Source organism: Flammeovirga sp. EKP202 (genome assembly GCF_014534745.1).
In the GTDB taxonomy this organism is placed as follows: Bacteria; Bacteroidota; Bacteroidia; order Cytophagales; family Flammeovirgaceae; genus Flammeovirga.
Genome location: NZ_JACVVP010000052.1, coordinates 1 through 53,786 on the forward strand (window position 1 = coordinate 1; position 53,786 = coordinate 53,786).

General features: G+C 36.3%; 37 protein-coding genes and 1 pseudogene. 31 read left to right on the forward strand and 7 right to left on the reverse strand.

The window, feature by feature from the left end:
- Positions 1 to 193: 193 nt before the first annotated feature.
- The 4 genes from IC221_RS23380 (at position 194) to cobC (ending at position 3,134) form a co-directional block, all read left to right on the forward strand.
- Complete coding sequence (locus IC221_RS23380) at positions 194 to 667, forward strand: DUF1572 family protein (RefSeq protein WP_188171266.1); 474 nt, start codon at positions 194 to 196, stop codon at positions 665 to 667.
- A 115-nt stretch (positions 668 to 782) separates the two neighbouring features.
- Positions 783 to 1,793 (forward strand): nicotinate-nucleotide--dimethylbenzimidazole phosphoribosyltransferase, encoded by a 1,011-nt coding sequence (gene cobT / locus IC221_RS23385; protein WP_188171267.1) that lies wholly within the window; start codon positions 783 to 785, stop codon positions 1,791 to 1,793.
- Positions 1,794 to 1,797: 4 nt separating this feature from the next.
- Entirely contained in the window at positions 1,798 to 2,586 is a 789-nt protein-coding gene (gene cobS / locus IC221_RS23390) for an adenosylcobinamide-GDP ribazoletransferase (RefSeq protein ID WP_188171268.1), read from the forward strand.
- Entirely contained in the window at positions 2,571 to 3,134 is a 564-nt protein-coding gene (gene cobC / locus IC221_RS23395) for an alpha-ribazole phosphatase (protein ID WP_188171269.1), read from the forward strand. The genes cobS and cobC overlap by 16 nt, the downstream gene beginning before the upstream one ends.
- A gap of 85 nt (positions 3,135 to 3,219) precedes the next feature.
- Here the strand turns inward: cobC and IC221_RS23400 are convergent, their stop codons facing one another.
- From IC221_RS23400 to IC221_RS23420, 5 genes are all read right to left on the reverse strand, one after another.
- Positions 3,220 to 5,472, reverse strand: a complete 2,253-nt coding sequence (locus tag IC221_RS23400) for a glycoside hydrolase family 3 N-terminal domain-containing protein (RefSeq protein WP_188171270.1) — start codon at positions 5,470 to 5,472, stop codon at positions 3,220 to 3,222.
- A 16-nt stretch (positions 5,473 to 5,488) separates the two neighbouring features.
- A complete protein-coding gene (locus IC221_RS23405; RefSeq protein WP_188171271.1) occupies positions 5,489 to 6,973 on the reverse strand; it encodes a glycoside hydrolase family 30 beta sandwich domain-containing protein in 1,485 nt (494 codons plus the stop codon).
- A gap of 320 nt (positions 6,974 to 7,293) precedes the next feature.
- A complete protein-coding gene (locus IC221_RS23410) occupies positions 7,294 to 7,521 on the reverse strand; it encodes a hypothetical protein (protein ID WP_044210196.1) in 228 nt (75 codons plus the stop codon).
- A 358-nt stretch (positions 7,522 to 7,879) separates the two neighbouring features.
- Entirely contained in the window at positions 7,880 to 8,350 is a 471-nt protein-coding gene (locus IC221_RS23415) for a hypothetical protein (protein ID WP_188171272.1), read from the reverse strand.
- Positions 8,351 to 8,532: 182 nt separating this feature from the next.
- Entirely contained in the window at positions 8,533 to 8,721 is a 189-nt protein-coding gene (locus IC221_RS23420; RefSeq protein ID WP_188171273.1) for a hypothetical protein, read from the reverse strand.
- Between the two features lie 273 nt (positions 8,722 to 8,994).
- On the opposite strand from IC221_RS23420, the gene IC221_RS23425 reads away from it, so the two are divergent.
- The 3 genes and pseudogenes from IC221_RS23425 (at position 8,995) to rimK (ending at position 10,897) form a co-directional block, all read left to right on the forward strand.
- Positions 8,995 to 9,243: a hypothetical protein gene (locus IC221_RS23425; protein WP_188171274.1), complete on the forward strand. Its 249-nt coding sequence runs from the start codon at positions 8,995 to 8,997 to the stop codon at positions 9,241 to 9,243.
- Between the two features lie 256 nt (positions 9,244 to 9,499).
- A pseudogene (locus tag IC221_RS29615) lies at positions 9,500 to 9,901 on the forward strand (ATP-dependent zinc protease); the annotation flags it as partial.
- Positions 9,902 to 9,985: 84 nt separating this feature from the next.
- Positions 9,986 to 10,897: a 30S ribosomal protein S6--L-glutamate ligase gene (gene rimK, locus IC221_RS23430; protein WP_223241468.1), complete on the forward strand. Its 912-nt coding sequence runs from the start codon at positions 9,986 to 9,988 to the stop codon at positions 10,895 to 10,897.
- A gap of 58 nt (positions 10,898 to 10,955) precedes the next feature.
- Here rimK and IC221_RS23435 read toward each other — a convergent pair whose 3' ends face one another.
- Positions 10,956 to 11,444 carry a hypothetical protein gene (locus tag IC221_RS23435; RefSeq protein ID WP_188171276.1) on the reverse strand — a complete coding sequence of 163 codons (489 nt, stop codon included), beginning with the start codon at positions 11,442 to 11,444 and terminating at the stop codon, positions 10,956 to 10,958.
- 455 nt (positions 11,445 to 11,899) lie between these two features.
- On the opposite strand from IC221_RS23435, the gene IC221_RS23440 reads away from it, so the two are divergent.
- The 5 genes from IC221_RS23440 (at position 11,900) to IC221_RS23460 (ending at position 27,023) form a co-directional block, all read left to right on the forward strand.
- Complete coding sequence (locus tag IC221_RS23440) at positions 11,900 to 12,667, forward strand: TrmB family transcriptional regulator (protein ID WP_188171277.1); 768 nt, start codon at positions 11,900 to 11,902, stop codon at positions 12,665 to 12,667.
- 209 nt (positions 12,668 to 12,876) lie between these two features.
- The gene (locus IC221_RS23445; RefSeq protein ID WP_188171278.1) at positions 12,877 to 19,737 is read left to right on the forward strand and encodes a S8 family serine peptidase; all 6,861 of its coding nucleotides are present in this window, start codon (positions 12,877 to 12,879) and stop codon (positions 19,735 to 19,737) included.
- A 794-nt stretch (positions 19,738 to 20,531) separates the two neighbouring features.
- Positions 20,532 to 23,654 (forward strand): TonB-dependent receptor, encoded by a 3,123-nt coding sequence (locus tag IC221_RS23450; RefSeq protein WP_188171279.1) that lies wholly within the window; start codon positions 20,532 to 20,534, stop codon positions 23,652 to 23,654.
- Between the two features lie 23 nt (positions 23,655 to 23,677).
- Positions 23,678 to 25,423 carry a RagB/SusD family nutrient uptake outer membrane protein gene (locus IC221_RS23455; protein WP_188171280.1) on the forward strand — a complete coding sequence of 582 codons (1,746 nt, stop codon included), beginning with the start codon at positions 23,678 to 23,680 and terminating at the stop codon, positions 25,421 to 25,423.
- Between the two features lie 19 nt (positions 25,424 to 25,442).
- Positions 25,443 to 27,023, forward strand: coding sequence for a hypothetical protein (locus IC221_RS23460; RefSeq protein ID WP_188171281.1), 1,581 nt, complete (start codon positions 25,443 to 25,445; stop codon positions 27,021 to 27,023).
- A 502-nt stretch (positions 27,024 to 27,525) separates the two neighbouring features.
- Here IC221_RS23460 and IC221_RS23465 read toward each other — a convergent pair.
- The gene (locus IC221_RS23465; RefSeq protein ID WP_188171282.1) at positions 27,526 to 29,211 is read right to left on the reverse strand and encodes a hypothetical protein; all 1,686 of its coding nucleotides are present in this window, start codon (positions 29,209 to 29,211) and stop codon (positions 27,526 to 27,528) included.
- A 543-nt stretch (positions 29,212 to 29,754) separates the two neighbouring features.
- On the opposite strand from IC221_RS23465, the gene IC221_RS23470 reads away from it, so the two are divergent.
- From IC221_RS23470 to IC221_RS23560, 19 genes are all read left to right on the forward strand, one after another.
- Positions 29,755 to 32,337, forward strand: a complete 2,583-nt coding sequence (locus tag IC221_RS23470; RefSeq protein WP_188171283.1) for a sugar-binding domain-containing protein — start codon at positions 29,755 to 29,757, stop codon at positions 32,335 to 32,337.
- Between the two features lie 15 nt (positions 32,338 to 32,352).
- On the forward strand, positions 32,353 to 33,375 hold the full coding sequence (locus tag IC221_RS23475; protein ID WP_044210152.1) for a (R,R)-butanediol dehydrogenase: 1,023 nt from the start codon (positions 32,353 to 32,355) through the stop codon (positions 33,373 to 33,375).
- Between the two features lie 82 nt (positions 33,376 to 33,457).
- Positions 33,458 to 34,222: an SDR family NAD(P)-dependent oxidoreductase gene (locus IC221_RS23480; RefSeq protein ID WP_172665920.1), complete on the forward strand. Its 765-nt coding sequence runs from the start codon at positions 33,458 to 33,460 to the stop codon at positions 34,220 to 34,222.
- Positions 34,223 to 34,454: 232 nt separating this feature from the next.
- On the forward strand, positions 34,455 to 35,918 hold the full coding sequence (gene aldA, locus IC221_RS23485) for an aldehyde dehydrogenase (RefSeq protein ID WP_188171284.1): 1,464 nt from the start codon (positions 34,455 to 34,457) through the stop codon (positions 35,916 to 35,918).
- 15 nt (positions 35,919 to 35,933) lie between these two features.
- Positions 35,934 to 37,046: a mandelate racemase/muconate lactonizing enzyme family protein gene (locus tag IC221_RS23490; RefSeq protein ID WP_188171285.1), complete on the forward strand. Its 1,113-nt coding sequence runs from the start codon at positions 35,934 to 35,936 to the stop codon at positions 37,044 to 37,046.
- A gap of 236 nt (positions 37,047 to 37,282) precedes the next feature.
- On the forward strand, positions 37,283 to 38,323 hold the full coding sequence (locus IC221_RS23495; protein WP_188171286.1) for an aldose epimerase family protein: 1,041 nt from the start codon (positions 37,283 to 37,285) through the stop codon (positions 38,321 to 38,323).
- A gap of 19 nt (positions 38,324 to 38,342) precedes the next feature.
- Positions 38,343 to 39,350 carry an L-rhamnose/proton symporter RhaT gene (locus IC221_RS23500; RefSeq protein ID WP_188171287.1) on the forward strand — a complete coding sequence of 336 codons (1,008 nt, stop codon included), beginning with the start codon at positions 38,343 to 38,345 and terminating at the stop codon, positions 39,348 to 39,350.
- Positions 39,351 to 39,490: 140 nt separating this feature from the next.
- Positions 39,491 to 40,726 (forward strand): family 43 glycosylhydrolase, encoded by a 1,236-nt coding sequence (locus IC221_RS23505; protein ID WP_188171288.1) that lies wholly within the window; start codon positions 39,491 to 39,493, stop codon positions 40,724 to 40,726.
- A gap of 290 nt (positions 40,727 to 41,016) precedes the next feature.
- Positions 41,017 to 43,233 carry a T9SS type A sorting domain-containing protein gene (locus IC221_RS23510; protein ID WP_188171289.1) on the forward strand — a complete coding sequence of 739 codons (2,217 nt, stop codon included), beginning with the start codon at positions 41,017 to 41,019 and terminating at the stop codon, positions 43,231 to 43,233.
- A gap of 10 nt (positions 43,234 to 43,243) precedes the next feature.
- A complete protein-coding gene (locus tag IC221_RS23515; RefSeq protein ID WP_188171290.1) occupies positions 43,244 to 44,242 on the forward strand; it encodes a sugar kinase in 999 nt (332 codons plus the stop codon).
- Positions 44,242 to 44,925, forward strand: coding sequence for a bifunctional 4-hydroxy-2-oxoglutarate aldolase/2-dehydro-3-deoxy-phosphogluconate aldolase (locus tag IC221_RS23520; protein WP_223241466.1), 684 nt, complete (start codon positions 44,242 to 44,244; stop codon positions 44,923 to 44,925). Before IC221_RS23515 ends, IC221_RS23520 begins: the two co-directional genes overlap by 1 nt.
- A 243-nt stretch (positions 44,926 to 45,168) precedes the next feature.
- Positions 45,169 to 46,560, forward strand: coding sequence for a sulfatase-like hydrolase/transferase (locus tag IC221_RS23525; RefSeq protein ID WP_188171291.1), 1,392 nt, complete (start codon positions 45,169 to 45,171; stop codon positions 46,558 to 46,560).
- A gap of 449 nt (positions 46,561 to 47,009) precedes the next feature.
- Positions 47,010 to 47,504, forward strand: a complete 495-nt coding sequence (locus IC221_RS23530) for a hypothetical protein (protein ID WP_188171292.1) — start codon at positions 47,010 to 47,012, stop codon at positions 47,502 to 47,504.
- A gap of 224 nt (positions 47,505 to 47,728) precedes the next feature.
- Positions 47,729 to 48,547 carry an alpha/beta hydrolase gene (locus tag IC221_RS23535; protein ID WP_188171293.1) on the forward strand — a complete coding sequence of 273 codons (819 nt, stop codon included), beginning with the start codon at positions 47,729 to 47,731 and terminating at the stop codon, positions 48,545 to 48,547.
- Between the two features lie 38 nt (positions 48,548 to 48,585).
- Complete coding sequence (locus IC221_RS23540) at positions 48,586 to 49,620, forward strand: serine hydrolase (RefSeq protein ID WP_188171294.1); 1,035 nt, start codon at positions 48,586 to 48,588, stop codon at positions 49,618 to 49,620.
- 26 nt (positions 49,621 to 49,646) lie between these two features.
- Positions 49,647 to 50,237, forward strand: coding sequence for a DUF4291 domain-containing protein (locus IC221_RS23545; RefSeq protein ID WP_223241467.1), 591 nt, complete (start codon positions 49,647 to 49,649; stop codon positions 50,235 to 50,237).
- Positions 50,238 to 50,668: 431 nt separating this feature from the next.
- The gene (locus IC221_RS23550; protein WP_188171296.1) at positions 50,669 to 51,763 is read left to right on the forward strand and encodes a hypothetical protein; all 1,095 of its coding nucleotides are present in this window, start codon (positions 50,669 to 50,671) and stop codon (positions 51,761 to 51,763) included.
- Between the two features lie 35 nt (positions 51,764 to 51,798).
- Positions 51,799 to 52,500 carry a hypothetical protein gene (locus IC221_RS23555; RefSeq protein WP_188171297.1) on the forward strand — a complete coding sequence of 234 codons (702 nt, stop codon included), beginning with the start codon at positions 51,799 to 51,801 and terminating at the stop codon, positions 52,498 to 52,500.
- Between the two features lie 7 nt (positions 52,501 to 52,507).
- Positions 52,508 to 53,233, forward strand: coding sequence for a GNAT family N-acetyltransferase (locus IC221_RS23560; RefSeq protein WP_188171298.1), 726 nt, complete (start codon positions 52,508 to 52,510; stop codon positions 53,231 to 53,233).
- Positions 53,234 to 53,786: the final 553 nt, after the last annotated feature.

The window sequence follows — 53,786 nt, forward strand, 5'->3', positions numbered from 1 at the left end:
CTGTTTATGTTCATACGATTTAAAAATGAAGAGTATTTGGAATTTTTGATGGTTTTGCGACAGCCCCTCGCGAACCACAACACACTACTATTAATCCTTCATAAAAGGAGTTATATTAATTAACTAATATTCAGTTTACAGTGTAATTAGCATTATTTTGTCTTGATACTTAATAAACATAAAATAGAATAAGATGACAAACGCCAACGTACTAGCCAATAGACTAAGAGAAGTGATTCTTAACGGAACTTGGATCGCCAATACCAATTATAAAGCACAATTGGAGGGTTTGGAGTATACAATCGCAACAGCGAAGGTGAAAAACCTAAATACCATTGCTGTTTTGGCTCAGCATGTACATTATTATATCAAGGGAATCACGAATGTCTTTGTAAATGGAAAACTGGAAATTAGTGATAAGTATAGCTTTGACTTTCCGCCGATTACATCACAACAGCAGTGGGACAACTTTTTAGAGAAGTTTTGGAAGGATGCTGAACAACTTGCAAATCATATTGAGCAGTTAAATGACGAACAATTACAATCTGTTTTTGTGAAAAAAGAGTATGGTTCATTCCAAAGAAACATTGATGGTATGATAGAACATGCTTATTATCACTTAGGGCAAGTGACTTTGATTCAGAAGATACTATTTGGAGAAGATTAACATGTATTTAGTTTAGAAATAAGTTTAGAATTTATGACTTTTACGGGCAGAAATAATTCAATGAGCAATTATATCATTTAACTAAACTATTAAAAGCTATTACAGCTTCAATCAGATGGAAAAAGAGCTACAGCACAAAATTAATTTTAAAACAAAGCCTCTAGGATCACTAGGAATGTTAGAAAAATTGGCTTTGCAGATTGGTAAAATACAAAATACTTTATCTCCTACGCTAACTAATCCACATATCATTGTATTTGCAGGGGACCATGGAATAGCCCACGAAGGAGTAAGTCCATTTCCTCAAGAAGTGACTTTCCAGATGGTCATGAATTTCTTACAAGGCGGTGCTGCAATTAATTCGTTCTGTTTACAACACGACATTAATCTTCAGGTTGTAGACGCAGGCGTTAATTTTGACTTTGACCCTAACACTGCGTTGATCAACAACAAGGTAGGGAGAGAAACAGCAAGCTTTTTAGCTGCAAAGGCAATGACGCCTGAGCAATATAAAGAATGTATTGAGAACGGTAGAAGTGTAGTGAAAGAGGTGGCCAAAACAGGATGTAATGTGATTGGTTTTGGTGAAATGGGAATAGGTAATACTTCACCTGCATCATTAATCATGAGCCAGATTTGTAACATGACAATTGAGGAATGTACAGGTAGAGGTTCGGGTGTAAATGATGAACAACTTCAAAAGAAACTCAAAACATTAAAAGCAGCAAAAGAGTTTCATGGTAATATCGAAAATGCCGATGAGTTAATGATGACTTTCGGTGGTTTTGAGATGGCTCAAATGTTGGGGGCATTTCTTGAGGCGAAAGACCAAGGAATGGTTATATTAGTGGATGGTTTTATCACGACAAGTGTATTTATGGTTGCAGCTGAGCTTAACCCATCTATACTTGAAAATGCCGTTTACTCTCATCAAAGTGATGAAGGTGGACACAAAAGAATGATAGAACATTTAGGTGGTGAACCTGTTTTAAAATTGAGCCTTAGATTGGGTGAAGGTACAGGTGCTGCAATCGCTTATCCAGTGGTGAAAAGTGCAGTACAGTTTTTAGATACAATGGCAAGTTTTGAAGATGCCGGAGTGAGTAATCATGATGAATTTAAATAGATAAATGAGAGAAGAAATCAATATTTTCTTCACTTCCCTCATGTTTTATACGAGGATACCTTGTCCCTTTACTATTGTTTATAATCCTGATCATATTAATAAAGCGACAAGGTATTTTCCGTTAATTGGGTGGATAGTTGGAGTTATTTCCTTTGTTACTTTTTGGTTAAGTTCCCTACTTTTTGATACCGCAATTTCAGTAGTATTTTCTTTATTGGCAGGGGTGTTGACTACCGGAGCTTTTCATGAAGATGGATTGTCAGATGTGGCTGACGGATTTGGTGGAGGATGGACCAAAGAACGTATTTTGGTCATTATGAAAGACAGTCGTGTAGGTGCCTATGGAGTGATTGCATCCGTACTGCTTTTCTTAATGAAATATGCCGGTTTATCCCAACTTTTTACATTGGCTCCTTCCAATGATATTGGCCTAATGGTATTATTATTTGTAGCCTACCATTCGTTATCAAGACTCACAGCAATAAGTATTTGTTTTATATCAGAATATGCTCGTGATGATGCCACAAGTAAAGTAAAACCAATTGCCAAAACACACGGTCTAAAAGAGATTTTTGGAGCGTTTATTTTTGGTTTGATTCCACTAGGTCTTTTGTGTACTTATAATCTTTATTTTTCTATAACTATAATTCCATTGATCGTATTGGCATTACTTTCTAAGCGTTACTTTGAGAAATGGTTGGATGGTTATACTGGAGATTGTTTAGGTGCTGTACAGCAAATTGCGGAGTGTGTAAGTATTTTAAGTTTTATTGCTTTATGGAAGTTTATGTAATTCGACATACAGCGGTAGATGTACCAAAAGATGTATGTTACGGTCAGTCTGATGTGCCTTTGAAACCTACTTTTAAAGAAGAAGTTGAAGCCTATCGTAAAACTTTACCGACTGATTTTGATCTCATTTTTTCAAGCCCTGCAGAGAGATGTGTAAAACTTTCTGAAGCTTTGGACTATCAAGATATTACCTTTGATGCTCGTCTGTATGAACTTAATTTTGGAGATTGGGAAGGGAAAAAATGGAGTGAGATTGACTCTTTAGAGTTGAATCCTTGGATGGATGATTTTGTAAATGAGAAAGCAACAAATGGAGAATCTTTAGCAGAGATGTTTACGAGAGTAGAATCATTTTTGGATGATCTGAGAGATAGAGAAATTGAGAAAGTAATGGTAGTGGCACACTCTGGAGTGCTTCGTTGTATTTGGGCTTACCTTCTTTCTATTCCATTAAAAAATATCTTTAAGCTACCTGTTGGTTTTGGGGAAACATTGGTGTTCAACTTAGGAAAAGAGGTGGATTACGATAGGATTATTCAAATGAAATAAATGCGGATTGCATTCTAAAATAAATGAAATAAGGCTTGTGTGAAAAGAAGTACAAACTCTTCACACAAGCCTTTCAACATATTATTTATTTAATATTTTTTAGTGTAATGATCTCTGAAGCTAAATTATCAGAAGCGTTTCCAACAAAGATTTCAAACTTTCCTTTCTCTAGTAAAACATTACCGTTTTTATCAAAGAAAGACAATTGATCATCACCAATTTCAAAAGTTACTTTTTTAGATTCACCCGGTGCTAAGTACACTTTTTCAAATCCTTTTAGTTCTAACTTAGGACGCATATAAGAAGCGACTTTGTCATGGATATACAATTGCACCACTTCAGCTCCCTCATATTTCCCCGTATTTTTTACTTCTACCGTTACAGTAATTCTTTCACCTTTGACCAATTCTGTATTAGAGAATTTTGGTTTTGAAATACTAAAAGAAGTATAAGACAAACCATATCCAAACGCATATGCAGGTGTTACAGACACATCCAAATAGTTATTCGTTAAACCGACAGGATCTAAAGGTGTCCCCGTTGGAATACCTAACATCTGAGGGTTGGCAGGTCTGCCTGATTCAATAGAAGAATAATAGATCGGAACTTGACCCAATGTTCTTGGGAAAGTAACCGGAAGTTTACCCGAAGGAGTTACTTTTCCAGTAATCACATCTAAAATGGCAGGACCGCCCATTGTACCAGGGTGCCAAGCATAAAGGATTGCCTTGACTTTATCCTCAATCGTTCCCAAAGTAAGAGGTCTACCAGCCTGTACTACCAAAATAATATTTTTGCCGGCTTCTGCCAATGCATCAATCAATGCTTCTTGAGCACCTGGTAAATGAATAAAAGCTCTACTATGACCTTCACCTGATAAAATAGCATCTTCGCCTGCAAAAACAATCACATCTTTTACACCTTTCATGGAATCAACAGTAGCTTGTATTTGATCTGTATTATTTGATCGTGCATTTTCTAAACCTTGAGCGAATACAATTTGATCACCAAAAGCCTCTTGAAATGCATTTAAAGGTGTTTCAACTTCATCAATAACAGCATCTAGTGACCAAGTACCGACCTGTTCCGCAGGAGCATCTGCCAATGGCCCAACAATACCAATTTTTTGATCTTTAATTTTGAGAGGAAGAGCATTCTCATTTTTCAATAAGACTAAACTCTCAATCGCCATTTTCTTTGCCTCAGCTTTATGAGTAGCACTTAAAATTTCAGTGTTTTTAGGAACACCATTGTACTCTTGTTCAAAAAGGCCTAACGCTACTTTGACGCTTAATATATTTTTGACAGCTGTGTTGACAACTTCAATGTCGATTTCACCACTTTCAATCAGTTCTTTTAAGTGCTTTTGGTAGGCAGAAGAAACCATTTCCATATCCAATTGAGCTGAAGCAGATTGTAATGCAACATCTCTTAGATTTTCACTATACCCTTGGTTGATCATTTGAGACATTGATTCCCAGTCGCTGACCACAAAGCCATCAAAATTCCATTTATCTCTTAATACTTCTTTTAATAAAAATTGATTTGCAGAAGCTGGAATACCATTGATGTCATTGAATGCTGTCATAAAAGTACCTACTCCAGCATCCAACGCAGCCTTAAAAGGAGGGAGGTAAGTATTCCATAGTTGGTAATCTGGAATGGAAACTGCATTGTAATCTTTCCCATTTTCCGTAGCACCATAGCCGATAAAGTGTTTGGCGCACGCAGCAATTCTCCCTTTTTCAGAAGATAATTCATTGCCTTGAAACCCAACAACCATAGCAGCTCCTAATTCCGCCGTAAGATAAGGATCTTCTCCTAATGACTCTGCGATTCTTCCCCAGCGTGGATCTCTACTAATGTCAATCATGGGAGCAAAGGTCCAATTAATACCTTCATCATAAGCTTCCTTTCCCGCAATGTTAGCTCCTGTTTCTACCAGTTTTCTGTTCCATGAAGCCGCTTGACCAAGTGGAATAGGGAATATAGTTTTATAACCATGAATGACATCTCGTCCAATAATTAATGGAATTTTATTGGGACTTTCTTTGGCTACAATTTTTTGAATTTTTTCGATCGCTTTTGGAGTACCGGCGTTGAGGATAGATCCCACACGACCTTCTTTGATGGCATCAATGACGTATTTTGGTACCTCATCACCATTAGTAGAAGCAATTTGAGTCATTTGCCCAATTTTTTGCTCTAAAGTCAGTTGATTGAAGATAGTATTGACTTTATTTTCCATGCTTTGGTTAGTTTGGGCTGAAAGCATATTGTTGAGTGCAAGCACTGGCATTAATACCAGTGCTGCAACAAATTTATTCACTCTATTCATACTATTTGTATTTCTATTATTTATAAAGCAATGTTTGGATAGCGTGAGCAGGAATTTCTACTTGAATTTCTTGTCCACTAACGATGAAATTATAATTAATATCTTCATCTGTTTCGTTCATAACAATCGTAGCTACTGATCCATCTTCATTTTGGAATGAAGTACTGATCAAAGTACTACGGCTTGTGGTTGTACTCACCCTTTTTGCACCAGGCGTAATGTACTTAGAGAAGTGACCAATATAGTAGTAAGAAGGAGTGTAGATCAATTCACCCTTTGTAATATCTGCGTGAATTGGGGCAAAACATAAGTTGTTGACATGGTTTGGGCCACCTGTTTGGTCTAATAAGATATTCCAATCTGTCCAACCTACAGTCCCTTGATTAAAATCATTGATCATATTACGACCATATCTTTCACCATTACTCCATCTCTGATAGTGCTTGGCATCAAAACCTTCTTGACAACCTTCTGTAAATAAGATGTTTTTGTCAGGGAATGATTCTCTGATATTCCCTAAATTTCTCTGCATTTCTTCACCGCCAGTCCAGTTTTCATACCAGTGCATACCAATACCCCAAGCATATTTTGATGCTTCAGGATCTTCAAAAATTACATTGGCTCTTTGAGAAATCAAGTCACGGTTATGATCCCAAACTACAATGTTTTTATCAGACATTCCTGCCTTTTCGAATGTTGGTCCTAAGTAATTCTTTAAGAAATCTCTTTCTTGTTCAGCAGTGTAAACACATGACTCCCAAGTTTGAGTAGCCATTGGCTCATTTTGGATGGTTACACCCCACATCGGAATACCTTGCTTTTCATATTCTTCAATGAATCTTACATAATAATTGGCCCACGACTGGTAGAATTCAGGTTGAAGAGTACCTCCTTTCAACATATTTTTCTTTCCTTTCATAAATGCTGGAGGCGACCAAGGTGAGGCATACGTTGTCAATTGACCTCCACTGGAAGCAATGGCTCTTTTCATCATTGGAATTCTGAATTCCAAGTCATGTTCAATCGAAAATGTCTTTAATTCTTTATCTCCTTCTTCAATATAGGTATACGAGTAAGGTGAAAAATCACTACTATGTATAGTTGTTCTCAGAAGGGAGTATTTGATACCATCTTCAGTATAATAAGCTTTGATTAATTCGTCTTGTTTGTCTTTTGGTAACTTAGCCCATACTTCAGCAGAAGCATCAGTAATAGCACCTCCAATTCCCATAAAGGTTTGAAAAGACTTATTTGGGTTGACAAATACAGAAACTTCATCTTCTCGGGGTTGATCCGCTTTTTTGAAAGAAGCTTTTCCTGTTTCAGAAAGTCTATGTTTTGTATTTGAAGCAGTAGTAATAATTTTTACTTCTTCAAGCGCTAAAGCAGGTTTTACTTCCTCGGTTTTAGTTGTTTCATTTACGGCACCTGATTGCACACATGCTGATAATACAACGGGTGCGATAATAGCCTTTAGAATATTGCTTATTTGTTTTTTCATGATGGAATCAATTCGTAAAACTTTATTTTTCATTTCGTTTACAAATGTAGATGACGCACTTCTTAAATGTCCTACAACATGTTTCTAAATAAAGTCTACAGCTGAAATGTATAAGTCTACGAATAGTCTACATAAATTTATAAAGATCACTGATTGAGTGACTTGAGTGTGGTTTTAGGTATAAAATAAAATCAGTTATTGAAGTAGATTTTAAGTATTCCAATATTTCTGTAAAGTGTATTTTCGTTTAAGAGATTAAATTTCACACATAAAAAAAAGGAGATAAACTCCTTTTTTCGATTTCTTTTTGGTTTTGTTTTTTAGAGAAAGGGCAATACTTCAATTCCTTCTTCAGTCAATATGATTTTAATATCATCTTTTTCTTCCTTGGCTTCAATTAACCCATTTCTGCATAGTGTGTGTGTGATCCTTTTTAATTCATGCAGTGAAGAAGTTAGTCCTAATGTTTCGGCTAATACTAATATCGAATGATAAGCCCCTGGTTCAAGAGCTTTTACAATCTGTAGAGATTTATATTGTATACTCATCACCTTATTTAGTTTATTTATTTTGTACTAAAAGATCAGAATACTCATTCCAACCTAGTTCTCTATGTACTTATTTAAATAAACGTGCATTAACAAAAAAAGGATGCGGTTGAACCGAAAGTTTCTCTTTAAAAATGAAAATATAATCTTAAATATGTTATAAAGGTGGTCCTTAAAAATACAATACGTTCAAATTCATACCTTTAAAGGTAAAGCAGAATTATCTTTTTCTCCCAATTTGAAAAACCCTAATTAATTACATAATTTTATGTCGCAATTGTACATTCAAGCGACGAAATCAAAGATATTTTTTGGCGATTTTGTCGCTAATGTATTTCCTTCCCTCTTTCATAACCCTTCAAAGCTGTTTTACCACTCTTTTATTTTTATCAAAATAAAGTGCTTTCTGCTTACTAATTGACCTTTTTTCTACTCTTAAAAAGGAATTGTCTTCAAAATAATAATTGATAGTCAAAGCATAGTGTACAGCGTAGATTTGTAATTCAAAAGCAGCATCTTCTTTTAAAGGAGTTTGGATGGTTTGCATTAGAAACGCATAAAAGTCCTCTTTTTGTTCGAAATCTTTCTGAGGATCAATCTCAACTTGATAATCCAGATAAACTTCATTTTTGTTGATATAAGCACCACTTTTATAGAAAACAGCAGAGTCTTCTTCTAATACTTCATAGGTATTATAAGTAGAGACAAAATAGTCTAAATACCCTGTTGTCTCTTCGTGATCTGATTGGGCATACGTAAAATGGAAAAACAGTATAAAAAGAACAGTGAGAATATATTGATACATCATATTTTCAATAAAATAAATCATAAAAGCGAGTACTATAGTCTATTCAATTTTATAAAAGCAGCGTTATAGCGTTTTGTGTGAAGAGCGGACTGGTATTTAATCTATACCTCTCTACTCTTTCTACTTGAACTACTATCCATATAGCACTTTATTGATAAATTGTATTCTCCCTATTTTAGTTCCCCAAACGCAGATTTTTTGATTTATTTCTCTGTTTCTGACACTCTTTGTGTATTTCCTGTAAAGAATATCTCTGATAGTATTGAATTTTCCTGTTCAATATTCCAGTTTAAGCTGTTCTTGAGGTTTTCTCCTTCGATAAATATCAATAAAATAATACTGGATAGTATTATAAGAAGACGGCTGTAGTTTTTTACAAATTGTAGTAACATAATTGGTTTCAAATATAAACGAGTTTCATTTCAAGTACTTTTAAGGGTATTACAATCAATGAGTTATTATCGTTTTCTAGCGTTTGAATAATGCAATCAGTTCCGTTTTTTGTACAAAATAATGAGCCGTTTTTTACTAATATTTAAAAACAAAACTGTTAAAACTCTTATTTATTAGCAAAATCTATTAAAAGTGACTTAACTCATTTTTCTATATTAACATTAATGAATATTATTGTGAACACACTATTTATTGAAATTACCAAGTAAAACATGTCAACTGAATCTAAAATTACTAAACTATTAGCAGGTATTTGCCTTAACTACGGGACATCCCTTCAGACAATTGTCCGTCAATTTGGAATCAAAGCATCAACACCGGAACTGGAACAAATGATTGATGAGTTGCATGACAGAGGTTATGTACACTCTATTGAAAAAGGCCCTAAAGGTATTTTTGCCCAGATTACTTCCCTAGGTAACGAAAAAGCAAAAGATTTATTAGAATATGCTACGGTATAGTCTAGTTGACTGCGGAAAAGGCACTATGTATTTAGTGCCTTTTTTTGTGTCTATTAATAATTGATTTTCAGTTGGTATGCTCTTTTTATCACTTTTTGACCTAATAAATTAACCATTTTATCATTTTCTCTTAAAATTGTTTTTAAGCAATTATATTAATATTCGAAATGTTTACTAGAAAGATTAAAACTTTGGGAAGGTAAATAAGTTTAATAATTGATTTTCTGTCTTACACACTACTTTAAATCAGTCATTTATGAATACAAATAAAATAATTGTTGGAAGCGAAGAATGGTGTAGTTTTCCTCAAATAAACATTCCTGCAATCAAAGCAAGAGTTGATTCAGGTGCTAAAACCTCTGCCCTTCATGCTGTTAATATTATTCCTTATAAAAAAGATGGAGCCCCTTGGGTAAGTTTTGAAGTTCACCCATTACAAAATGATGGAAAAACAACAGTGAGATGCGAGGCTCCTGTTCATGATAAACGAAAAGTAAAGAGTTCTAGTGGTAACTCTGAAGTGCGTTTTGTAATAAAAACGGTGTTAGCTATCGCTGATGATACTTGGGAAGTGCAATTGACACTAACCAATAGAGATACTATGGGTTATAGAATGCTTCTTGGTCGCCAAGCCATGTCGGGAAAGATGTTGGTTGACCCAGAATCATCATGCTTATTAGGTGAACCGACCGAAGATTTATTAAAGCAATACTATCATAATAAGATCGCAAAACCTACGGGTTTGAAAATCGGACTTTTAGCAAGCAACCCTGATTTATATAGTAATAGAAGAATCATGGAAGCTGGGCAAGAAAGAGGGCATGAAGTAGAGTTTTTGAATATCAAGGATTGCTATATTAAGCTAGACGGAAAGAACCCTGAGATGCATTACAGGGGAGGCAGAATTTTGAATGACTTTGATGCGATTATACCACGTATTCGCCCTAGTGCGACTTTTTACGGCACTGCATTGACAAGACATTTTGAAGCCATGGGCGTTTATACTCTAAACAATGCCTCATCAATTACTAGATCAAGAGACAAATTGTATGCACTTCAATTACTTATCAATAACGGTTTACCGATCCCCACTACTGGTTTTGCCAATTCACCATTAGATACTGATGAATTGATCAAGATGGTAGGAGGAGCACCTTTAATTGTCAAACTATTAGAGGGTACACAAGGAAAAGGCGTAGTATTGGCAGAGACAACAAAAGCGGCAGAGAGTTTAATTAATGCTTTTAAAAGTCTGAAAGCTAATATATTAGTACAAGAATTTGTGAAAGAAGCTAACGGGAAAGATCTACGATGCTTTGTTGTGAATGGTAGAGTGGTGGAAAGTATAATGCGTACGGCTGCACCGGGTGAGTTTAGGGCAAATATTCATATGGGAGGTACTGCGTCACTTGTGAAGATTACTCCAGAAGAGAAAAAAGTAGCACTTTTAGCAGCTAAGACACTTAATCTAAAAGTAGCAGGTGTTGATATTATTAGAGGTCAAAATGGACCGTTGTTATTGGAGGTGAACTCTTCTCCTGGATTGGAAGGGATTGAAGGTGTGTCCAGTAAAGATATTGCTGGGAAGATGATTGAGGTAATCGAAAAAGACCTTAAATATAAAAAACCAGAGAAAGTTGTAGAAAACGCCTAAATAAATGGCTCCAAGAAGGTTACTTTTTGGAGCCATTGTTATTAAAGTAAGACTTGTATTAATGTTCAGCTAACATTTTCTTATGATCGGCCATCAATTGATCATGTTCTTTCTCCATCAATTCATGTTCACTTTCTAATGTTTCTTCATGTTCCTTTTCCATTCTGTCATGATCGGCTTTCATTGTAGCCATATCTACGTTACCTGAAGCATGTTTTTCAACTAAAACTTCATGTTCTGCCAATATTTCGTCATGTTTTTTCATCAACATATGATGCTTTTTTAGAATAGCAGTGTGTTGTGCCTCCATAGCTTCATGTGAAGGATCTTCTTTTCCACCGTTAAGGGCTTCATGCTCTTTGACCATTTTTGCATGCAAAGCTTCCATTTTTTCATGATCTTCTGCTAATTTTTTATGCTCAGCCTCCATCTCTTGATGCTCTTTCAATAGGGCTTTGTGCTCTTCAGATTCTGAAGGATTGGAAGAACAACCAATAAGCAAGAAAGAGGCGATTAGAAACGAGAAAATCTTAATAGTTAATTTCATAGTAATAATATTGATAATAGAAAGTTATATTGAGAACCTAATATAACTTTATTCTGCTTGATAGTCAATAATGTATGATGCTCTTTACTTATCGTAGCCTGTTCTAATCAAAAAGAATGAACGTGGTATTATAGAGTATAAGCTAAGTTTTGATTTTAAATTCGCTAAAGCTCAAACAAAAAAAGCTCTCATAAAGGTCAATTGAAAGTTTACGATAGTTTAGTTTACAATGTAATTACTTAAATATGTACACTTTCTTCAATTTGAAGAGAAAAATGTTTCTACCAAAACGAGTAGTAAATAGATTTGTAGGGTTCTTTTGAATGAAAAAAGATATGATTTTTATGATTTAAAGTACTGAAATTAAGATAATCCGCAATTGTGTATTGTATTATTAATTTTTTTTCACGAATTCTTGCATACTTTTTATAAAGGTACTACTTTTGGTAGTAGTTATGGATAGCTTATTATTAAACATAGGATTTTCTCATCAAGAACTGAAGATTTACAAGCTCTTATTAGAGAAAGGGGAATTGTCTGTTACGGAAATTTCTAGGGCAACTTCGATCCCTACCTCAAAACTATATGCCTTTATGGATACACTGACCGATAAAGGATTTTGTAGATTAATAAAAGACCGTCCAAAGATTTACGCACTAAACTCTCCTAATTCGGCATTTTCAAGAATTAGGGACGAATATTTACAAAAAGAAAAAGCATTACAAAAATTAAGTACAGAACTAGAAGACAAATTTTTACAAACGCAGTCTAATACCGCTACTGTTTTTAAAACTATAACCAGTAAGAAGGAAATACTCGAAGAATATTATCGGTTATTTCGATTAGCTAAAAAGGTTGGTGTTGGTTTTTCAAAAGCACCTTATACGGTGAACATCAATGAACTTGAAAACGTAAATCCATCAGAAGAAGATTCTATTAACAGTGGAGTAGAGTTTAAGGGGATTTATGAATTGCCTCCAGGAGAGGATCAGGCATCGATAAAGAAGCTAGCCAATTATTTTAAATCAAAAGGAGAAGACGTGAAGATGGTTGAATCCTTGCCTTTTAAAATGTTGATGGTGGATTTTCAATACGTGCTTATTCTATTGCATGGAGGTGCCGGAATGTCATTAAATATGGCATTAAGTATTGATGACAAGGATTTCGCAACATCAATGTATGATTTATTCAATCTTTATTGGGAAAAAGCAGACGTAGTCTAGACTTCACTCAACAATACAAAAGTGTGCTCGTATTGTTGAACTACAACATCTTCATCTCATAGTGAAGAACAATAGAATATTGTTCTCTTACTGACTTACATAACTTTTTATGCTTTATAAATAAATGAACTCATTTATAGTGGAGACATATTGTCAAAATTATAATAGGTTTTTAATTTTTTTTAAACCAATTCATATCTTATTTAAACATGATGAACTTAGTTACTCGAACTAAATTGTGGTTGAGTTTGATGGCAGTGTGTTGCCTATTTTTTCAAACTTCAATACACGCACAGGACAATGATGTAATTACCAAAGGGGTAATTAGAATTAAAGTAAAACAAGGCAACGTCAACTTTTTAGAAGAGCAAGTAGCCAAGATTACTAAGAACGAACTGCCAATTAATGCTACGGGTTTTAGAAATTTTGACCAATTAAATGATAAGTTTCACACCACAAATATTAAAAGAGTTTTCCGTCATGCAGGAAAATTTGAAGCAAGACACCAAGCGTATGGTTTTCACCAATGGTACGAAATCCAAACGGACTCACTAAATGAGGTGCAAGAGTTATTGTCTGCTTATGAAGCTTTGGAAATGGTAGAATTTGCTGAACCAAAAAGGGAATATAGCCTTTTTGATACAATGAGCGAAGCTCCAAATGATCCCTTCTTCAACAATCAATGGCATTATCACAACTTTGGACAATCATGGGGAACGCCCGGTGCTGATATCAACTTGTTGAAAGCGTGGGAGATCGAAACAGGTACTCCAGACGTAGTTGTTGGTGTGATTGATGGTGGTATTGATGTAAACCATCCAGACTTGATCAACAGATTATGGATCAACACAGGAGAAATCCCTGGTAACGGTATTGATGATGATGGCAATGGTTATGTAGATGATTATTATGGCTGGAACTATGCTGATAATATGCCAACGATTATTCCTCATTACCATGGTACACACGTTGCAGGTACTATTGCGGCAGAAAACAACAATGGTGTTGGTGTATCAGGTGTAGCTGGTGGTTCTAAGCCAGAAGATGGAGTAAGAATGATGTCATTACAGGTATTCTCTAATTTCTTGAACTCCTCTACAGCAGGAGGTTTTGAAGAAGCTTTTATTTATGCGGCAGATATGGGGTCCGTTATCACCAATAACTCATGGGGTGGTGGCATGGAATCTGAATTGCAAAAAGAAACAATTCGTTACTTTATTGAAAACGCAGGTAAAGATGCTGATGGTAATGTAGTAGGTCCGGTAGATGGTGGAGTTGCAATTTTTGCAGCAGGAAACTACGGTGGCCATAATGGTATTTATACACGCCCAGCGTCATCATTTCCATCCACAATGGATGAAGTAATTTGTGTGGCCAATACAGATAATACAGATAAAAAAGCTTACTCATCGTACTGGAATGAAACAGTAGATATTTCTGCTCCAGGTACAGATATTTATTCGACTTTCCCTGACGGACAGTATGAAGTGATTTCAGGTACTTCAATGGCGGCGCCTCACGTAGCAGGTGTAGCTGCATTAATTGCCTCAAATAATGCATATAGTATTACGGCGGATCAAGTGAGAGACCGATTAGTGAATCACTCAAAAAATATTGATCATCTTAACCCAACTTTTGTAGGTAAAATGGGTAAAGGTCGTTTAGATGCTTATGCTTCATTGGTAAAAGATGAAGGAGCATTGCCTCCAGTAGTATCAGATTGGGGTTTCCAATATGTTTACTCTACCACAGCTAGAATCGGTTGGATGTTTGTGAAAGATGATTTTGGTTTAACGATCAAGAACTATGAAATCTTAAAAGCGAATGGTGAATTCACTAACAATGCTGACTTTGAAGCGAACGCTGAAGTAATTTCATACCAAGCTATTACTGCAAATTCGTTTGCCAATTACATCATTGAAGGTTTAGCACCGGTAAATACTTATTCTATTGCCATCAAAGCGGTTGATCAATTTGGAAATAAATCACCTTTGTCTGAAGTATTTACAGTAACTACACAAGCTACCCCATTATTATCTTGGGTGACTGAAGACGAGCCTCATTTACAATATGATGTAACTTCAGGAGAGTTCCCTTCAGCAAGTTTAGCTATTACAAACTCTGGTTCAGTGCCGAGTAGAATTGTGTTTACAATCAATGACTTTGACTATTCTCAAGAAGCACAGTCATCAATGAGAACAGCTTCAAATGCTACTTCGTTTTCACCAGAAAATAATTTGCCATTTGTATCTTCTGAGGAATTTTCAAAAATCGCATTTTCGGATATTCCAGGAGATGGAGGAAGTATTGATATCGAAGATGAGATTTCAATCTTGCCAGATACGAAAAAGATAGACTCGGTTTATCATGAACAAGAGCCACTACCTACTTATATGGTAGGTCATACTGGGGCTGCCATGGAATATGCCAACAAGTTTGTGGCAGAGAGAGATATGGAAATTAGTGTGGTTAGGGCTGTACTTTCAAATGAAATGTATGCATCTGTTCCTTTTTCAGTAGCTATGTATATTGGTGGTGAAGATCAACCTTTTGGTCAACCTGTTGCAACAAGTAGTTTTTACGTTTCAGGTCAACAAAGAGGAGGTTGGGTAGAAACTTCATTCTGGCCTAAAAAAGTAAAAGCAGGTGAAATTTTCTGGATTGCAATTGGAGCTCCTCAAGGAATTTACTTCCCACTTGGTGCAGATGAAGCTTCTTATAGCGACAGAGGAAAATCATATGCAAGAAAGGGAACACACGGCTATTACACTGATTATGCTTCTGCTCATAAATCATTATTTAAAATTAGAGCTTATGAGGCACAAAAGAAAAACGATATGGTTTCCTTCAGCAATAGATATCATGATATCAACAACGGTGAAGAAGCGAGAACGGATGTTACTTTAAGAGGTTCAGATTGGAAAAATGGTACTTACAAATTACAAATTTTGGCATCTCATGAGAATCCAAATCAATACCCTTTAGCAAAAGACATCTATGTAACGGTATCTGGAAATACTCCTGACATAGTAACAAGTGTTGAAGAATTCGCTTTCGGTACACTATTCGAAAATCAATCTGACAATCAAACGTTTGTGTTGAGAAATGAAGGAAAAGCCGATGCTGAAGCTATTCAATTGACGGTTTCAAATGAGGATTATTTCTCCGTTTCTCCTTCAGAAATCCCTTCTTTAAAGTCAGGTGAGCAGGTAGAAGTGATTGTGAGTGCCAAAGCGAAAGCTGAAGTGATTAATGTGGAAGGTGAATTATCAATTGAAGGTTTTGGTGTTTCTATTCCTTTATCCGTAAATCACGTGATAGGACCAAAAATTGTTGCGGACTTATCAACAATCGACTGGACAGGTGATAATGCAGTGACAATTGGTGAGTCAAGAACAGCTGAATTTACCTTCACAAATGAAGGTGATCAAGCGACTGAGTTTGTTTTTGAAAGCATTGAAAACGATGGTTATACAGGTTTTGTAAGCGATATTGTTCCATCAAGAGCTATTCTTGATGCTGGTGAGTCTATCACTTTGGAAGTGTTAATTGATACAGAAGGCGAAATTGCTTATTCTAATACAAAGTCAACGACACTTTATGCAACACACGATGCAGGAAGAACAAGTGTTCGATTTGAAGTTGAATTACTTGGAGAAGTAGTAGCTGAATATGACGCAGATGTTGATTTTGGAAGCATTATTTATACTGACGGAGCTACATTATCAAGATATGTGACAATTGAAAACAAAGGTAATGTAAAAGGTACTTTCTCAATGGGCGATCTTCCTGCAGGATTTACAGTAAGTGGTTATATTCCATCATCAGTAAGTCCGAATGGTAAAGTGAATTTAAACGTGAAAGCAACTTTTGCAGGTGTGGAAGAATTGTCAGGTGTGATGTCATTTACAATGAATGATGAGCCTTATGAAATTAATTTGAAGGCGACTTCATTACCATCACCGACCATTGATGTAAATACGGGGAACTTTGTTGCGTCAGATCAAATTGCTTACGGTGAAGATGGACAAACGACTTCATTGACGGTGACAAATGAGTCAGAAGATCTTGATTTATACTATAGTTTGACTACACCAAAATGGATGGTAGAAGAAGGAGAAGAGTTCTTTGATTTTGAAGGAATTGATGGTTTCGGTTATGAATACAAAATTGAAGATAGCTTAGTATGGGAAGATATTTCAGCAATAGGTAAAGATGTCTCTTATGAAATGTTCTATCCTGACTTTGTTTATGCTTTCGAATTTGAAAAGTTCAAATTCCCATTCTATGGTCAATACTATGATCGTTTCCAAATGTCAATTGCAGCGTTGATAAGTTTTAATCCAGAGACAACTCCTTCTGATTTTGGATATACTCCAAACCCTTATTATAATATTGCAGATGGTAGTATTTATAATGGATTAGACCTAGGAATTATTTCTGCATTCTGGATGAAAATGACTCCATCAAGCTTTGAGGGAAGCGGTATATTTATGTATGAGAAAGAAGATAGACTCATCATACAATTTGAGAAAAATGTCGCTGTAGGTGCTGGATCATTAGGAGCAGAAACAATCACTTCTTTACAAATGGTACTGCATGCAAATGGTGATATTGATATGGCCTATAAAACATTGCCAACTGTATTTGTTTACCAGAATATCGGTATGAAAAATATTGAAGGTGATTATGCTTGGCAATACATGGAAACGAATGCAGATTTCAGAGCAAGAATTTTAGGGAAAACTATTAGAATTAAAGCTCCTAACTTGATTCAAGTTCCTGCTTTGACTTCAAAAGAGATTAAGTTACAGTATGTGGGGAATGATACACCAGTGGGTGAACATGAAGCTGAAGTAATTGTACATAATAATGATGCTACAAATTCAAGAGTCATTACAGATGTAAGCCTTACAGTAACTGGAGAAGCTGTATTAAGTTTAGAAGCAGATTCTTTATTATTTGATCAGTTAGTATATCTTGAAGATTCAGTGATGGAACAATCTCAAGATTTCGTACTTAAAAATGAAGGAAGTTTACCAGTTAATGTTACAGCTTCATTACTGCATGATCAATCTTTCAGCTTTGATATTGATACCTTAGTAGGTGCATTCAGTGAGTTGGCATTGCCAGTAGCTTTCGGAGCAAATACAAATGATATGGTAGTTGATACGTTAGTATTGGACTTTGATAACGGAGAACAAATGTTGCTTCCACTTCAAGGTGACGCTTTACTGCCTGCCATCATTGAGTATGATTTAGCAGAAACGGTAAGAACTGATACATTAGACATCTTAGTGAATGAAGGTGCTGAAACGGTTTATAATTTCTCATTATTAAATGCAGGTTTAGAGCAAGAATTGGATTATGCAGTTACTTTAGGAATTGCGAAATACGGTTGGGGTGTTGAGAAATCAATGAAAGTAGAACCTGAAGAAGAGGAGGAATCTCCTGAGCCAGCGGCTGTCTTGGAAAACAATACACTTGAATCTTTAGCAATGCTAGATGCATTTGATTTCAATGCACAAAATCTTAGAGCAAGTTCAATGAGAACAGTTCACGTTGAAAAGCATGCCTTCTCGGATTCAATCTCATATGACTTGCCAACAGAAGAACCGATGAATTACTTAGGATCATTAGACTTTGATGTTCATTATGCAGCGAAGTTTGAAGTAAACAACATCCAAGGTTTTACATTAACGCATATCAGCAACTACTTCGTGAAGCAGTCGGACTCAGCTTGGAAATTTGAAGTCTTAAAAGGTGATTCACCAACGTCTGAAGAGGTACTTACAACACAAATGTATTACCCAAGTTCATTAACAGGTGAAATGGAAAACATCACTTTAGACCAACCAATTTTCTTCGAAGATGGTGAAACATTCGTGATTCGTGTAATGGCGCCTCAAGATGTAGAATTCCGTTTGCCGGTAGATTATAACGTACCTTCAGTGATTGGTAAATACTTTGTCACTCTGGATGGCGGTAATAACTGGGAAGTGATGTCATCAAGCAACTTCTTCTATTATACTTACGCAATTAAGTTGAGAGCTATGGATGCTTATGGTCAAGAGTGGGTGGACATTACTCCAAAAGCAGGATCTATTGCATCAAAAGATACAACGGAGATCTCAATCACAACGTCAATGAACAGATTTGAAACGGGTGATTACGAAGGCTACCTTTACATTGGTCATAATCAAAAGCTGAAAGAAACAATCAAAGTGCCAACGGCTATCAAATACAATGCGGCTCCTTACTTTACAGATTCAACAGCTTTGAGCATCAACGAAGGAGATAGCATCACTTGGTCACTTCCAATGCTTGATAATGAAGGACATTCAATCTCAGTAAGCGAAGCTACAAACGCAGATGATTTCACTTATGATATGTCAAACGACACATTATACTTAACAATGTCGCCTACTTACTTGATGAGTGGAGAATACTTCCCGTCATTCGAGATTGAGGACGAATTGGGTGCTAAAAAAGTAATTGACTTCTCCGTGGAAGTAGTGGATACGAAAGTAGCTCCAGTTATTGTAAAAGAATTTGATTCACTTTCATTACATCCAAGTTCTGAGACAGTGTTATCACTTGATGAGTATTTTGAGACGTTAGATGAGGAAGAAATGATCTTCTACGTAAAGAGTGCAGATCAATTTACAACAGCTTGGGTTAATGGTAGCGAGTTAACAGTATTTGGATCAAGCCTTGGTGATTCTGAAATCACTGTCGTGGCAGAAAACGAGTCAGGTCTTAAAGTAGAAAGCTTATTGAAAGTAACTGTTTTAGGAGCTCCATTATCAGTGAATGTAGATAAGTTGGATCAGCTTGTTTATCCTAATCCTACAAAAGGAAAAGTATGGATGAAATTGCCATCTACTTTCTCTAGTAATGCTTCTGTTGTAGAAGTATACAATCTGACAGGACAACTGATGTCAGCATCAGAGGTTCAAAATACTGGAAATATTGTTGAAGTAAACCTATCAAGTATGCCAAATGGTTTCTATTTGATCAAGGTAAGTAATGGTACTTCTCAAGTAAAAGGTAAAGTATTGAAAAAGTAATGAACTATTCTGTGGTCCGAATATCACGGTTTGAGGAGAAAAACCTTCTCATCAAACTTTGAAATATTGAAATAAGGACGACACCAACAAAAAGGATTACAGAATAAATAATTGAAGAAGCATCGGGATTTATCTCGATGCTTTTTTTATTTCAGCAATTTCTCAAAAGCTATCAATATCAGATTCGCGTCTTGTAAATTATCCAAAAACCTCCTGTTTTTTACTTACCATAAATCCTTGAAGACTTCATTTATGTTGTTATAAATACCTTTTGCATCGCATGATTTCTATCAATAATTATTGAAATGCCCAATTTTGAATAAAGATATTTTAACAAAGGGCAAGTTGTGGGGTTAATTGTGTATATTTTACACTCAATATTATCTGAACACTTTTATTTGGGAACTATTTTTTTGTTTAAGGAGGTTAATATTTTAAGCCTAAATCACAAAAAGGTAGAAAAAAGTGTACAAATTGATGTGAAATATCAACATAAATTGTCTAGTGCATTTTTATGCAAAGTTTTGTTAATGTAATAGTTAAATATCTGTAAATTAGTTATTTATGATTTTGTTGTTTAGAAAAATGTCGAGTTGTTAGATCTCTATTTGGGTATTGTACAGTTTTGATCTAGTCAAGTATCGGGTGAATAAATTATTATTTCTCATCTTTGTTAAGGGTTTCGCAGACACTTATTAATTTTTATCTAGCCGGTCGCTGATTTTATAAAGAAAAATTTGAAATGAAATGAAAAGGCAGACTAGCTCTTTAATCTAAATTAACTTTTTACGAGTATGAGTAAAGCTTATCTTATTTTACAATTCATTCTGACTTGTTTCATACTTTCTACTTTTAACTTGGAAGGTATTGCACAAGAAGTAGAACAGAATGTTTTGAAAGGGCGAGTGATAGACACTGAATCAGGTGAGCCTATCCCAGGGGTGAATATTGTTATTCAAAAAACTAGCAAAGGTACTACTACTAATTTTGACGGAGAATTTTCATTGGCCGTTCAACCTGAAGAATCTATCGTGATCAGTTACATTGGGTATCAAGATCAGGTGATTTTGGTTGGAAACAAAACGTACCTTGACGTAAAACTTCAAGTTGATGTAGAGGCATTGGATGAAGTGGTTGTAATTGGTTATGGTACACAAAAGAAGAAAGAAATTACAGGAGCTGTAGGTTCAGTAAAATCGGATGACATTGTAAAAATCGCTACAGCAGACCTTGGAGAGTCACTTCAAGGACAAATTGCAGGTGTAGACGTACAGCAAAGTTCAGGTCGTCCGGGTGATGAAGCAAACATTCAGATTCGTGGTATTGTTTCAGCAAAGTCAGCAGGTGGTCCATTGTACATTGTGGATGGTATTCCTTTCCAAGGAAATCCAAACATTGCACCAGAGCAAATCAAAAGTATTGATGTACTAAAAGATGGTGCTGCAGCTTCAGTTTATGGTACTAGAGCAGCGGGTGGTGTAATCTTAATCACTACAAAAAGAGGTGAACAAGGAAAGTTATCAGTGGATTTCTCAGCGTATGCAGGTATTCAAAATATCACGTCAAATACGCCATTAAACAACCACCAAGAGCAATTGTATGTTGATCACAACAGAATTGAATCAGAAGGTGGTATGCAAAATTTATACTTATTCAATCCTAACGCAGGTTATAACAATTCTAATTATGTAGAAGATGTACAAAACAACAATGCTTCAATCCAATCTTACAACTTAGGTATATCAGGTGGATCAGAGCATTTGAAATTCAATGTTTCAACAAACTACTTTAACCAAGAGGGTGTTTTAATCAACTCAGGTTTCGAGCGTTTTACTACACGTATGAATGGTGAGTACACACAAGGTAAATTCAAAGCATTTGCTTCAGTGGGTATCACAGATGAGAATAAACAAACAGAGCCTTGGGGATTATATGAATTAGCGATTGCTCAAAAGCCATGGGTTCCTGCATTGGACCAAAATACTCAAGTAGGTAACAACGGACTAGTGGTTGAAACAGAGCAAGTAGAAAACTTCGGTTATTTAGCGACTCAATTATCGAATGAGAATAACACTGAAGTAATGTCTACCAACTTAGCGTTAGCTCTTGAATACGAAATCATTGACGGTCTAAAATATAAAGCGAGTTTTGGTAGAAATACTTACTCTTCTGAAAACGTTTTATTCCAACCTCAATTATTGATTTATAGAGAAAACGGTACTTTAGCAGCAGGTGCTTCTCAAATGGAGTCTAGAATGACAATCAACAACTACCTTTCTAGCTCAACTACTTTTGAGAATATCCTTTCTTATAACAAAACATTTGGAAAGCATACCTTAGGTGTGACAGCGGTTTACTCTTTTGAGGAGTACAACAACGAAACAAGAAGCATACTTACTGAAGGTCTATTAGACAATGCCACAAAAACATTAAGTGCAGGTTCAGTAGCATTTTTGCCTCAACAATATATCTCAACAAATACATTGGTTGGTAAGATGTTTAGAGCGCAATACAATTATGATAACCGTTACCTATTATCGTTATCATTAAGAAACGATGGTTCTTCTAACTTCTCTGAAGATAATAGATATGGTACATTCTACGGTGCTTCAGCAGGCTGGAATGTTAGCGAGGAAGAGTTCTTCAAGAATTCAGTATTGGGCGACTTCATGACAGGTTTTAAAATTCGTGGTAGTTACGGTCAAGTGGGTAACCAAAGCATCGCTCCTTACTCATTCATGCCTAGAATTGAAAGTGGTGTAGATTACACATTCGGAGTAGGACAAAATGAGGCAATAGCAACGGGTGCAATTTTCAGAAGATATGTAAATCCTGACTTAAAGTGGGAAACTACAATTTCAAGAAACGTTGGTGTTGATTTAGCTCTATTCAACGATAGATTAACAGTCTCTTATGACTACTACAACAACAGCAAGGAGGATATGTTATTAGATCAAACAATTCCACCATCATTCGGTACTTCAGTAACAGAACCTGCAGGTGGAAATGCTACTCCATATACTTCAATCTTAGTGAATGCGGGTAACATGGTGAACAAAGGTCATGAAATCGCAGTTGGATATAAGCATCTTCATGAAAATGGTTTCCAATGGAGCGTGAATTATACTTTCTCTAGAAACATCAACGAAGTTACAGATTTGAATGGTGTTGAAGGTTTCGCTTTCAGAGGTGGTATTCCAGTACAAACAAGACAAGGTTTCCAAGATCATACTACATTCTTGAAAGAAGGTTATCCTGCCGGTGCATTCTTCTTATTGGAGCACCAAGGTGTAATCAAGACGGAAGAGCAATTGAAAGCATACAACGAAAGCTTACCAGGTATGGAAGCTGAGATGGGAGATATGATGTACCGTGATGTAAACGGTGATGGTGTAATTGATGATAACGATAGAGTGTATGCTGGTTCGGGCCAAGCAAAATTCAATATGGGTATGGGTATTAATGCTGCCTACAAAGGATTTGACTTATTCGTTCAGTTATATTATTCACATGGAGCGAAGATTTACAATGGAGCAAATCTTTATGCTTATGGTATGGGTAGACACAGAGATATGCAATATGCTTGGTCTCCTGCGAATCCTGATTCAGATATCGCTGCAGTAAGATCAAACTCAGAACACCCTAACACAAGATCAAGTTCTGATTACTTCTTAGAAGATGGTTCTTACTTACGTATTCGTAACATCACTTTAGGTTATACACTTCCTAAGAAATTATTTAACGACAAAGTAAATACTTTAAGATTCTACATCACTGCTCAGAATCCATTTACAATCACAGGTTATAAAGGTTATGACCCAGAAGTTGGTGGAGATGGTCTATTCATGAGAGGTGTAGATAGAGGTAGCTATCCTATTACAAGAAGATTCTTAGGTGGCGTGAAGTTTAACTTTTAGTTAGAAAATAAAATTAAGATCGAATGAAATTTATTAAATATAGTCTGATCACGTTATTATCTTCTATTTTGCTCATAGGATGTAACGAGGACAAATTTTTAACTCAATCAAATGTCAATGCGTTAACGCCAGAAACATTCTGGAAAACTTCAGAACATTTTGATTATGCGTTGAATACAGTATATGCAGCATTACAGTTCAATACAGTGTCTGGTTTTAGAACTTCTAACGAAATGGCACTTTCGGATTTGTCTAAGAGTGATACTTGGTACGCTACGTATACTACTTATAAGTTGTTCAATTTTACAAACAGTGATCCTTTAGTTCAAAACAAATGGTCTGAATTGTATATCGGTATCAACAGAGCAAACCAAATTGCCACTTTCATCAAAAATGAGGACATTGATATGTTGCCAGAGGAGAAGTTGGTAGTGGAAGCTCAAGCAAGAACTTTAAGAGCTTTCTATTACTTTGAGCTTGCCAACTCTTACAATGGTGCAGTAATCAATACTACTTATTATGCCAACTCTGATAGTTTAAATAAAAAGTTAAACACAAGAGCAGAAGTAATTTCACAGGTCGTTATTCCTGATTTAGAATTTGCAGCAGAGCATTTACCAACTTCATGGTCAAACATGGAAGCAGGTAGAGTAACTTGGGGTGCAGCAGTATCATTATTAGGTAAAGCGTATTTGTATGATGGAAAATGGGCTGAAGCAGCGGCTGAGTTTAAGAAAGTAATTGATAGTGGAGTATACTCTTTATCTACTGATTATGTAGATAACTTTACTGAAGAAGGAGAGCATAACTCAGAGTCAATTTTTGAAGTAAATTATTCAACTTCAGTATTACCTCCATCAGCAAACAGAGATTGGGTAGACAATATCGCAGGAGGTAACGTCACTCCATCAGAAGCATCAAGTTTAGAGCACTCATTTACACATATCCTTACTGCAGGTGGTTTCAACGTTGTAACACCATCACAGTTCTTACATGAGACTTTATTAAGTGATGAGATAAATCCTGATCACCCTGCAAATGAAGCTGGTGAAACTCACTCTCAAAGATTAACAAGCTCGATTTTAGTACCTCGTTTTTATGGTGCTTATTTCAACAGAGTTTGGGAAGAAGACAACGGAGATATGTACCCAATGGGTGGTGGTCACTCAGGTTACGTGAAAAAGTTTACAAGATGGAATACAGGTATCAGTGTATTGGAGAACAACGGTCAAACTTCTCCAATCAACTTTAGATTAATAAGATACGCAGATGTATTATTAATGTATGCTGAGGCACTTAATGAGCAAGGAAACTTTACAGATGCCATGACTTACATTGATATGGTTCGTGAAAGAGCAGGTGTTTATACATTACAACACTATGTAAATACTAACGGTGGTACTTTCCCTAAATTGAACATCAGTCAAGAGGTGACAGGTGCTCCGCATCCGCAAATTGCACCTTCGCAAGAGTCGATCAGAGAGCATATCAGATATGTAGAAAGACCAGTTGAATTATCGTTTGAAGGTCACAGATGGGATGACTTAAGAAGATGGGATATCGTTGGTGAAGCATTAGACAGAAGAGCAGCAGATGAGCAATGGAGATTAGATAATGCACAAACGATATTGGGTCAACCACCTTTATATATTGGTGCTTACATCATCCAAAACTTCGTAGAACAAGCTAATAAGTACAATCCGGAAGTACATAAGTTCTTCCCAATCCCTGCGAATGAAGTTCAAACGAATCCTGATTTATACGAGTAATCTAACTGACAAAGAAGAAATGAAAAAATTTAATTATATAATTGGTTTACTTACTATACTCGCTATTTACGGGTGTAAGAAAGAATGGGAAGCTCCTGGCGTTGAACCAAACCATCAAGTAATTTACACTTCAGAATACCAATTCGGTAACAGAGTACAAGTAGGTGGTTCGATGACCTTTACGGATGCGTCAAAAGGTATTGTCAGTAGAAAGTGGTCTTTACCTGAAGGAGCTACTGTAGAAGGTACTTCAGATACTACTTCAACAACTGATTTAGTGCATGTACAATTCAATGAAGCAGGTCTAAAAGAGGTGAACTTATCGCAAAGTTTTGCAGGTGCAGCTTTTGACGGTAATGCTCAAAGAGAATCTGAAATGGATACAACGATTTTGATAAATGTTGTAGATTCATTAAAATTAATAGTAAAAGCAAATTTCTATTTTCCTGATGGTACAGTCGGTGAAGAATTGGATTTAACAAAATCCAATGATGTACAAGCGGGTAGAATGATCAAGTATACCCTAACAGCTATAGGCGAACCTTCAAGGGTAGTGTATAACTTTGGTGGTGGAGATCCAGATCAGGTGACATATATTGAGGCTGAAATCGAAGACGGAACGGCAGCGGAGACTATTGTTCAATACAAGCAGTTGGGTACATTCTCTACTTCTGTATTAGGAAATAGAGCAAGACCAGGTGGCATCGATACTTTGAATTTTGTAAATGCAATCAATGTTATTCCTTCTGCGGATCCTCTTATTTTGACAGACGTTTATGTGAAAAATGGATTTGTTGCATTGGATTACTCAAGAGAAATTGAGCCAGCTTCAGTTGATGCGTCAACATTCTCTGTTAAAATAACGAATGGAGCTGATGAATTAACGCCATCTATTTTAACTGCTTCTGTAGATCCATCTGCTAAAAACATTGTATTGATCGCTTTAGATGGAGAAACTGTTTATGATGATGATGTAGTGATGGTAAGTTACCAAGGTGGCATTTTACAGTCCACTGACTTTGGTCCAGCGGAGGAATTTGTAGATCGTCTATTGGTACACCGTCCAAGTGCAAATGTATTAGAAAGCAGTTTATTTGACTATAGTTTCGAAACTTCTATTGCCGATGATTGGCCTTATTTAAATTGGGGTGCTCAATGGGAGAAATATACCTTAGACATGGTAGACACTGAAGCTTATCACGGAGGTAAATCTGCAAGATTAGAAATGGAATCTGGTGGAGGAGCAATCTTCAGCCATAACCAGAACTTCACAATGGAAGCAGGTAAATCATATGAATTAGGTATGATGATCAAGGTAGAAAGTGGTGTAGCAAACATTAATGATGCTGCAACCGAAGTACCATCAATGCTTGTTTACTTTGGTAATCCAACAATTGATTGGGCTGCAGATCGATTCAACTTTACTACACAAACAGTAGTTGGGGATTGGATTTATGCTAGATGTACTTTCTACTCACCAAAAGGAAGTGGTGATTATAGATTGGTATTTAGACCATTTAATCCAGAGACTGCAAACCCTGATCCTCTAGTTCTTTATATGGATAACATCTCATTAAGAGAAGTGAATTTAAGACCATAATTTCAGAATAAGTAGTTTATAGATTCAGATCCCTCATCGGCATTCAAAAGCTGATGGGGGATTTTTTTGTTTTATATCACAAGTGTTAAGCCGATAGGCGTCACTTGTGATGATACATTGGTGAAGTCTCCCGACTTCGAAATATCACAATAATAGGTTTAGCAACAACCCCACGTACCACACCCAAGCCACAATGATTTGAATATTTATGGTTAGAAAGTAGGGTGTTTTTTGATCACAAATATTGTTTACATGGTTTTATACTGATGTTTTATATGGTTCGTAAGCTACAAGGCATTGTGGCTCTACAAAACGATATACTTTCAATATGGTAATTCACCTTAATTAGTATTCTTCTGTAGGGATACAATGATTTGCATCTCACGTACTATATCCAAGCCACGATGTTTTAAACACAAAAAAACGTGTGCCATAGCAAAAAACTACAGCACACGTTATTCAATTTCTCTTAGAGTCGAATTCGTTTATTCGTCATTAAAAACTATCCGATATGAGAGATGAATTCCTCTAAGTTATCCTGTCTAGACAAACCTAATTTCTTTCTCAAGCGGTATCTTGTCGTATGAACCGATTCGGTGGAGATACCCAATAATTTAGCCATTCCTTTACTATCAAAATTGAGTTTGATAAGTGCACATATCTTCTGATCACCTTGTGTAAGCTTAGGGAACCTTTCGTTGAGTTCTTTATAAAAATTTTCATTCACCTCTACAAAACGTGCCTCAAATTCCTTCCAATTGTTATTAGTATTAAGGTTGATCTTTTTTGAAAGCTTATTGATCTGATTTGTATCAGGTTCTTTCTTCAATTCGGTCAGCTCTTTTTTAATTTCCGCTAACGTTTCTTCATGCTGAATGATCTGAAGCACAGAAGCAGTAAGTTCCTTATTTTTAATTTCGAGTACTTCTTTGATTTTTTGCTCTTCCATTTTCTGTTTTTCAATGAAAAGCTGTTTGTCTGCCTTGTATTTGTTACGCAAGTTTCTGTAAATGAAGAAGACAAGGAGTACTAAAGCAAAGATGGTAATGTAAAAAATAATGTTACGCAGATAGTTGATTTTACTTTCCTGTAGCAATCGTTCTAATTCTTTTTCTTGCAAAACTTTCTTTTGATTCTCTTGTTCCTTTCTGAATTGATCCTTGATCTCAAGAAATTTTCTATTGCTTACACTTCTACTGCCATATTGTTTTTCATTAAGTTCTTTGGCTTTCTGAAGGAATTGATAGGCTTCTTTCGTTTTGCCTGTTTTAAGTTTCACTTTAGATAGTTCCTCATAGATAATAGGGATGAGATCAGAGTGGCTTTTATGTTGTTGCCCCGCTTTTAAGGCACTATCATAATATTTTTCACTCATTTTAAGCTGCCCCTTTTTTTGATAGATATTACCGATAAAGTAATCATAAATAACAAGGTAACTATGCTGATAAGTAGTAAAATACTTATCTAGGGGTTTCAGTCGAGCTAATGCTTTATCATATTCACCATCTTCATAAAGTAGATAACCATATTCTGCTTCAATAAAGCTATTGTCGTTTCTATCTTCACTAGCATTGGTAATATTTTCTTTAAGAATAACGCAGCTGTCAAGATAGTTTCTTGCCTTTTCAATGTCATCCATTTTTCTAGCAAGGGTAGCTTTCGCATAATAGTTATCGACAACGATGTATGGATCTATTGTTTTATTCTCCCTACAGATCGCTATGGCCTTATCAAAATATTGTCCAGAGAGTGAATTTCTTTCATAAAAACTATAAAGCCATCCCAAGCCATTATAAATATTTATTCGAAGTAAATCGTCTTTAACTTGATTGGCCAATGACAGTGCACTCCAATATCCATCGTAAGCATGACCGAAGTTTCCGTTGTGTGCATACAGATAAGAAAGGCTAGTGAGTGACTTTACCCATAAAATACTGTCTTTCGACTTGATTGATTCTGAAATGGCATACTGATAAAGTGAAATGGCACTGTCCGGTTGGAGAAATTTTAACATTTCTGCTTCTCCGTATAACTTTAAGGCAAAATCTTCACTCAATTTTTTCTGAACAATTTCGTTTTTCTGTCCCTCTTTTTCGGGGGAGTTATTATTCTCGGAAAATTCCCCTGCAAAAAGAGTAAAATTACTAGATAAAAATAGGAGTAAAATATGTAATAATTGTCTAGTCATAATTCATAAAAAGTAATGTTTTTTTTAACACAAAAACATTGATTGTGAGTAATTTATGTATTTCTTGTTTAGAAAGTTGTCGAGGTGTTAATACCTCGTTTTTATGTTGTACAGTTTTGATCTAGTCAAAGATAAGGCAAATAAATTTAAAATTCCCATCTTTGTTAAGGGTTTTGCAGACACTTATAATTTTAAGTCAGTTGGGTAGCTGATTTAGTAAGAAATGATTGAAATGAAATGACAAAATTCAACACGAATCTTTAGATCAAATTTAACATTTAAAGATGGGAAACAGAATGTGTTATGAAGACAAACTTACTCTAATTTTTTATGCTTAAAAATAAGTTCAACGAATTTGTTTTTGCCGAATAATGCTGAGTAAAAAGTGATACAACACATTTCAAAATAACAAAAACAGAAAGCAGGATTTCTTCAATTTTAATCCCAAAAGCTGTTTCAACAAAAAACAATTTGAAAATGAAATGTCATGTCAATACAAGCTCTCTTTTTGATGTTGGCAGTGGCATAAAAAGTATAGAACTAATGAAGAACTTTGTATATGGTCTATTGGCTTTAGTCATATTGGGGTGTCAAAATACTACTCCGGAAGTAGGGAGGGAATCAGATTTTAATTTTGATTGGCAATTTGCACTTTTAGATACTAGTCAATCAACATTGAAGGCAGGTGATATCCCTGCTACTTCTTGGGAAGCGGTAAGATTGCCGCACGATTGGGTGATTGGTAATCAGTATGATTCGGCCAATCACGAGTTTGCACCAGCAACAGGATATATTTATGGTGGTGGCATAGGATGGTACAAAAAGGAATTTGAATTGCCATTGACTGATGACCAAAATGCATTTATCCTTTTTGACGGTGTGTATAACAATTCAGAGGTATATCTTAATGGAAACAAGTTGGGTTTCCATCCTTACGGGTATTCACCTTTTCATTATGATTTAACACCTTACGTTAAGAAAAATGGGAAAAATGAATTATTGGTAAAAGTAAACCATAGCAACTTTGCGGATAGCAGATGGTACACGGGTGCAGGTATTTACAGAAATGTGGAGTTGATTGTAACGGACAAATTGCACGTGCCAGTTTGGGGTACTTTTATTAAGACTAACGTTATTAATAACCAATTAGCTGAAGTAATCATTGAGACAGATATTAATAATGGTTATAAGGAAGGTAAAGAAATTGATTTAATCCATGAAATCATAGATCAAAAAGGAAAAGTAGTCGCTGAAATTTCAGCAAAAGAAACGATAAAAGCGAACAAAAATAGATTAGTAATTCATTCAACTAAACTAAACAATCCAAACTTATGGGATGTGGACGATCCATTCCTATACACGCTTAAAACTAAACTGGTTGACAACGGTAGAATTATAGACGAACTAACAAACAAATTTGGTGTAAGAAGTATTGCTTTTCAGGCAGACTCCGGTTTTTATTTGAACGGACGTAATAGAAAAATTAAAGGAGTCTGCCTTCACCATGATGCAGGTTTAGTGGGAACGGCAGTACCCAAAGATGTTTGGAGAAGAAGATTATCGGTATTAAAAGAAGGAGGTTGTAATGCCATCAGAATAGCGCACAACCCTGCTTCTAACGAGTTTTTGGATTTGTGTGATGAGATGGGATTCTTAGTTCAAGATGAATTCTTTGATGAATGGGATTATCCAAAAGACAAGCGTTGGAACCAAAAAGAAAAAACAAGAAATAATGAAACGGAAGGCTATACGAACTATTTCCAGGATTATGCAGAAAGTGATTTGAAATCAGTGATTTTATCGCATAGAAATCACCCTTCTGTATTTCAGTGGAGTATAGGTAACGAAATTGAGTGGACGTATCCTCGTATTTCTCAAGCGACAGGATTCTTCAACAATATGAATTGGAAAGGGAACTATTTCTGGTCAAAACCTCCACATTCAAGAAAAGAAATTCAACAGCAATTAGCAGTCTTACCAAGACAAGAACACAATATTGGTTCTACAGCTAGAAAACTAGTACAATGGACGAAAGAGATGGATACATCACGTCCGGTAATTGCCAACTGTATTTTACCTTCGGCTTCACACGAAACCGATTACGGAAAGTCATTGGATATTGTAGGGTATAGCTACAGAAGAGTGTTGTATGATTATGGACACGAAAACTATCCAGACAAAGTGATTATGGGTACGGAGAACTTGGCTCAATATCATGAGTGGAAAGCCATCATGGATCGTCCATTTATTGCAGGTACTTTCTTCTGGACGGGTATTAATTATTTAGGAGAAATCAGAGCACCTTGGCCAAATAAAGGTAATGATGCAGGAATGGTAGATTTCGCAGGTTTTACAAAGCCTTCTTACCATATGATCAAAACGCTTTGGGATGAAAGACCACATACTTACATCGCTACACAAAAGCTTTCGAAATCCATTAATAAAATGGATAAGAAAACAGGACAATTGGTAGCTAAAAATCCTGAAAAATGGAAAAAAGCACTTTGGGAATGGCATGACGTTAATAATCACTGGAATTATGAAAAAGGCGAAATGATCAGTGTGGAGCTTTATTCTAATGCAGAAGAGATTGAATTACAATTAAATGGCAAAAGTTTAGGGACAAGAAAGTTAGAGGAGTTTGAAGACCACATTTATAAGTGGGGTGTGCCATTTGAAGAAGGTAGATTGACAGCCATTGGCAAGAAAGACGGAAAAGTATTTACAACGGAATTGATCACTGCAAGTGCACCTGTAGCGGTAAAACTTTCAATAGATCAAAAAGTCCTAGCAAATAATCAATATGATGTGGCTCATGTAGTAGCACAATTAATCGATAAAAATGGAAACCCGGTCAAACATTTAGAAAAAGTGATTGACTTTGAGATTCCTTCTTACCTCAGAGCTTTAGGTGTTGACAATGGATCAAATACGAATGTACAACCTCACGTTTCAAGAAAAATTGAAACAGATCAAGGTAGAGCATTATTGGTATTACAGTCTACTAAAGAGGAAGGTAAAGTAGAGATTAAAGCTACTGTTGATGGGCTAGACGCAGACAAAGTACTACTAACTATTAGTACAGACAAGAATGATAATGAACAAATATTAGCAGAGTTAAATTAAAAAAAATTGAAGGCGATGAAAGCAGCATTTTACGAATCAAAAGGAAAGATCAGTGTTGGTGAAGGCAAACAAATTGCTCCAGGTAAAGGAGAGGTTAGGCTAGATGTAGCGTATTGTGGAGTATGTGGAACAGATGTACATATTTTCCATGGCGTAATGGACCAAAGAGTAGCACCTCCTCAAACAGTTGGACATGAGGCTTCCGCTGTTGTTGCAGAAGTTGGTGAAGGCGTTGAAAATGTAAAAGTAGGTGATAAAGTAGCCGTTAGACCTTTACATTTTGGAGAGGAGCATCCATTTGATAAGGGATTCAAGCATGTGGGTAAAAACTTGAAATTTATTGGTATTGACTCAAGCGGAGCATTCCAGAACTCTTGGACTGTACCTTCTTATACCTTACATAAATTACCAGAACAATTGAGCTTAATGCACGGTGCATTTATTGAGCCATTGGCTGTTGCATGTCATGATGTGAAGATTGGAAGAGTAGAAAAAGACGAAAATTGCTTAGTAATTGGTGGTGGTCCTATCGGTACATTGATCGCTTATGTTTTAAAAGAAAAAGGAGCGAACGTATTCATTTCAGAAGTAAATGAAACACGTCTTTCAATGTTGAATGAATTAGGTTTCACAACCATCAATCCTGCAAAAGAAAATCTTTCAGAAAGAATAGCAGAGTTGACAGGAGAGAAAATGATTGACTGTGCCTTTGAAGTATCAGGTTCTGCACCGGGTGTTCAGACCATGACAGAAGTGGTGAATGTAAGAGGTAGAATTGTGATGGTAGCCATCCATGGTGGTGAGCAAAAGCAAGTAGATTTATTCAAATTCTTCTGGTCTGAAATTGAACTTTTAGGGGCTAGATTATATGAAGAAGATGATTACGAAGAAGCAATTAGAATTGCAGATTCAGGATTTGTGCCTTTCGAAAAATTAATCACAAAAGTAGACTCTCTTGATAATATTCAATCTGTATTTGATGAGATCGACAAGAATCCTGAAGGGATGAAATACCTAATTAAGTGTAACGATAATTAATATCGTTGGGCGTGTAGGGGCAGACCTATGTTTCTGCCCGAAATAATATTATCAAAAAAAATAAAAAAATAGCAAAATGGGCATTCTTAATAAATTCCAACTAGAAGGTAAAGTAGCATTAGTAACAGGATGTAAAAGAGGTATTGGTAAAGCAATGGCAGTTGGTCTTGCTGAAGCAGGAGCTGATATTATTGGCGTTTCTGCATCATTAGAATTAGAAGGAAGTGAAGTACAGAAAGAAGTAGAGGAGAGAGGAAAAAAATTCAAAGCTTACCAATGCGATTTTTCTGATAGAAAAGCGTTGTATGATTTCATTTTAACAGTAAAAGCAAATCATCCACAAATCGATATTTTAGTCAATAACGCCGGTACAATTTTAAGAACTCCTGCAGCGGAGCACCCAGACGAAATGTGGGATACGGTAATTGAAGTAAACCAAAATGCTCAATTTATCTTGACTAGAGAAATCGGGAAAGAAATGGTAGCAAGAGGTGAAGGTAAAGTGATTTTCACGGCTTCATTATTGACATTCCAAGGCGGTATTACAGTACCAGGTTATGCAGCAAGTAAAGGAGCTGTAGGTCAGTTAACAATGGCATTTGCCAATGAGTGGGCAAGCAAAGGTGTGAATGTAAACGCTATTGCTCCAGGATATATCAGTACTGATAATACAGAGGCATTAAGAAATGATCCAGAAAGATCGACTTCTATCTTATCAAGAATTCCTGCTGCTCGTTGGGGAGATCCTGAAGATTTTGCAGGTCCAGTAGTATTCTTGGCATCAGAAGCAGCAGCTTACATGCATGGTAGTATCATGCTTGTAGATGGTGGCTGGATGGGCCGCTAATTAAATAGATTGAATGATAAGTGAACACCCTGTTTCAAGTGTTAAGCGATAGCGTCACTTGGAACTGAATATTGGCGAAGTCTCCTGACTTCGAATATAAAAAAATATACCTCGAAGTCGGGAGACTTCGCCAATGGATAATCACAAGTGACGCCTACCGGCTTAACACTTGCGATATAAAAAACCTTCAGTTATCATTCTACATTCAATTAATTTTCCAAAACAAAAAACTATGAGCACTTTAACAGAAACTGGAGTAAAAGAATATAAATTATTTATCAATGGTGAGTGGATTGAAGCTTCTTCAGGAGAAACTGAAGACGTGATCAGCCCTATTGATGAAGCAGTGGTAGGTAAGGTACAAATGGGAGATGAGCATGAGGCAAATCTTGCATTGGAAGCAGCGGAAAAAGCTCAAAAAGCATGGAAAAAAGTACCTGCAATTGAAAGAGCGAACTTATTGAGAAAGTTTGCGGCAGAGATTCGTGCCAACAAACCTTACTTGTCGAACTTATTGACAAGAGAGCAAGGAAAATTATTATCAGTGGCAGAAATGGAAGTAGAAGTTACAGCTACTTTTATTGAATATGCTTGCGACTGGGCTAGACATATTGAAGGTGATATCATCCCTTCGAACAATCCAAAAGAACAAATTTGGATTCAAAAAATCCCTCGTGGTGTGATTGTAGCGATAACAGCATGGAACTTCCCGCTAGCTTTAGCAGGTAGAAAAATCGGTCCAGCATTAGTAGCGGGAAATGCCATTGTTGTAAAACCTACACAAGAAACACCTTTAGCGACTTTAGAACTAGGTTTCTTAGCAGAAAAAGTGGGTATTCCAGCTGGTTTGATCAACATCGTTACGGGTAAAGGTAGAGTATTGGGTAATGCTTTAGTAGCAAGTCCAATCACTAGAATGGTGACAATGACAGGTTCAACACCTGCAGGTCAACAAATCTTCAAAACGGCATCTGAGCATTTAGCACACGTTCAATTGGAATTGGGTGGTAAAGCTCCTGCGATCGTATTTGCAGACGCAGATCTCGATCAAGCAGTGGAAGCATGTTTCCATTCACGTTTTGATAACTGCGGTCAGGTATGTACATGTAACGAAAGAATGTATGTACATGAGGATATTTATGAAGCATTCATGGAGAAATTCATGGAAAAAGTGAAGAACATCAAAGTAGGTAATCCATTGGATGCAGCCTCTACGATGGGACCTAAAGTAAATGCTTCGGAGATCAAAAACATGGAGCATTTAGTAGCGAAGTCTATTGAAGAAGGAGCAACAATTGCTCACGGTGGTGGAAAACCTTCAGGAAGTGAGTTTGAAAAAGGATTCTGGTTTGAGCCAACAGTAATCACTGACGTAACACAAGATATGACAGTGGTACACGAAGAAGCTTTTGGTCCTATCCTTCCAGTATTGAAATTCAAAGAGTTTGATCAAGTAGTGGAATACGCAAACGATTGTGAGTTTGGTTTGGCTGCGATGGTCTTCACTCAAGACATCAAAACAATCATGCAATTGAACGAAGACTTAGAATTTGGTGAAATCTATGTAAACAGAGGTCATGGTGAGCAGCACCAAGGTTTCCATAATGGTTACAAACTAAGTGGTACTGGTGGAGAAGATGGAAAGTATGGCTTCGAGCAATACATGGAGAAGAAGACTTTCTATGTAAAATATTAAGAGGAGACAACGGACATGGAGACTACAATAATTAGTGTTAAAAACAGGCTATTTGAAGTACCTCTACCTGAGGTACTTTCAGATGCCAAACATGGAGATCATACCCACTTTGAATTAGTGACTTCTACCATTACACTTGAAAATGGTATGGAAGGTACAGGGTATACTTATACAGGTGGTAAAGGTGGTAGAGCCATCAAAGCCATGTTGGATTATGATTTAGGTCCTGCTTTAGTGGGAAAAGATGCAACTCAGATTGATGAAATCTATGATTTTATGGAGTGGCACATTCACTATGTAGGAAGAGGTGGTATTGCGTCATTCGCTATTTCGGCCATTGATATTGCACTTTGGGATATCAAAGGAAAGTCATCAAACCAACCACTTTGGAAAATGGCTGGCGGTGCTAACAATACATGTAAAGCCTATTGTGGAGGGATCGACTTGATGTTCCCAATTGAAAAACTTTTGAAAAATATGCAGTCGTATATGGACAAAGGTTTCAGTGCAGTGAAGATCAAGATTGGTAGAGAAAACCTTGATGAAGATATAGAAAGAATCAAAGCGGTAAGAGAATACATTGGTGATGATATCACTTTTATGGTGGATGCCAACTATTCAATGTCGATTGAAAAAGCCATTGAATGTGCGGAAAGATTCAAACCTTATAATATCACATGGTTTGAAGAGCCTATTATTCCTGACAACTACAAAGGATACGCAGAAATTACCGAAAAAACAGGAGTGCCATTAGCAATGGGTGAAAACCTACATACTATTCATGAATTTGAATACGCAATGGAGCAATCAAAACTTTCTTTCGTTCAGCCTGATGCTTCCAACTGTGGTGGTGTTACTGGATGGTTGAGAGCGGCAAAATTAGCCAAAGAAAACAACATTCCAGTATGTTCTCACGGTATGCAAGAGCTACACGTAAGTCTTGTTTCTTCTCAAGAAAATTCAGGATGGTTGGAAGTGCATAGCTTCCCGATTGATGAATACACTACACGCCCATTGGTGGTAGAAAACTTCAGAGCTGTAGCATCTGATGAGCCGGGTACGGGAGTGACTTTCGACTGGGAAAAACTCGCTTCTTTTGAGGCAGGAACTGTTACTGAACAGGTATAATATATTTGAAATGCTAGGAAAAGGAAACACCTGTTTTCTTTTCCTAGTACTTCATCAAAAGATAAATCAAACAGGTGTTTTTAAATAGGAATTCACCTTTTCCAAGTGACGCTAAGGCTCAACACTGGACACAATACGACTATAACTCAGAATTGAAATGAATTAAGCAGTTGGCAATTGAAATCCAGCATTAGGTTTTGAGAAGCTTAACTGAACAACCACAAAGTACAAGCAACATGATCAAACAGAAATTATTTGGAGTGCACGACGGGTACAAGGTGCATCTCTACGAAATGCAAAACAAAAATGGAATGAGCGTCAAGATTATGACATTAGGAGCAACTATAACTTCCATTCAAGTACCCAATAAAGAAGGAGGTTTAACAGAAGTAGCCTGTGGGTTTGATCAGTTGGAAGGCTATTTTTCAGAAGCCTATAAAGCCAATGCACCCTATTTTGGTTGTACAGTGGGGAGATTTGCATCAAGAATTAAAGATGGCAAGTTTGCTATAGATGGTGTGGACTACACTTTAGCAACAAATGATGGCCCAAATCACTTGCACGGAGGTATCAAGGGTTTGGACAAACAACTTTGGTCATGTGTCAATGAGTTAAGTACAGAAGTAGCTGACAGTATTACTTTCCAACGAAAGAGTGAAGACATGGAAGAAGGTTTTCCTGGTAATATCGTGGTGGAAGTCACTTTTACACTTTCGAGCGATAATAATATTGAAATTGCTTATCACGCTACAACGGATAAGAAAACACCAATTTCATTGACCAATCATACCTATTTTAATTTATCTGGTTTTGAAGAAACGATTGGAGGGCATACCGCAAAAATCCTTGCAGATAAATTTTTAAAAGCAGACCCAACCAATGTTCCTGTTGGTGAGGTGGAACAAGTAGCGGGGACAGTATTGGACTTGAAAGAAGGAAAGCCATTAGCAGAAGTATTTGAGGAGTTGGAAACAGGTTGTGAGCATTATTTCTTATTTGACGAAGAAGATCAACTGAGAAATGTGGCTGCTTTTGAAAATCAAGCAACAGGAATAACATTGGAAATTTCGACTACTGAGCCAGGGATGTTATTCTATACAGGTTATTTTACTTCCAATGAGCTGCAAAGAGAAAGCGGTGATCAATTTGGACGATACAAAGCTTTCTGTTGTGAAACGCACCGCTATCCTAACGGTCCTAACATCGAAGGAGCACCTAAAGCATTTACAACACCAGAGGAACCTTACACCTCTACTACAATCTATTCATTTAATTAACTAACAAAATATTGTCATCATGATTGAAGGAGTTTTATGGTCCGTTTTTGCCGGACTGATGTTAGGCTTATATGCCTTACCAGAAAAATTTACAAAAGAATTTGAGTTTGAAAACACATGGGGTTTATTCTTCATGATCAACACCTTTATTATTCCAAATATTGCTGCCTACTTTATGGTGGACAACTTTGGTGAAGTATTAGGTTCCATTCCAAATAGCGTATTATTGGGGATGGGTGTAGCAAGTTTCCTATGGGGAATTGGCGTGATGATGTGGGGTAAAGCCATTAATTATATTGGTCTTTCTTTAGGCTTTTCATTATTCATTGGTACCATTATTTTGATTGGTTCACTTATACCATTTATGATTGATGGCATACCAGAAATGCATGTTTTCGGTACCATTATGTTGGGTATTGTAATTGTATTATTTGGAGTAATGAGCAATGGTCGAGCAGGACTTTTAAAGCAACAGGAAAGTGAGAAGGAATCTGAGGTGAAGAGTGATAATATGATTAAAGGTATCGCTATTGCAGTAGTAGGTGGTTTGTTAGCTACAGGTTTTAATTATGCAAATACAGTAGGTGGTGGAGTCATCAGAGATGCAGTTTTAGCCAATGGAAATCCGGAGTGGGTAAGTGCAATTGTTGTGATGTACATTATCTACATTTTCGGTGGATTATCAATCGCTACTTATTTCATTTATCAGTTAACGAAGAAGAACCTTTGGGGCAATTTCGTAACTCCTCAATTACCAAGAAACACGATCTTGACCACCGTAATGGGTATCTTCAACTTTGCTGCTTCAGCATTGTTTGCTTATGCTGCTTTTAGATTAGGTCAAAATGGTGGTACAGTCGGTTATGCCATTTTCAACACGGTATCAGTGGGTGTTGCTATTGTAGGAGGATTGATTACAAAAGAATGGTTGGAGGCTCCAAAACAAGCCAAAACATCTCTTTACGTGGGGCTTTCTTGTATGGTACTGGGCATTACAGTAATCGCTTTTGGTAATAGCCTTATTTAACGGAAATAAGTTTTAAGATTTAATAAATTGTTTATTACTTCATCTTTAGCCTACATCTTAAGTTGTGGGTTAAAGAGAAGCACAGTAAACTTATTAAATTGTCGCAATTAGTATTGAATTATTAGATTATATATACGGAAATGAATTTAGTAAAAAATATTGCAGGATCATTATTGATCGGTGCAGTACTCGCCTCTTCTTGTACAAAACCAACTGGCCCGCGTTCAGGGGTTAGTGAAAATAAAGTAGACATCTCAAAAGAGAAGCTGGATTTCTTGGGGATTACAGATCCAAATCATCTAAGTGCTGCGTCAAAAAGAGCATTGGCATGGCCTGATACATTAACGAATGAGTGGTTTGGTCAGTTTACTGTACATGACTTAAAAGGCGACTTGGCTTACGAAGAAGGAGTCGTTAGACGTGATCCTTCAGCTTTACTTTTTATTGATGGAAAATACCATGTGTATTACTCAAAATCAGTTGGAGAAACGCAAGGTTTTGGAGGTGATGTAGAAAACGAAAAAGTATTCCCTTGGGATCGTTGTGATATATGGCATGCCACATCTGTAGATGGATGGACTTGGAAAGAAGAAGGTTTGTCAGTGAGTAGAGGTAAAAAAGGAACATTTGATGATCGTTCGGTTTTCACTCCTGAAGTGATGGAACATGAAGGAAAATATTACTTATGTTATCAGACAATCAAATCACCTTATAATGTAAGAACGAAAAACCAAGTGGGTTTAGCTTATGCTGATTCACCGTATGGCCCATGGACAAAGTTGGAAGATCCAATCTTAAGTCCTGCGGACAATGGTGTGTGGAAAGGAACGGAACAAAACCGTTTTATGGTTGAGAAGAAAGGAGACTTTGATAGTCATAAAGTACATGACCCTTGTATTCTTCCTTACAAAGGTAAATTTTATCTGTATTACAAAGGAGAGCAAATGGGTGAGCAAATTACTTTTGGTGGTCGTCAGATCCGTCATGGTGTAGCTATTGCAGACAATCCGTTAGGCCCATATGTGAAATCACCTTACAACCCGATTTCAAATTCAGGTCATGAGATTTGTGTTTTCAAGCACAAAGACGGTATCATGTCGTTGATCACGACAGACGGACCGGAAAAAGGTACAGTGCAGTACGCTAATGATGGTATCAATTTCAATATTCAAGCTGTTATTCCAGGTGCTCCACACGCCATGGGTCTTAATAGAAGCTTAAATAGTGATGAGCCTTTCGCAATTTTTGAATGGGGACTAACTCACAAATATGCTAACTACAATTACCAGCATATCAGACGTTTCCATGGTAAGAGAAAAACTTCTCATACAGCCAAAAATGAGCAATCGGCAAAACAGCCAAAAGCATCAAGATAATTCGAAAGAAGAATAGTGGATAGTCAAAGTGATGTATGGGTTTTGTATTGCAATATCCATACTCATTCTCCATCATTAACCCGCTATTAAAGAGTGGGTTGATGATGGATTCTATAAAATATCTATTTATTACCGACACCACATTGTAAACTAGATTTGATTACTTTCTATGAAGTCTTTTACGAATAGTAGCTATTATTCAATGGTTTATAAAGTAATATCTATTCCAAACAGCAAACAAAACAAAAGAGGGCTTCAATCATAATTAACTTATAACGCAAATACACGACATGAAATTTATTATTATTACTATTCTAAACTTACTACCCTTCATACTCATCGCACAAACAACAAAAGTAGAGGTAAACCTCAACGTAAAACACACCGTTGGAGAGGTTTCTACTTTCAATAGAGAAAAGTTTATTGGCGTGCATGGAGGGCTTCGAGAGAACGACTGGACAAGGTATGGTGATGCCCGTCCATTAGACATCAAGAATGATTTTATGAATGGCAAAGATGTTTATTTTGGTAGAAATACCGGAACCATTACCTACAACATCAATGCAGTACTTCGTGAAGATCCAAACCGACCAGGTTTTGTGGATCTAGATCATCTGAGAGAAAAAGGTAAAACATATAGAAATGATTACCTCAACAGACCTGATCTGTACAATTATGCTGATCGTAATAAATCACACATTTTGGCGACTCAGCATCACCCTTTTTGGCCTGATGGTACACTGACCAAAACAGGTTGGGCGTTTTCTCAAAATGATACTCAAGAGGAACCGTTTGGTACAGCCACGGGTGAATATTGTGCCCATTTTATCAAAGAATTTCATGGATCAGGGACAGAGAAACTTCCAGAATATTTTGAGGTAATCAATGAGCCGGTTTATGGCATCTTTGGATGTGAAGATTGTGGAGAAACGGATGAGGCACTAGAAAAAATCTTCAAATTCCATAATACTGTAGCTCATGAAGTCAAGAAGGTGAACCCGGATATGAAAGTGGGTGGTTACACAACTGCATTCCCGAACTTTGATTACGACAATTTCCAACGTTGGGAAAAACGATGGAACAAGTTTATGGACATGAGTGGTGAAAACATGGACTTCTGGTCGATTCACTTATACGACTGGCCTACTTTTCAAGGGAAACGCCTAATGCGTAAAGGAAGTAACCTTGAGGCTACTTTAGATATGTTGGATCATGCAAGTTATGATAAGTTTGGGGTAGTGAAACCTACTTTGGTTTCAGAGTATGGTTGTCAAGTGCATTCAATGGCTAATCAACAATGGTCACCTGCAAGAGATTGGTATTATATCACTTCACTGAATTCCATGATGATGACATTTATGGACAGAGCAGATAATATCGCGAAAGCTTTACCTTTTATTGTATTAAAAGCAACGTGGGGAACCGCAAACGGTGTACCTCATAACTGGAGACTTTTCAGAGGAGAAGACGAACCTACGAGTCTTACCGGAACTTGGGTGTACTCTAGCCTAGTAAATTTCTATGATTTCTGGAGCGAAGTAAACGGAACAAGAGTAGACCATGTTTCAGATAATGTAGATATCCAAACAGATGCTTATGTAGAAGGAACGGTAGGGTATGTAGTCCTCAATAATTTGACAAGACAACAACAAACTGTAGCGTTAAATGTAAAAGGTTTTGATGAGGCCAACTTGAACAACGTAAAAGTACAACACCTTTACAGCAAGAGTGGAACACCAACCATTGAAGAAACAACTTTTACAACGCTTCCTTCAGAAGTACAATTACAATCAGAATCAATGATGCTGATCCGATACGAAATGAAATCGGACCTTGTAATTGACGAAACTTCAGATGAAACAAAATATTATGCAACGACTTATTACCAACCTATCGATGGGAATGTAATGACGTTCAACTTCACGGATGTGGATTTGGTAGAACACGGCGAAGCAGTACTAAGAATTGGTATGGGTAGAGCACATGGTCTTTCTTTGAAACCTACTGTGAAAATCAACGGAAAAGAATTAGTGACCAATGACAATATTATGGGTGATCTTCAAGAACAGCGTAGATCGTTTTTTGGTATGGTAGAAGTGCCAATCGATTACGAGTTATTGGAGAAAAACAACGTAGTGACTGTTCAATTCCCAGAGTCTGGCGGTCATATCAGTAGTGTGAATATGAGAGTATTCAATTTCAGTACAGAGATTGAAAGAGGAGATGGAGATGTAACCCCACCCACAAGTATTGATGCAGAAGATTTAGGGCAACAAATTATTTTATACCCTAACCCGAGTAAGTCAGAAAAAGTACAGTTGAGTTTTAAGCGTCAATTCAATATTGAGGAAATTAAATTGACAGACATTACAGGAAAAACAATTGAGATCATTCCTTTCAGTGGAGAGGCAGTGGAGATCAATACGGCTCAGCTTAAAGCAGGCATCTATCTTATCCAAACCAAAGTGGAGGGACAGGTCATTTCAAAAAAATTAATAGTGGAGTAAAAAGAGACAAATGAAGAAGATTGTAAGTTTTGGAGAACTCTTAATTCGCTTATCCTCTCCAGGAAATCAGCGTTTGCAGCAAACTAAGTCTTTGAATATTGACTTTGGAGGAGCTGAAGCAAATGTGGCAGTTTCTTTAGGGCAGTTTGGAGAGCAGATAAAATACATCACAAGAGTGCCTAAAAATGATATGGTACTCAGTGCAGTACGTCACTTGAATAGCTTTGGAGTAGATACCTCAGACATACTTTATGGAGGGGAAAGAATGGGGCTGTATTATTACGAAAATGGCTCATGTGGAAGGTCTAGTAAAGTAGTTTATGATAGAGCTTATTCTTCTACCGCTACACTCGAAAGAGGAATGCTGGATTGGGACACCATCTTCAAAGATGCTGATTGGTTTCACTGGTCGGGGATTACGCCGGCGGTTTCTGAAGGTGCCAAGGAAGCATTATTAGAAGGATTAGAACAAGCGGCTCAAAGAGGTTTAAAAATCTCGATGGATTATAATTTCAGAGGAAACCTTTGGAAATGGGGTAAATCTGCCGAAGAAGTGATGCCGGAATTGATGGAATTCAATCATGTGATGTCAGGTACTCACCCTGATGTTGATGTCTTAAATGATACGATTGAAGACTATCATTTTCAGATCGAAGGAGACAAGATAATGCAACGTTTTCCACACTGTAAGATTGTAGTTTTTACTTCAAGGGGTGTGATCTCAAACAATCATAATACTTGGAGTGGAGCACTATATGATGGGCAGAAGGTGTACAGAAGTCAGCAATATGATCTTACACACATTGTAGACAGAGTAGGAGGGGGAGACTCTTTTATGGCAGCTTTAATTTATGGTTTAAGAAACATTGAATCCCTACAAGAAGTGATTGATTTTGCGATTGCAGCATCAGCCATCAAACACACAATTGAAGGAGATCAGAATATTTGTTCTGTAGAGGAAGTAAAACATTTTATAGCAACCAACGGAACAGGAAAAATAGTCAGATAATGAAATTTTCAAGAATAGAAGTAGCCTTAAAAATGAAGGAAACAGGTTTTGTACCTGTTTTCTTTCACAAAGATGTAGAAGTGAGCATCAATATTTTAAAGGCATGTTATGAAGGTGGAGTGAGAGTATTTGAATTTACCAACAGAGGAGACAATGCTCATGAAATCTTCAGAAAATTAATTGATTACAGAAACGAGTTCCTTCCAGAACTTGCATTAGGAATAGGCTCGATTGTAGATGCACCAACCACTGCACTTTACATTCAAACAGGAGCCGATTTTGTTGTTTCTCCGATTGTCAACGAGGAAATGGCAAAAATCTGTAATCGAAGAAAGGTCGCTTGGAACCCAGGTTGTGGTACCATTTCAGATATTTCCAAAGCAGAAGAGTTGGGTGCTGAAATCGTTAAAGTCTTTCCAGCGACACAAGTTGGCGGACCAGGTTTCATCAAAGCCGTAAAAGCTCCAATGCCATGGACGAATATCATGCCCACGGGTGGCGTAAAACCAACTTTCGAAAATTTGAAAGAATGGTTTGATGCAGGAGCGTATTGCGTAGGGATCGGAGGTCAGTTATTTGTAAAGTCTGCTGACGGCACTTTTGACTACCAAGAGATCAAAAACTTAGTTCATGATGTACGAATATATATTGAAAAATTGCAGTTGAAAACTGTAGATGTTTGATCACATTATTCATTCCATTAAAGAGGGCCATTTTTTGGTCCTTTTTTTCATTTATACTAGGGAGAGAAAATGGGTGTTTTGTGGTTCGCGAGGACGTTGCAATGCAACACCTCTACAAAAATGCACCTTAGAAAATTATTACAAAACACTTCTATCGGTATAGAATGGCTGCAGCATCAAAATCATATTTTGTCCAAGTACTCAAATGTTGAATCTATTGTACTACTTAAAAAATATATTGAAATGAAAAGACTAATCTTTATTACTTTTTTATGTCTGTTCAGTGGCTTTATTCACGCCCAAAAGACTAAACCACAAAACATCATTATTATACTATCAGACGATGCAGGCTACGCTGATTTTGGATTTCAAGGGAGTAACGTTATGAAAACACCCGTTTTGGACCGTTTAGCCAAGAAGGGAACTGTATGTACTCAAGCCTATGTAGCTGGCGCCGTTTGTGGTCCATCGAGAGCCGCCTTATTGACCGGTAAATACCAACAACGTTTTGGTTTTGAAGAAAACAATGTACCCGGTTACATGCAAAACTACTGCTTGGAAGACGATGAAATGGGACTTCCATTAGAAGAGAAAACCATTGCAGACCACATGAAGACATTGGGGTATACAACAGGTATCATTGGAAAATGGCATATGGGAAACACTGATCGTTTTCACCCCTTAAAAAGAGGTTTTGATTTTTTCTATGGCTTCAGAGGAGGAGCTAGAAGTTATTGGGGTTTTAATGCTAAAAATCCAAACCCTAGAGAAGAAAATAACATGGAACGTAATTTCAAAAATTACGAAGAGCCGGACGAATACCTCACAGATGCATTTGCGAAGGAGACCATTGATTTTATCAGCAAAAATAAAAACGAGCCTTTCTTCTTATTTCTGTCCTACAATGCTGTACATGCACCAATGCACGCCAAAAAAGAAGACCTTGCACTATTTCCAGAGTTAGAAGGAAAACGTAAAAAACTAGCAGCAATGACATGGGCTATGGACCGAGCTTGTGGTATGGTCTTCGATCACCTCAAAAAAGAAGGATTAGCAGACAATACAGTCATCATTTATACCAATGATAACGGAGGTCCTACAGATGGAAACGCTTCATACAACAGCCCGCTAAGTGGAACCAAAGCAAGCCATCTTGAAGGAGGAGTGAGAGTTCCTTTCATTATAAAAGTACCAGGTCAGAAATTTGATAAAGAATACACTCATCCCATAAGCACGTTAGACCTCTTACCACTTTGCTACACTATTGGAGGAGGTAATGCTTCAGATTTAGAAGGGGTAGACGGTGTAAATCTATTGCCTTATTTATCGAAGCAAAACACTGCCAAACCCCATCAAACATTATATTGGAAAAAGGAAAATAGAGGAGCCATAAGACATGATGATTGGAAACTTATCCGTTACCCAGATCGACCTGCTGAATTGTATGACCTCTCAAAAGATATCTCAGAAACCAACAATTTGGCATCAGAACACCCCGAAATTGTAAAAGACTTATACAAAAGGCTTTTCGAATGGGAAACCACATTGGCAAGACCTCGCTGGCAACTCCAACGTAAATACGAAAAGGCAGCCATGGAACGTATTGACCAATACAAAAAAGAACCAATACATTAATGTGAACTAACCTTACCCAACAAGAGAAAAGGGGCAGCCTTGTTCCTTTTCTCGATTTTACTACACTGTTAACTATTATACTATTTAGAAATCGGGAGATTTCTACTGATCTATAGGACACGAATGCCGCTATCGCTTAACATTCGCGCCAGTGGACTTTCTACAAAATGATTGTCTGATTACAGATTAAAAGACAAAGGTTTTATAATAACCTTCTAAGATGCAGTTCTGTAGGGACGTTTTATTAAAACGTCCTCACGGACCACAATACATTACCATTTATCCTTCATAAAAGGATTTATGTTATTTAATGAAAACTTAGTTTACGATTTGATACTACTCATTCTTATGAAAAACATGGCATGAAATTTCCGACTAATAAGGGAATTTAGAATCGAATATTCTATCTGCAAAAGCACTTTCACTAAGCAAACAAAACAACGGCAAGAATGAAATTCTTAATCACTTTACTTACCACCTTTTTTCCATTATTAATTTTTGCTCAATCTGAGAATGATTTGGTAGAGGTATTTGAAAAAAGCTTCAAAGGAAATGATGCTATAAATCAAAGGTTTAAAACCCTAAGTTACATTCAACCACATTATTTGATTTCTGATTTTAATGGAGATGGGGTTAATGATATCGCGGTTTTAATTGTAGAAAAAGCAACCGATAAACGAGGCTTTATAGTTTTACATCCAAATACGAACAAATTTTTTATTATTGGTGCAGGAGAAGTTTTTAATCAAGAAGATCAATGGGATGATTTGAACTGGGTGAATCAATGGACTATAAATACAACTAGGTCGAATGAACCTGGAATACAAGAAGGTCCGAATTTGGAATTAAAAACAGACTCAATTGAAATAGTTAAGTTTGATGTAGGAGGAGGTTTAATCTATTGGGATGGAGAAAAATACAATTACTTTCACCAAACTTGCTAATAACGGTATAGAATATTTTTTTACTCAATCGACTTTAGTCAACCCCTACGATCAATATAGATAGTATATAATGTTACGCCAATCAGATTTTTTCTTGTACCTAATTCGGTAAATTAAAAGTAGATATTTACCTTAGTATAGCCTGCATAGTGGTGATGGATTTGTATCCTGCTAGAAGCAGACCGACTTCAATAAAAATACCTACTTTTTAAATACAAACTTCAATGTATCGAAAAAGACTGATTATACTATTGCTATTTATTTTCAGCTTCAATTTATACGGACAAGATACTATTTGTGTGAATCAAACACTACAACACAAGATAGACTCAAAACATCTTGATGAGACGAGAGCGTATTGGGTGAGTTTACCCCTTCATTATACAGATACCCTCAGTTATCCTGTTATTTATGTTTTTGATGCAGAATGGAGGTTTGATTTAATCAGACATATTTCATTTGATTTAGGAGCCAATAAAAAAATACAGAATGCCATTGTGGTTGGAATTCCACATGTTGAAATGGAAAATAAAAGAGGGCAAGACCTTACTTTTAGCCAATCAAGAATTGAATATGATGGAGAAGCTGTTGATTCAACTTGGTATAATACCTCTAATTCAGGTAGTGGAATGAACTTTTACCATTACTTGGTAGAGGAGTTGATTCCAGATGTCAACAAAAACTATTCGACCAACCAACATGAAACATTGATTGGTCATTCCTATGGAGGTTATTTTGGTGCCTATCTACTCTCATTAGAACACCCTTTTGAAGTGATTCATATTTACGACCCTTCTATTTGGTACAGTAACGGTGAGGTAGTAAAGCGGTTTAATGCAATAGATTATAATCAGCAAACGAAAATACATCTTACTTATCAGCCAGTTCCTGCTTTCCACAAAGAGAAAATAGAAGAATTTAAAAAAGCACTTGAAGGTAATCAATATATTGAATTGACTTCAGATCTTTATAAAGATGATACCCATAATTCACTGTTTTTAGATAGTTTTTATAAGGGAATTATGAAAACCAATCAAAAGTAAATTGTCATAACTAAAGGCTAATATAACCTCAAATACCTATGAATAAGAAACAATCCAAACAAATCATCAGAATAGCGTTACTACTTGGTACGGTCATTTCCTTATTTTTTGTACCATGGCTTTTAGTGAAAGCATGGATACTACCATTGCCTAATACCATGCAAGAGCAATTAGATCAAGCAGTTGATCATGGATTTGAAGGTGTTGTTGTTTATGTGGACCAAGCGGGGCACACTCCTCAATATTTAGCGTCAGGTTGGCATAACAGAGAAAAGCAGATACCGGCTCGCCCCGATGCGTTGTTCAAAATTGCCAGTATTAGTAAGCTCTACGATGCGGTGGCCGTGACAAAATTAGTGAGTGATGGACGTCTTTCTTTAGATAAAACATTGGCAGGTTATTTACCTTCTTTAGTGGGGAGAATTGAAAATGCGGACAAAATCACGCTAAAGCTTATGATTCAGCATAGAAGTGGTATTCCGAATTTTACAGATGCTCCCAACTTTTGGAGTAACCCAACAAAGAGTTATGAAGAAAGTCTTGTTTTAATTTTAGATCAACCAGCCCATTTTCCACCAGGTGAAGATTATGAGTATTGTAACACGAATTATATGTTGATCAATAAAATAATGGATGATGAGCTGGGGTATAGCAATTTTAAATTTATTCAAGATGAAATATTATCTCCTTTAAAACTTCAAAATACCTTTAGTTCCTTAAGTGAAGTAGAATTAAAAGACGTAATGAGTGGGTATCATGTAGGCTATGAGTTTGATTTAAAAGAAGACGAACACGGTATGTTAGCCACGGCGGAAGATGTAGGTATTTTCCTCAGAGCATTGAACAATGGGACTTTGTTTGCACCTGGCGAACAGGAAATCTATTCGTCTATTTATGAATATGAACATGGTGGATGGGTGCCCGGTTATCAGAGTTTTGCAGAATACAACAAGGACCTAGATGCAGTAGTAGTTGCATTTTATAATACAACCGACGCTAAACTTTACAATTGGAACTTGTCAGAAATCATTAATAGCAGATTATTTAAAATCATAGAAAGAGAGCAAGATTAGTTTACAATGTATTTAGAAATTAATTGATGAAATATCAGGAAATTAGAGCCGAATTTGACAGAGATACAATTACGGTTTATCAAGCTTATAACAAAAACATAGCACTTCCCGCACTTAAGCATCAGAAATTTGAAAAACCATTTTCATTTCATCGAATGACTTGGATCAAACCCTCATTTTTGTGGTTAATGGAACGTAGCAATTGGGGAAGTAAATCGAATCAAGAATATATATTAGGAATTAAAATTAAGAGAGAGTGTTGGGAAAAGGCCCTTTCTTTAGGCGTTTTAACGGACCCCGACAAGGAAGTGTATAGCAGTGGTTACGAATGGGACATGCTGTTTAAAGACGCAAAAGTACACATACAATGGGACCCAGAAAGAACCCTTAAAGGAGGGAAGTTACAAGAGAGAACAATACAAGTAGGAATCAGTAGGTTTTTAATTGAAGGATACAACAACGAATGGATCACGGAGATCATTGACATGACTCCATTGGTAAAAAAAATGAGTGCATTGCGGAAAGCAGGAAAATACAAAGAAGTGAAACGTTTTCTTCCAAAAGAACGACTTTATCCTATTAGTGAATCAATTGGAAAGAAAATTGGGATAAGATAATTGAAAACACTCAATTACATTGTAAACTAAGCTTTTGAATATTTATGATAGTTAGAAATCGGGAGATTTCTGATGATTTATAGGACACGAATGTCGCTTTCGCTTAACATTCGCGCCAGTGGTCTTGCTACCCAATTCATTTGGTAGTTCTACCCCCGGCCTTGAAGGGAAAAGCGTTAAGAATTCCATGGATGAAGCCGTTAAAAATGATTTTGCTGTTTGAGCTTTAGCGAGTTTAAAATCATTTAGGTTCAAGGAATGGAATTTAGCTTTTGACTTCTAAGCCTAGCTTTTTTTGCTTCGTTTTTTCAGCAATGGAAAAAATGAAGAAGAAGGAAGCTTGGAAGTAATGTCTTTAAAGATTGCAGAGGTGTCAATTGATAGTCAAGGATAATTGTAGTTTACAATGCGAAAGTATCAAAATGCCAACTATGATGAGAATATTTTTTGTATCAATGCTAATCTCACTTTCAGCAATGTCTTGTATTAAAATTAACGAAACCTTTGTGAGCCCAGGCAGGGTTCCAATAGCAGATTATCACGTTAGGTGTCAACCCTTTCATGAGCTATGCAATTCAATTAATGGTACCCAAAATATAAAAGTGGAAGTGATAGGTCACGGAAGTAGTTCGTGGAGGTATTACCCAATGGGGATCAATAAAGATGGTGTGGTCTACGGTAATGGTTTTAAATCAAAAGCCACACCAGCGATGGATATTAAGGATTTAATCAAAATCTCTAACTCCATTGACCCTACGATGTCTATTGAATTGGATGCTCATTATCCTCCAAAAGATCACCTCATTCGAAAAATTTATCCCAATGATGGCGCCTATGTAATGCACGATATCCCAGAGTGGGATAAGAATAAAGTGAACAACAAAAACGCGTTATCTTATCTTCATGCCAATACACTTAAAGGAATTTTGGAGTATTTTGTAGAAGAGGGTTTTTACAAGAAAAGTAAAGTCTATGTTGAAATAAAGGTGGACAAAATACATTATGAAGACAATGGGAAACAAGAACTGGAAGAATGGTGTAATGCATTGGCCTCTGAGTTGAAGACATTTGCAGGACATTATCAAAGAGATGATCAGGAAAATTGGTTGTGTATTACCTCTTTTTCTACTGAAGCATTAGATATGTTTTACAAGTCATTGAAGGACTCCACAATACAATCACAATTTGATTATGTTCTTATTGCAGGGTATAAGGGAGGTATATTTAAATCTTTCTTTGCTAATATGAAAGGTTATGTACCTAAATACAATGATAGTATTCAAAATTTTATTGTTGATACAGAGTGGTTAGATTGTGTTTGGTTTTCGGAGCAAGGATTGAATGATTTTGATGCAATTTTTACTAAGATTGTAGAAGAGAGAGACAAGAAATACCCAAGTATTAAACCGGTAGAATTTAGTTTTTCAAATTATCAGTATAAGGAGGAAAAAATGTTAAAGAAACTCTCTAAAGCAACGCCAAAGAAATATAAAATTAGGAGCTTTATGGTGGATATAGATTATTAATAAAATAAGGTTGAAACGTTATTGCTAATTTGAATATGGAACTAGTTTGCACTAATTGTAATACAGCGATCCCGGCAAAAAATGTAAATATTATCACGGACTTAGCAAAGTGCGACCATTGTAATTCCGTTTACAGGGCTAGTAGTTTGTTAGATAGTTTTTCATTGAAATCAGTAGGTCGTCCACCTTCAGAATCAAAAATGATATTGAGAAAGTTTGAAGATGATTTAGTAGAAATATATTATCCTAAAGAGGGATTTACGTTATCTGTCATACCACAATTAATCATGCCTATTCTATGGCTAAGTTTTGTTAGTTTGTGGACGTTTCTGGCAACTCAGGGTAGTATATTATTTGCATTATTTTCAATTCCTTTCTGGTTTATTGGGTTAGGAATGTTATATGGTGTTATGAATCCTATTTTTGAATCACAAACTCTATTAATTGATAATAAGACGTTTTCAATCATCAAAAACAGACCTATTCGATCAAAAATAAAAGAAATAAGAATTAGGGATATTCAAATTGTGAGAATGAAATTATGGAAGACAAGCTCCTATAAGATGATTGCACAATATAGTCTTTTATTAAAAATGCAAAGATCGATGGAGTTTGGAGGTTTTGAAGTTCCGGCTGTCATTTCAAACACAGAAGTGAATTATTTTTTTGAAGAGGTAAATGATGCTGAGCAAGAATGGATCACATCTTTACTTCATAATTTGGTGAAAAGTAAATAAGTAATCAATGGATAATTACATCATAAATAACCTGTATGAACTTTGGGAACATATTGGTACCATCAACAATACAGTCATTACATCCGAGGATTTTACTGCTGTAGCAGTGCAAGACTCTGACTGGCCCAAAAGAGTTTTTGATTTAAAAGATCATGACTCAGCATTAACGAAAGTCATAGATCTTTGTAAAAAAGGGGATATCCCTGAGGTGCTCACGGTTCCAAAATCGAACGACCTTCGGAGTCATACTGGCCTAGCGTTACTCATGACGCAACAAAACATGGCCCTTGAGTTGGAATCTTTTACGGCTGAAGCTACAACTCCCCCAAACATCCAACAAGTAAAAACGGAAGAAGGTGCGAAGGCATTTGCAGCGATTGCGTCAAAATCTTTTGGTTATAGAGTAGACCATAAGGTGATCAATACCATTGTAAGACAATCTTCAACCACACGACTTTTCCTTTATCAAGAAAATCAGAAAAGTTTGGGTTGCGGCATTGTATTTTTTGATGCAGAAAATCATGCAGGCTTGCACATGATTGGGACGCTTCCCGAAGGGAGAGGAAAAGGCATTGGTAAAAGTATGACGATGCATTTGCTAAAAGAAGCGAAAGGTCATGGTTCAAAAATTGCCGTGCTTCATGCTTCTAAAATGGGAGAACCTATTTATACAAAGCTCGGTTTTCAGAAATATGGAGAAATAGAAACATACAGAATATTGAAGGGGGAATAACGCACTATAAACTAGGTTTTGGTTAGCTTTCAATCAATTTCTTAATACAAAACGAGGATAGAACTAATCAACGAATTGGGTAGAAAGACACTGGCGCGAATGTTAAGCGTTAGCGACATTCGTGTCCAACAGATCATCAGAAATCTCCCGATTTCTAAACGTTAAGGATTGGAACAAAAGAGATAGGATGTTTCGTACACCATAGTTAAAACTATGGGTAGGTGATAGCCCAACCTTATCAAGACTGAAGTCTTGAAGGTTAGTTAACGTAAGCGATACTTTAGTGTTGGTGGAGTCTATATCACTTACCTATGACTTCAATCGTGAAGTATATTATTTAGATCTGTAATTATGCTATTATTTAGTAGTATCTAAATCGGCCTTGAAGTCAAAAGCTAAATTCCATACTTTCACCTAAATGATTGCCCAATTATAGATCAAAAGACAAGGGTTTTATAATTATCTTCTGAAGTGCAGTGCTGTAGGGGGCTGTCGCAAAACTAAGATTTGAATAAATAATCATTATGTTTAACTTATAACATAATGATTATTT

Coding starts and splice junctions, on each gene's coding strand:
- IC221_RS23380 (WP_188171266.1), top strand. CDS start 194: ATGACAAACGCCAACGTACTAGCCAATAGACTAAGAGAAGTGATTCTT.
- cobT (WP_188171267.1), top strand. CDS start 783: ATGGAAAAAGAGCTACAGCACAAAATTAATTTTAAAACAAAGCCTCTA.
- cobS (WP_188171268.1), top strand. CDS start 1,798: ATGAGAGAAGAAATCAATATTTTCTTCACTTCCCTCATGTTTTATACG.
- cobC (WP_188171269.1), top strand. CDS start 2,571: ATGGAAGTTTATGTAATTCGACATACAGCGGTAGATGTACCAAAAGAT.
- IC221_RS23400 (WP_188171270.1), bottom strand. CDS start 5,472: ATGAATAGAGTGAATAAATTTGTTGCAGCACTGGTATTAATGCCAGTG.
- IC221_RS23405 (WP_188171271.1), bottom strand. CDS start 6,973: ATGAAAAAACAAATAAGCAATATTCTAAAGGCTATTATCGCACCCGTT.
- IC221_RS23410 (WP_044210196.1), bottom strand. CDS start 7,521: ATGAGTATACAATATAAATCTCTACAGATTGTAAAAGCTCTTGAACCA.
- IC221_RS23415 (WP_188171272.1), bottom strand. CDS start 8,350: ATGATTTATTTTATTGAAAATATGATGTATCAATATATTCTCACTGTT.
- IC221_RS23420 (WP_188171273.1), bottom strand. CDS start 8,721: ATGTTACTACAATTTGTAAAAAACTACAGCCGTCTTCTTATAATACTA.
- IC221_RS23425 (WP_188171274.1), top strand. CDS start 8,995: ATGTCAACTGAATCTAAAATTACTAAACTATTAGCAGGTATTTGCCTT.
- IC221_RS23435 (WP_188171276.1), bottom strand. CDS start 11,444: ATGAAATTAACTATTAAGATTTTCTCGTTTCTAATCGCCTCTTTCTTG.
- IC221_RS23440 (WP_188171277.1), top strand. CDS start 11,900: ATGGATAGCTTATTATTAAACATAGGATTTTCTCATCAAGAACTGAAG.
- IC221_RS23445 (WP_188171278.1), top strand. CDS start 12,877: ATGATGAACTTAGTTACTCGAACTAAATTGTGGTTGAGTTTGATGGCA.
- IC221_RS23450 (WP_188171279.1), top strand. CDS start 20,532: ATGAGTAAAGCTTATCTTATTTTACAATTCATTCTGACTTGTTTCATA.
- IC221_RS23455 (WP_188171280.1), top strand. CDS start 23,678: ATGAAATTTATTAAATATAGTCTGATCACGTTATTATCTTCTATTTTG.
- IC221_RS23460 (WP_188171281.1), top strand. CDS start 25,443: ATGAAAAAATTTAATTATATAATTGGTTTACTTACTATACTCGCTATT.
- IC221_RS23465 (WP_188171282.1), bottom strand. CDS start 29,211: ATGACTAGACAATTATTACATATTTTACTCCTATTTTTATCTAGTAAT.
- IC221_RS23470 (WP_188171283.1), top strand. CDS start 29,755: ATGAAGAACTTTGTATATGGTCTATTGGCTTTAGTCATATTGGGGTGT.
- IC221_RS23475 (WP_044210152.1), top strand. CDS start 32,353: ATGAAAGCAGCATTTTACGAATCAAAAGGAAAGATCAGTGTTGGTGAA.
- aldA (WP_188171284.1), top strand. CDS start 34,455: ATGAGCACTTTAACAGAAACTGGAGTAAAAGAATATAAATTATTTATC.
- IC221_RS23490 (WP_188171285.1), top strand. CDS start 35,934: ATGGAGACTACAATAATTAGTGTTAAAAACAGGCTATTTGAAGTACCT.
- IC221_RS23495 (WP_188171286.1), top strand. CDS start 37,283: ATGATCAAACAGAAATTATTTGGAGTGCACGACGGGTACAAGGTGCAT.
- IC221_RS23500 (WP_188171287.1), top strand. CDS start 38,343: ATGATTGAAGGAGTTTTATGGTCCGTTTTTGCCGGACTGATGTTAGGC.
- IC221_RS23505 (WP_188171288.1), top strand. CDS start 39,491: ATGAATTTAGTAAAAAATATTGCAGGATCATTATTGATCGGTGCAGTA.
- IC221_RS23510 (WP_188171289.1), top strand. CDS start 41,017: ATGAAATTTATTATTATTACTATTCTAAACTTACTACCCTTCATACTC.
- IC221_RS23515 (WP_188171290.1), top strand. CDS start 43,244: ATGAAGAAGATTGTAAGTTTTGGAGAACTCTTAATTCGCTTATCCTCT.
- IC221_RS23520 (WP_223241466.1), top strand. CDS start 44,242: ATGAAATTTTCAAGAATAGAAGTAGCCTTAAAAATGAAGGAAACAGGT.
- IC221_RS23525 (WP_188171291.1), top strand. CDS start 45,169: ATGAAAAGACTAATCTTTATTACTTTTTTATGTCTGTTCAGTGGCTTT.
- IC221_RS23530 (WP_188171292.1), top strand. CDS start 47,010: ATGAAATTCTTAATCACTTTACTTACCACCTTTTTTCCATTATTAATT.
- IC221_RS23535 (WP_188171293.1), top strand. CDS start 47,729: ATGTATCGAAAAAGACTGATTATACTATTGCTATTTATTTTCAGCTTC.
- IC221_RS23540 (WP_188171294.1), top strand. CDS start 48,586: ATGAATAAGAAACAATCCAAACAAATCATCAGAATAGCGTTACTACTT.
- IC221_RS23545 (WP_223241467.1), top strand. CDS start 49,647: ATGAAATATCAGGAAATTAGAGCCGAATTTGACAGAGATACAATTACG.
- IC221_RS23550 (WP_188171296.1), top strand. CDS start 50,669: ATGATGAGAATATTTTTTGTATCAATGCTAATCTCACTTTCAGCAATG.
- IC221_RS23555 (WP_188171297.1), top strand. CDS start 51,799: ATGGAACTAGTTTGCACTAATTGTAATACAGCGATCCCGGCAAAAAAT.
- IC221_RS23560 (WP_188171298.1), top strand. CDS start 52,508: ATGGATAATTACATCATAAATAACCTGTATGAACTTTGGGAACATATT.